The following is a 57,671-nucleotide window of genomic DNA, read 5'->3' as shown; positions in this document are numbered from 1 at the left end:
ACGTGGTCGGCGTGATCGTGCTTTCGTGGCTGGCCTGGCGCCCGGCGCTGCAGGCCCATCGCCAGGCGCCCGGGCTCGGAGGCCTGGTCGCCCGCTGGCTGTCGCTGGGCGAGCCCCCCACCCCGCGCGCCCTGGTGGTGCTGGTGGGGCTCGGCACCCTCGCCCTCTCCACCGGCATCATGCTCTACACCGGCGCCGAGGTGGCCATCGTCAAGGCCCGCCCGCTGTGGCACACCGTTTGGCTGCCGCCGATGTTCGTGGCCACCGGCTTCATCGCCGCCGCGGGCCTGATCCTGGTGCTCAACCGCCTGGCCGGTGAGCGCAGCACAGCGGTCAATCGGCAGATGCTCAAGGTGATGCTGGGGGCTTGCCTGGTCGCCGGGCTGGTCGCCGGCAGCTGGTTGCTCGACGGCATCAACGCCAACGCCGGCTCGGTGGCCGCGGCCCTGGCATCCGTGCGCGACAGCGCCGAGTGGCGAAGCACCGCCCTGTGGGGCGGCCTCACCGGCGTGGTGCTGTTCGGCGCGGTGCTCTACCTGCTGACTGGCCCCGCCTCACGCCGGCCGACGCTTTACGCCTGGGGCTGGGTGCTCGGCCTGGTGGCCCTGCACGTCGGCTGGATGTTCCGCTGGGTAGTGCTGATGGACGTGCAGACCGTGGCCCGCCACAGCGCCGGCTTTCACCACTACGGCATTCCCGCCGGCTCTTCCGGCATCCTCGGCATCGTCGGCACCTTCGGCCTGTGGCTCGCCGCCATCCTGCTGATCGACCTCTTCGTGCCGTGGCGCCAGGCCACCCAGGGCGGCAGTACCGCCGATATCTCCCCCGCCGCACCCGACCACCCTGACGTCGAAGGAGCCCTCCGTCATGGCTAAGTCAACCGACACCTCACGTCGCCGCTTCCTCAAGGGCGCCGTCGCCGCCGGCGGCGCCGCCACCTTCGCCGCCGGCTACTCCGACCCGCTGGTCAAGATGGCCAAGGGCGTCACCGGCAGCGCCGGCGAGCCCCCCGAGCACCGCATCCACGGCAACTCCCTGGCGCCGGAGTACAGCGTCGACCCTGCGGGCGAGCTCACCCTCAACCCTGACCAGCGCGTGGCCTTCACCGTCTGCTACGGCTGCACCACCAAGTGCGGGGTGCGAGTGCGCGTCGACAACGCCACCGACCAGGTGCTGCGCGTGGCCGGCAACCCCTACCACCCGCTCTCCGCCGGCGAGCACCTGCCCATGCGCACCCCGGTGGTCGAGGCGCTGCGCAGCGTCAGCGCCTTCGGTGACCAGGGCCAGCAGAACCGCTCCACCGCCTGCGCCCGGGGCAACGCCATGATGGCGCAAATCGACAGCCCCTTCCGCATCACCCACTGCCTCAAGCGGGTGGGCGAGCGCGGCAGCCGCGAATGGAAGAAGGTGCCCTTCGAGCAGGTCATCGAGGAGATCTGCGAGGGCGGCGACCTGTTCGGCGAGGGCCATGTGGACGGCCTGCGCGCCATCCACGATCTCGATACCCTGATCGACCCGGAGAATCCCGAGTATGGCCCGAAGGCCAACCAGCTGATGGTGATGGAGGCCACCGACTACGGCCGCTCCGCGATCCTCAAGCGCTTCGCCTTCAACGCCTTCGGCACCCGCAACTACGGCCACCACGGCTCCTACTGCGGCCTTGCCTATCGCATGGGCTCGGGTGCGGTGATGAACGACATGCAGAAGTTCGCGCACACCAAGCCGGACATCCAGAACGCCCGCTTCATCCTCTACGTGGGCACCGCCCCCAGCCAGGCCGGCAACCCGTTCAAGCGCCAGGGGCGACTGATCGCCCAGGCACGTGCCGCCGGCACCCTGGAGTACGTGGTGGTCGATCCCGGCCTCAACGCCTCGGCCTCCCACGCCGCCGACCACAACCGCTGGGTGCCGATCCGCCCGGGCAGCGACAGCGCCCTGGCCATGGCCATGATCCAGTGGCTGCTCGACCACGAAGGCTACGCCAGGGACTTCCTGGCACTGCCCGGCCAGCCCGCCGCGGACGCCGCCAATGAAGTGACCCACACCAACGCCACCCACCTGGTGATCGAGTCCGATGACCACCCGCGCCGCGGCCGCTTCCTGCGCGCCAGCGACCTGGGCCTGGCCGAGGCCGACAGCGATGCCGACGTGCCCATGGTGGTGGCCGACGGCGAGCTTACGAAGAGCGTCGACGCGATGGCCGCCGAGCTCTTCGTCGACCGTGATGTCGAGCTCGCCGACAGTTCTACCGTGCGGGTGAAGAGCAGCATGGTGCTGCTGCGCGAGTCTGCGAACGAGTACTCCCTGGCCGAGTATAGCGAGCACTGCGGCATCCCCGAGGCCACCATCGTCGACCTGGCAGAGCGCTTCGCGAGCCATGGCCGTCGCGCAGTGACCAACTCCCACGGCGGCATGATGTCCGGCAACGGCTTCTACGCCGCCTTCGGCATGCAGATGCTCAACGTGCTGGCCGGCAACCACAACCGCAAGGGCGGCAGCGCCCCCGGCGGCGGCCAGTTCAACGGCGTGGGCGAAGGCCCCCGCTACGACCTGGCCAACTTCCCCGGCAAGCGCGGCCCCCAGGGGGTCTTCCTCTCCCGCTCGCGCTTCCCCTACGAGAAGTCCTCCGAGTACCAGCGCAAGGTGGCCGCCGGGGAGGACCCCTACCCCGCCCGTGCGCCCTGGCGCTCGCTGGCACCGCCGACGCTGACCGAGCACCTGCCCTCGGCGCTGGACGGCTACCCCTACCCGATCAAGGCGGTCATCGGCTGCATGGCCAACCCCATCTACGGGCAGGCGGGCCTGGAGGCGCTGATCGCCGACAAGCTCAAGGACCCCGGGCGCCTGGGGCTCTTCGTCGCCGTCGACGGCTTCCTCAACGAGACCAACCGCTACGCCGACTACATCGTGCCGGACTCGGTGATGTACGAGGTGTGGGGCTTCACCGGCGCCTGGAAGGGCAACCTGGGCAGGATGACCACCGCCTGCTGGCCCGTGGTGGAGCCGCGCCAGCAGAAGACCGCGGAAGGCGAGCCGGTCTCCATGGAGAGCTTCTTCATCGCCACCGCCAAGCGCCTCGGGCTGCCGGGTTTCGGCGAGGGCGCGATCCCCGACGCCGACGGCAACCTGCATCCGCTCAACCGTGCCGAGGACTTCTTCCTACGCGCCGCCGCCAACGTGGCCATGCAGGGCGAACCGCTGCCCGACGCCGACGAGAGCGACATCGCCCACGCCGGCCTGGCCCCGCTGCTGCCGAAACTGGAGCGCACCCTCAGGCCCGAGGAGCGTGGTCCGGTGGCCTACCTATACGCCCGCGGCGGGCGCTTCGAGGAGTTCAAGGACCACTTCAAGGGCGAGAACCTCACCAGCGCCTGGAAGCGCACCCTGTGCGTCTACAACGAGCAGGTGGGTACCAGCATCAACACCCAGACCGGCGAGCCCAACCGCGGCGTGCCCCGCCACGGCCTGCCGCCGCTGGCCGACGGCCGCGCCATGCGCGAGGTGTTCACCGAGGAGGAGTGGCCGCTGCTGGCGTTCTCGTTCAAGTCGAACCTGATGAACTCCTACGCCATCGGCCTCGAGCGGCTGCGCATGATCAAGCCCTACAACCCAGTGAGGATGCATCGCCAGGACGCCGAGCGCTTCGGCATCAGTCATGGCGATACCATTCGCATCGAGAGCCCCGGCGGCAGCGTGGTGGCCCTGGCGCTGGTCGGCGAGGGGGTGATGCCGGGAGCGCTGAGCATCGAGCACGGCTACGGCCACCGCGACCTGGGGGCCACCCCCCACGTGATCGAGGGTGAGTCCCAGCCCGACTTCGAGTGGCTGCGCGCCGGCATCAACATCAATGATCTGGGCTTCAAGGACCCGACCCGCCGCGTGGACGGCACCTGGCTCGAGCCCATCAGCGGCGCCGCCGTGCGCCAGGGTCTGCCGATCCGGGTGACCCGGCTCGAAGCCTGACGGGCCGCGCTGCCCGGCCAGCCGAGCGGCTGGTCGCTCGATCGCTAGTCGCTCGAGAGGTAGTGAACGCTGAACAGCGCCTCGTCATCGCACCAGACGGTGCGTGACCGATACCCGGCACGCGCCGCCAGGGCCTGGAACCCCGCCACGCTGTACTTGCAGGAGTTCTCGGTATGCAGCGTCTCGCCCGGCTCGAAGGCAAAGCGCTGCCCATCGAGGGTGATGGCCTGGCGCTGCTCGCTGACCAGGTGCATCTCGATGCGCGCTGCCGGCGCATTGAAGAAGGCAAGGTGCCGGAAGGCACCCACCTCGACCGCGGCCCCCAGCTCGCGGCGCATGCGCGCCAGCAGGTTCAGGTTGAATGCCGCCGTGACGCCCGCGGCATCATTGTAGGCAGCCTCAAGGATACGCCGGTCCTTGATCAGGTCGACACCAATCAGCACCCCGCTGCCCGCCGGCAGCGCCCGGCGCAGGCCGGCGAGGAAGGCCTCAGCCTCGCGCGGCGAGAAGTTGCCGATGCTCGAGCCCGGGAAGAAGGCGACCACCCGACGGCCGGCGACGCCGCTCGGCAGGCGCAGGCGACGCGAGAAGTCGGCCCAGGCGGCATGCACCTCGAGCCAGGGATAGTCCGCCGCCAGGCGGCGGGTGCTCTCGAGCAGGAAGTCCCGCGAGATATCGATGCCCAGGTAACGGCGTGGACGCACCGCCTCGAGCAGCAACCTGACCTTGCGGCTGGCCCCGCTACCCAGTTCGACCAGCAGCGACTCCGGCCCGACGATGGCGGCGATCTCCTCGGCGGCCGAGGCCAGGATGCCTTCCTCGGTGCGGGTCAGGTAATACTCGGGTTGACGGCAGATGGCCTCGAAGAGCCGGGAGCCACGCTCGTCATAGAAGTACTTGGGCGAGAGACGCTTGCGCTCCCGGCTCAACCCGGCGATCACCCCGTCGCCGAAGGAGGGCCCCGCCTCGTCGACATGCTGGTCATGGAAACGCACGGCAGTGGCGGACATCGACGACCCTCGCTGGCAATGACTGACAGGCGCGCCCCCGAACGACGGGATGGCCTCCCGACGCCGGAATGCCTTTAGACTGGACCGGTCACCTCAATCTAGAGCGAGCCTGACCATGCAGCAACCGCAGCAACCGGTGTTACGCGATATCGTGCTGGTCGGCGGCGGCCACAGCCACGTCGGCGTGCTCAAGCGTTTCGCCATGCGGCCCGAGCCCGGGGTACGGCTGACCTTGATCTGCCGGGACTCCCATACCCCCTACTCCGGAATGCTGCCGGGCTACATCGCCGGTCACTACGACTATGACGAGGTGCATATCGATCTGCGCCGCCTGGCGGAATACGCCGGGGCACGCTTCCTGCGCGACGAGGCGATCGGCATCGACCATGAAGGACAGCGCGTCCTCTGCCGCTCGCGCCCCCCGGTCACCTACGACCAGCTGTCGATCAACATCGGCTCGACGCCGCGAGTGGAAACGGTCACAGGGGCCAGGGAGCATGCCGTGCCGGTCAAGCCGATCCATCGCTTCAACGACCGCTGGCAGACGCTGCTCGAGCGCGTCACCCATCACCCCGGGACCACGCGCATCGCCGTGGTCGGTGGAGGTGCCGGCGGCGTCGAGTTGCTGCTGGCCATGCAGCATCGCCTCCGCCGCGAGCTCGCCGACCGGGGCCGTGACCCGGACGAGCTGGCCTTCGCCCTCTTCACCCGTGGCGAGGTCTTCCTGCCGACCCACAATGCCCGTGTCCGGGCAAATTTCCGGGACCACCTTCGGGCTCGTGGCATCGCCGTGCATACCGGCACCGATATCACCGTCGTCGACGCCGGCCGGCTGCAGGACGCGAACGGCAGCTGGCATGAGGCTGACGAGATCGTCTGGGTGACCAACGCCGGCGGCGCCGCCTGGCTGCGCGACACCCGGCTCGAGCTCGATGACGACGGTTTCATCAAGGTCGGCGACACCCTCCAGTCGCTGAGCGATCCGCGGATCTTCGCCGCCGGCGATATCGCCCACCAGGTCAACCACCCCCGCGAGAAGGCCGGCGTCTTCGCCGTCCGCCAGGGTCGCCCGCTGGCCGACAACCTGCGCGCCGCCGTGACCGGCCGCCCCCTGACGTCCTACCGCCCCCAGGCCCGGTGGCTGGCCCTGATCAGCACCGGTGATCGGCACGCCGTGGCCTCGCGTGGCGAGCTGTGCCTGGCCGGCGACTGGGTCTGGCGCTGGAAGGACTGGATCGACCGGCGCTTCATGGCGCGCTTCAATGCCCTGCCCCCCATGGCGGAAGACAACGGCCAGGCTCCCGCGACCAGTCGGGTCGCCCTCGACAAGGAGGAGCATACCCAGGCCATCTCGGCCATCGCCATGCGCTGCGGCGGCTGTGGCGCCAAGGTTGGCGCCACCACCCTGTCCCGCGCCCTGTCGACCCTGCGACCGGTGGAACGGGAGGACGTCCTGGTGGGCCTGCACGCCCCGGACGATGCCGCCGTGGTGCGGGTGCCGCCGGGCAAGGCCATGGTGCATACCGTGGACTTCTTCCGCGCCTTCCTCGACGACCCCTATGTGTTCGGCAAGGTAGCCGCCAATCACGCCCTGGGCGACATCTTCGCCATGGGCGCCGAAGCCCAGACCGCCACGGCCGTGGCCACCGTGCCCCAGGGCCTGGAGGCCAAGGTCGAGGAGACCGTCTTCCAGATGATGACCGGCGCCATCGAGGTGCTCAATGCGGCCGGGTGCGCGCTGGTCGGCGGCCACACCGGGGAGGGCCAGGAGCTGGCCCTGGGGTTCGCCGTCAACGGCCTGATCGACACCGAGGGGGATGGCGCCCTGACCAAGGGCGGCCTGCACCCCGGCCAGGCGCTGATCCTTACCAAGCCCATCGGCACGGGCACCCTGTTCGCCGCCCATGCTCGGCTGGGGGCCAAGGGGCGCTGGATCGATGCCGCGCTCGAGAGCATGAGCCTGTCGAACCGCGAGGCCGCAACCTGCCTGCGAGAGCACGGCGCTTCCGCCTGTACCGACCTCACCGGCTTCGGCCTGCTCGGGCACCTGGTGGAGATGACGCGCCCCTCGAAGGTGGATGCCGAGCTCGACCTGACGGCCCTGCCGCTGCTAGAGGGCGCCGAGGATACCGTCGCCGCTGGCCTGCTGAGCTCGCTGCAACCGGCCAATGTGCGCCTGCGCCGGGCCATTCGCGACCAGGGAGCCTGGGTGGACCACCCCCGCTACCCCCTGCTGTTCGACCCCCAGACCGCCGGCGGCCTGCTGGCCGGCGTGCCGGCAGAACGTGCCGAGGCCTGCCTCGCCGCCCTGCACGCCCAAGGCTACCGCCAAGCCGCGATCATCGGCCGCGTCCGGGAGGTCGGCGAGGCTCTGGAGCCCATCGTGCTGAGGGAGTGACGGCTCAGAGGCCGCAGATGGCGAGCACGCCGGCCAGGGCATCACGCTCGGCCTCGGGGCGGAACAGCAGCGCCCGGGCCGCGACATGGCGGCGCAGCGTCTCGACGAACGACGCCTCCCGCTCGGCGCGCAGCAGGCAGGCACGAAGGGCCTCGGTATCGGTCACGGGAAAGTAACCGGGATAGGCCTCGCCCAGCAGCCCGCGATTGCCGGGAATGTCGGAGGCCACCACCGGCAGGCCGGCCACGCAGGCCTCGCTGACCACGTTGGCGCCCCCTTCCATCCGCGAGCTGATCACCATCAGCCGTGAGCGTGCCATCCAGCGGCGCACCCGCCAGCGGGGCAGATCGCCCAGCCAGCGGAAGCGCGGGTTGCGGGCCATCTCGTCGCGGGCCGCGCGGGCCCAGTCGTCGCTGCAAGCACTGCCGAGCTGCACCACCCGCAGCCGTGACGTCGGCGGCAGGTCGCGCGCCGCCAGGGCCGCGCGCAGCGAGTCCTTCTCCTCGCGCAGGTGGCCGGCGACCAGCACCTCGAAGGCTCGCTCCTTCGGGCCCGGGGCCCGGGGCGGCAACGGCAGCGCCGACTGGTGCACGATTCGCAGGCGTGGATGGAAGCGCGTCGGCAGATCCTCTTCCAGACAGTCGTGCAATCCGACCAGCACATCCGCCGCGTCCAGACTGTCGAGAAACGCCTCGGGATGGCTATGCTGGAAACGGTAGACGTCGGTGCCGGTGAGCACTACGACCACCGGGCAGGCGAAAGCCTCGCGGCAGGCCCGGATGGCAGCATGGCTGCGCCAGGCATGGAGGGCGAACAGCAGGTCCGGCGGCCGGCTGCCGAAGCGCCAGCTGGTCGGGGCTTCCTCCGGCCCCGCCAGGCGCACGCGGCAGCCTAGCTCCCGCAGGCGTCGCGCCCAGCGGGTCGCCGTGGTCCGGTTGCCGGCCCGCGATCCCCGTCCGGCCGGGGTCACCAGCGTCACCTTCAGCACATCCCCACTCCCTTGATGAGGTCGGCATGATCGCCACACCGCCAACGCCACCGCGAGCCGCCGACGAGCTGGCGGCGATGCTCACCGAGTCCCGTGACCGTAGCCTGGCCCTGATGCGAGAGCTTCTCGAGGCCCGCGAGCTGGGGCCCTGCCTGGCCATCGTCAACCCGCCGCTGTGGGAGTTCGGCCACCTGGGCTACTTCCATGACCATTTCGCCCTGCGCGGGCTGTATGGACTGCCCGACTACCGGCTGCCCGGAGCCGAGCGACTCTTCGATTCCAGCAGCATCGCCCACGACGACCGTTGGGCGCTACCCCTGCCCTCCCGCGAGGAGACGCTGGACTACCTGGGCCGGGTCCAGCAGGCCATGCTCGAACGCCTGCCCGATGGCCAGGCCAGTGCCGCCCAGAGCTACGTCTATCAACTCACCACCCTGCACGAGGACATGCACGGCGAGGCCTTCGTTTACACCCGCCAGACCCTGGGCGACCCGCCACCCGCGCTGGGCTCGCCCCTCCCCGGGCAGCCCCCCCTCGACGCCCCGGCCGGGGCGCTGCCCGGCGATGTCGCCGTTCCCGGCGGGCGGCACCTGCTGGGCTCCAACGACACCGTGCCCTTCCGCTTCGACAATGAGAAACCGCCCCTGGAGGTCGAGGTCGCCCCCTTCGCCATCGCACGAGCACCGGTGACCAACGCCGAATTCGCCGCCTTCGTCGACGACGATGGCTATGCCCGCCCCGAGCTGTGGAGCTCGACCGGCTGGGCATGGCGAGAGGCACGCGACCTCCAGGCGCCCCTGTACTGGCGCAAGGCCGTCGGCGGCGGCTGGGAGGAACGACGCTTCGATCGCTGGTACCCCCTCGCCCCCCATCAGCCGGTGGTGCATGTCAGCTTCCACGAGGCCGAGGCCTGGTGTCGCTGGGCCGGACGGCGCCTGCCTAGCGAGGCCGAGTGGGAGGTCGCCGCCAGCCGGGCGCCCAACCCCGACGGGCGATCACTCGCCCCGGGCAAGCGCCGCCACCCCTGGGGCGAGGCGCCACCCGACGGCCGGCTCGCCAACCTGGACGGCTGGCTGCTGGGGCGCCTCGATGTGGCGGCGCTGCCCGAAGGCGACAGCGCCTTCGGCTGCCGCCAGATGCTGGGTAACGTCTGGGAGTGGACGGCCTCGTCCTTCGGCCCCTTCCCGGGCTTCGAACCCGACCTCTACCGCGATTACTCCGCACCCTGGTTCGTCGAGGGGCGCCGGGTGCTGCGCGGCGGGGCCTGGGCCACTCGCTCGCGACTGATCCACAACGGCTATCGCAACTTCTTCACGCCCGACCGACAGGATATCCTCTCCGGCTTTCGCACCTGCGCGCGTTGAGGCCGGCGCGACCGAATCGGAAAGCCCCGGACTTTTGGGTAACATGTCGGTTCGCCCGCCCTTTCCTGAAGGAGAACTCCATGCTCGGACGCCTGACCCTCGCCCTGTCGCTGGCCCTGGCCGCCCCCCTGGCCGGTGCCGCGGAACCCTTCGTGTTCACCGCCATCCCCGACGAGGACGAGACCCGGCTGCAGGAGCGGTTCGAGAAGGTCGCCGACTACCTCGAGGACGAGCTCGACGTCGAGGTGCGCTTCGTGCCGGTGAAGTCCTATGCCGCCGCCGTCAGCGCCTTCCGCAACGACCAGGTGCAGCTGGCCTGGTTCGGCGGCCTCTCCGGCGTCCAGGCCCGCGAGCGCGTGCCGGGCTCCCGGGCCCTGGCCCAGGGCGTCGAGGATGCCCGGTTCCGGACCTACTTCATCGCCCACGAGAGCACGGGCCTGGAGGAAGGCGCCGGGCTGGTCGACGACATGCGCGGCATGACCTTCACCTTCGGCTCCAAGGGTTCCACCTCCGGGCGGCTGATGCCCGAGCACTTCCTGCGCGAGGCCTTCGGCGAGGCCCCGGAGGAGGTCTTCTCCCGGGTCGGGTTCAGCGGCAACCACAGCCGCACCGCCTCGCTGGTGGCCACCGGGGCCTATCAGCTCGGGGCCCTCAACTACACCGTCTGGGAGAACGAGGTCGAGGCCGGCAACATCGATACCGACAGCGTCAGGGTCATCTGGGAGACCCCAGCCTACCCGGACTATCAGTGGAGCATCCGTGGCGACGTCGATGACCGCTTCGGCGAGGGCTTCGCCGATCGCGTCCAGCAGGCGTTGCTCGACATGAACGACCCGGCACTGCTCGAGAGCTTCCCGCGTTCCGGCTTCATCCCCGTGAGCAATGACGACTACGAGGTCATCCGCGAGGTCGGCCGGCAGCTCGACATCCTCGACTGATGAACGCGCTGGCACTCACCAATATCGTCGCCGACTACGGCACGCAGCGGGTCCTCGGCCCGCTGAGCATCACCCTGGCCCCGGGTCAGCGAGTCGCGCTGGTGGGCAAGAGCGGCGCCGGCAAGTCGACGCTGCTCGGCATCATGCATCGGCACTGGCGATGCCAGGGCGTGGCGCTGATGCCGCAGGAGCTGGGCCTGGTGCCTTCGCTGAGTGTCTTCCACAACGTCTTCATGGGCCGGCTCGCCGGACGCCCCGTCTGGTACAACCTGGCGAGCCTGGTGCGTCCCTTCCACCGCGACGTGGCCACGATCCTGCCCCTGCTGGAGCAACTGGGCATCGCCGACAAGTGCTGGACGGCCAGCGGCGAACTCTCCGGCGGCCAGCGCCAGCGAGTCGCGGCGGCCAGGGCGATCCACCAGCAGGGCGAGCTGCTGCTCGCCGACGAGCCGGTCTCGGCGCTCGACGGTCCCTTGTCCGACGCGGTGATGGCGGCGCTGACCGAGGCCTACCCCACCGCTGTGCTGGCCATGCACGACGTGGAGCTGGCGCTGCGCTATACCGACCGCGTGATCGGCATCGCCGATGGCACCATCGCCCTGGACGCCCCCAGCCATACACTCAGTTCCCACGACCTACGGGTCCTGTACTGAGTGGGAAAAGGCACGTCGAAGATGGATTCCTACCGGACAGGAAAGGCGGCCATCTGGCACTCGCCCACCATTCGCACCAGCCTGGCCTTCGTGGTCCTGGCCATCGCCTGTGCCTTCCTGGCCGATTTCCGGATCAGCGCGCACGACCCCTGGGGGGAACTGGGACGCCTCCTGCTGGGGCTGGTCCAGCCAGACTTCACTGCCGTGGACTACCTGGGCGAGGCGATCCTGCGCACCCTGGCCTTCGCCTTCGTCGGGGTCGGCCTGGGGGCCGGGGCCGGCATGCTCCTGGCGCTGGCGTTCCGCTATCGCACGGTGCGCACCCTCTGCGCCTTCGTGCGCGCCATTCATGAGCTGTTCTGGGCGCTGATCTTCCTGCAGTTCTTCGGGCTCCACCCCCTCACCGGCGTCCTGGCCATCGCCCTCCCCTATGCCGGGGTCTTCGCCAAGGTCTATGCCGAGATCCTCGAGGAGGCCGACCCCGAACCCTACCGGGTACTCCCCCACGGCACCGGGGTAGTCTCGGCACTGGCCTACACGCGCATCAGCCAGGCCTGGCCACACCTGGTCAGCTACACCGCCTATCGGCTGGAGTGCGGCCTGCGTTCCAGTGCCGTGCTGGGCTTCGTCGGCATCCCCACCCTCGGCTTCTACCTGGACTCGTCCTTCTCCCAGGGTCAATACGCCACGGTGGGGGCCCTGCTGCTGCTGTTCTATTTGCTGATCGCCACCCTCAAGCTGTGGGTCCGCCCGCGCTTCTTGCCCATCTACCTGCTCGCCGCCCCCTTCCTGCTCGGCAGCGGGCTGCCGATCCGCTGGCAGAACGTGTCACGCTTCTTCACCGAGGACATCGTCCCGGCGCCTCTGCGACGGGGCGAGGGCCTCGATGGCCTGCTGCCGTGGCTGGGCGAGTTGCTCGCCGACCAGGCACTGCCCGGCATCTGGAACACCCTGATCCTGACCCAGGTCGCCCTGGTGGTCACCGGGATCCTGACTCTGGCCCTCTATCCGCTGGCCTCGCGGCACTTCACCCACCGCCTGAGTGGCGCGTTGGGGCACACCCTGCTCGTCATCCTGCGCTCCACCCCGGAATACCTGCTGGCCTTCATCCTGCTCCAGCTGTGGGGGCCCTCGATGCTGCCGGCGGTGGTGGCGCTGGCCATCCATAACGGCGGCATCATCGGCCACCTGATCGGCCGACGCAGCAACGCCATCGCCTTGCGCCCGGATGCCCCCCGCGGCGTCGAGCGCTACGCCTACGAACTCACCCCGCGGCTCTATGGTCCCTTCCTGGCTTTCCTCTTCTATCGCTGGGAAATCATCATGCGCGAGACGGCCATCCTCGGCATCCTCGGCATCGCCACCCTGGGCTTCTACGTGGACAGCGCCATTCAGGAGATCCGTTTCGACCAGGCCCTGATCCTGATCGTCATCACCGCCCTGCTCAACATCGGCGTGGACATCCTCGCCCGCCACCTGCGGGCCCGCCTACGGCTTCGCCATGCCGCCACCAGCGAGCCCTGAAGGCGCCGGGCACCGCCGGGGTCAATCCTCGCGCTGCTCGTATTCCTCGGCGGCCCGTATCGCCTCCGCCTCGGTATCGTGTTCGGAGACGACGATCTCGTTGTCGGGATCGGTCTCGTCGATCACGTGCCAGCCAATCACCGGCAGGTTCATGTTCTCCGCCTCGTGAACGGGCTCGATGCGGGCTTGTTTCGGTCCTGTCTTCGGCATATCGCCTCCTGTGGGCAACGAAGGGTATCCACCAAACCAGCAGCCTGTCGGGCTTAACGCCGATCCACTGTGAATCCCGGTCTTTCGGCGAAGATTATTCGATCCATTTCGTTAAATAGCGCGCTATCCGCCTCAACCGATCGGTCAATTTGACTCGAAATCCGGGATTCTCTTGACGATCGTTCGAACCCCACAGGTTGCTAGCCTCTCGGGCGTAATGCTGATCGGCTGCGAGACTCGCCCTTCGAGCGTCTCGCGCCCGCCGCACCCGAGCGCCCTGACGATTCGCCAAGGACGTCACTTCAGCGAGGCCGTGCGAAGGCCCCCTCGAACAGGAAGGGCTCATCAAAGTGGCGCCGGCCGACGAACACCGTGGCGTGGGTGCCCCACTGGCGCATCGCTCCGGGACTGCGGATCCCCGCGGGCCACAGGATAAAGCGCTCGAGGCGCTCGGTGCCCGCCACGATCCCCTCGGGGCCGAACAGGCTGCGCCGACCGTCGCCGGGCAGCGCCAGGGAGCGACGCCCGTAGCGCGGCGGCTGGCGGGTCAGCCGCAGGGCATAGGTAGCGTCGGCGCCCGCGGCGCCATCGACCGTATCCAGGCCGACCAGGTAGTGGCTGACCGCGGCCAGCTGTACCACCAGCCGCTGCCCCGCGCTCCGCAGCGGTGTATACGCCGGTGTCAGCGGCGCCTCACGCAGGTCGTGGTCCGCCGGCACCGCGACCCGGCGCAGCGGCGATACCGGGAAGAACAGATGGTAGCAGCCACAGGCATGGATGCTGTCATGGATCAGTGGCCGGCCGTCCGCCCCCAGGGTCACCCGCCAGACCACCCCGTCCAGGCGCCCGCCGAGGATGTCGAAGGCCCCCCGCCGGGTACGCGCCGGGAACCACACCGTGTAGACGAGCTGTGGCAGGACCCGTCCGCCGAAGCGGGTATGGGCGAGGCGCACATCGGCCACCGGGTGGTTGGTGTCCACTGCCGGCAGCGGCCCCGACGGGCCCCGCCGCCAGTAGGGGGCACCGAGGCGGTCGTCGTGGCCCCGGGTCTCGATGGCGAACACCGGCGCGTGGTAGGCGGCCAGGCGCAGCAGGGTCTCGTCGTCGAGGTCGACCAGCCCCAGGGGGCTGCGCGGGGCCGTGCGCACCAGCCGGGCGGCGGCCTCGTCGTCCAGGGGGGGGCCCTCGGGCACGGCAGGGGCATAGCGCCGCGCCGCGCCCCGGGTCGGGAAGGGCCCGTCGAAACCGCTCAGGTAGGCGTCCCGCCAGCGTCCATAGCCCAGCGACAATCCCACCCGCGCCAGGGGATAGAGCCCCAGCACCCGCCAGGTGTCCACGTAGTGATCGGGGGCCGCCACGGCCTCGCGCAGCGCCGACCGGGCCGGGCCGTCCTCCGGCCCCAGCAGTTCCGCGGCCAACAGCCGGTCACCGCAGGCATTGGCCGCCACGGCCGGCGCCTTGCCGGCCGTGTGCCGCGCCAGGCGCTCGCGGGCCGGGGCCGGCAGGTTGGCGGCCTCGATCCGCCGCGCCTCGGCATCGCCCTGTCGCATGCGCCCCAGCCAGTCGACATAGCGCGGCGCGTCGGGATGATGACGCAACGCCGGGGCGAAGCTCGCCAGCAGGCGGTCGCTGCGCAGGTACGGGAACCCGGCGACCCGGGCCCTGCCGGCATCGTCGACGCTCGCCTCGGCCACCTCGGCATCGAAGGCAGTGAGCAGAGCCCGGCACCGCTCACGGTCGGGAGATGGCGCCTCCCGCCAGGCCGGGACCCCGGCGCAGCCCGCGAGCAGCAGCAGCGCCAGCAGCGCCGCCCCGGTCACGCGCCCGACGGCACGGGAGCGGTGCATGGTCCTACACCGGCCGGTCGGTCACCGCCCCCGTCGAGGCGGAGCTGACCGTGCGGGCGTACTTGGCCAGCACCCCGCGGGTATAGCGCGGTGCCGGCGGCTGCCAGGCGGCCCGGCGACGCGCGAGCTCGGCATCGTCCAGGGCCACCTCGATGGTGTCCGCTTCGGCGTCGATGGTGATGGTGTCACCGTCCTCGACCAGCGCCAGGGGCCCACCGTCGAAGGCCTCGGGGGTGACATGGCCGACCACGAAGCCATGGCTGCCACCGGAGAAGCGTCCGTCGGTGATCAGCGCCACCTCGCTGCCGAGCCCGCGCCCCATGATCGCCGAGGTCGGGGTGAGCATCTCGCGCATGCCGGGCCCGCCACGCGGCCCCTCGTAGCGAATCACCACCACGTCGCCGGCCACCACGCTGCCGTCGTTGATGCGCGCCTGGGCCTCCTCCTCGGAGCCGAACACCCGGGCCCGCCCGGAGAAGCGGGTGCCCTCCTTGCCGGTGATCTTGGCCACCGCGCCCTCCGGGGCCAGGTTGCCATGCAGGACGCGCAGGTGGCTCTCGGCCTTCAGCGGCGCCTCGAGGGACGCGATGATCGCCTGGTCCTCGGGATAGGGAGCCACGTTAGCCAGGTTCTCCGCCAGGGTGGCGCCGGTCACGGTCAGGCAGTCGCCGTGCAGCAGTCCCGCCTCGAGCAGGGTCTTCATCAGCGGCTGGATGCCGCCGATCTCGACCAGTTCGCTCATCATGTACTGGCCGCTGGGCCGCAGGTCGGCGAGCACCGGCACCCGCCGGCCGATCTCGGTGAAGTCGCCGAGCGCGAGGGGCACGCCCACCGCGTCGGCCATGGCAATCAGATGCAGCACCGCGTTGGTGGAGCCGCCCAGGGCGATGACCACGGTGATGGCGTTCTCGAAGGCCTCGCGGGTCATGATGTCCGAGGGCTTGATGTCGCGCTCGAGCAGCGTCAGCACCGCCTCCCCCGCCGCCCGGCTGTCATCGTGCTTGGCTCGGGACACGGCATTCTGCGCCGAGCTGCCGGGCAGGCTCATGCCCAGGGCCTCGATGGCCGAGGCCATGGTGTTGGCAGTGTACATGCCGCCGCAGGCACCGGGACCGGGGATCGCCGTTTCCTCGATCTGCTTGACCTCGATGAGGTCGAGATCGCCGCGGCTGTGGGCGCCCATGGCCTCGAACACCGAGACGATGTCGGTGTGCCCCTCGCCGGGCAGGATGGTGCCGCCATAGACGAACACGCTGGGCCGGTCGAGCCGCGCCAGGCCGATCAGGCAGCCGGGCATGTTCTTGTCGCAGCCGCCGATGGCCACCAGGCCATCGAAGCCCTCGCAGCCGGCCACCGTCTCGATGGAATCGGCGATCACCTCCCGGGACACCAGCGAGTACTTCATGCCTTCGGTGCCGTTGGCAATGCCGTCGGAGATGGTGATGGTATTGAAGATCACGCCCTTGCCACCGGCCGCATCGGCGCCGGCACTGGCCTGTTCGGCCAGCTCACCGATATGGCTGTTGCAGGGCGTGACCCGGCTCCAGGTGGAGGCGATGCCCACCTGGGGCTTGGCGAAGTCGGCATCGGTGAAGCCCACCGCGCGCAGCATGGCGCGGCTGGCCGACTTGCCGACGCCATCCACCACCGGGGCGGAATGGCGTCGACGCGGATCCTGTGGCGTATCGCTCATGGCGCGGCTTCCTCTGTTCGGTTGGGTAACCTTCAGAGGGTGGCCGTCATCCCCCGGCCTGGCAACCGTCAGGCGGTGTGCGGTGCCCGGGCCGGGCGCCACCAGGCCACCAGCAGACCGACCAGGGTAGAGGCGAGCAGCGCCCCGAGGAAGGGCGGCAGCGTCGGCACCCCGGCCGGGAAGCTCGCCGCCAGCAGCCCCTCGGCGAGGCTGCCGGTGACGACCCAGCCCGGCAGCACGGCCCCGGCGAGGCCCGCCACGCCGCCGGCCAGGGCCGCGGCGGCACTCATCCGCGGCCACAGGCCCAGCAGCACCGGTACCACGATGGCGGCGCACAGCAGGTCGGCGATCAGGAACAGCCGCAGCACCGAGAGCCCCTGCAGGGCGATGACCACCACCGGCACCATCAGCGCCACCGTGACCCAGCGTGCCGCCCGCAGGGACAGGCCCCGCCGCCCGGCGCCGGCCACCGCCAGGGAGGCAATGCCGTTCTGCAGGGTATCCACGCTGGAGGCGACCAGCGTCACCGCCAGCACCAGGGCCGGCAGGGCCAGCCAGTCCGGCGCCCCACTGAGCAGGGCGAAGAAGGGGATCGGCGGCTCGCCCAGGGCCAGGCCGCTCATGGCGGCGAGGATGCCGAGGCCGCCGACCACCGCCACGACCAGCACGGTAACGGCGCCGCCCAGCCAGGCGCCCTGCCCGAGGGCCCGCGCGTCCCGGGCCGCCCATACCCGCTGCCAGTAGCCCTGGTGGAAGAGGTTCGCCGCCGTGACGGCGATCACCAGGGTCAGGGCCACGGAGAGGGCGTCGACGGGAGGGATCGACGGCATCACCGCCTCCGCCGGCAGCGCCGGAAGGCGCATCACGGCCACGCCGCCGACCACGGCCAGCAGCGCCAGCAGCAGCCAGGCCTGCCAGCGGTCGGTGGCGAGGCTCGCCCGCAGGCCCCCCAGCGCCGTGTAGAGCAACGTGGCCAGGGCCACCCCGATCACCACCAGCTCGGGCGGCACCGCGGAGAGCAGCCCGGTGATGGCGCCGATGGCGGTCAGCTCGGCCGCCAGGAAACAGGCCATGTAGAGGATTGATACCAGCGACACCCAGCGCCGCACCCCGGCGCCGAAGCAGGCCTCGGCATACTCGCCGATGCTGCGACCCTCGGGGAGACGCCGACGGATGGCCGGCCCGAACAGGCCCAGCACGAGAAACGGCAGGGCCGAGCCGATGGCATAGCCGGCCAGGGCCACGGGGCCCACGAAGGCGCCGATCTCCGGCGGGGCGAAGAGGATCCAGGCTCCCATGCCGGAGGCCAGGAAGGACAGGCCCAGCGTCGAGGCCGTCTGGGAGTTGCGGGCGGTGACGTAGTCGTCGAGGGGCCCGTCGACACGCCGGGCCCGCAGGCCCAGCACGGTGAAACACAGCAGCGCCGCGCCAAGCACGGCTGACGTCAGGTAAGGCATGTCGCGCTTCCTCCGCCGGCATGAACCGGATCAGGTTCCAGGGTCAGCGCCGAGCGCTCTCTCAGCCCCAGCCGTGGCGGGACTCCCCTGGCGACAGTGAATGAATTGTCCTGGATGCACCTCAAGTGACGGCCGACTCGGCCGATATCGAAGTCACCACATCAGCATGACACAACAGCGTCCGATGTCGAACGCTCACTCTCGCCGGGAAGCCGCCATGCCATTTTCCGAAGCCAAGGAACACGCCCCCGGGCGCCTGCATCATCTGTTCGCCGACCCCTACACTGCCTTCGACAACCTTGTCGCCGAACGCCTGCTCCACCTGCGGGTGGCCCTGCAGGCCCTGCTCGAGGCCCCGATGCGCGAGGGTCGACTGCTGCTGCGGGTCATCCACGGCTGGGAGAACGGTGGCTTCGCCCCCGAGGACCTCCAGCACAGCGACCATCGCCTGGAGGACCTCGCCTCCCTGCACCGCGTGACCGGGCGCTACCACCAGGCCGCCGAAGCCCTGGCCCCGCTGCCCCGGGATGCCGCATCGCTGCTGGCCGAGCCCCTGGCAACGGCCATCGCCACTGCCGAAGCCCGAGGCCAGGAGATCGACCGGACGACCCGAGAGAGCCCGGCCCGCTGGCCGGCCTTCCCCCGAGGACTCAGCCTCTACACCTTCTTCAAGGTCTACCACCGCCTCACCTACGGCGAGGACGATGCCTACCGCTCGATCCGCTGCGAGACCCCCGAGGGCCTCCGCGAGGTCCATGAATTCCATCTGGAGGAAGGCGAGTTTGCCGTGGTGATCCCCACTGACGGCGAGCAGGGCGAGAGCGTGCTGCTGCTGCACGAGAGCCAGCTGGCGCCGGTACAGCAGCTGCTGGAGGAGAGCGGCTTGGCTGGCGAGTGGCCGGAGCTGGCCCGCTAGTCGAACGTGACGACCTGGCGGATGGCCTGGCCGGCGGCCAGCGCCTCGAAGCCGTCGTTGATCTCGTCGAGGGTCAGCACCCGGGAAAGCAGCCGGTCCACGGGCAGCTTGCCCTGCTGGAACAGGCCGACATAGCGGCCCACGTCACGCACCGGCACGCAGCTGCCCACATAGCTGCCACGCAGGGTGCGCTCCTCGGCCACCAGGCTGACCTGCTGGATGGCCACCTTGCGCTCGGGATGGGCGAGCCCGCCGGTCACCGTCAGCCCACCGCGGCGGGTGACCCGGTAGGCGAACTCCAGGGCCTTTTCGGAGCCGGCCATCTCGATGGCGCAGTCCACGCCCCCGCCGGTGGCCTCGCGCACCCGCTCCACGGCATCCGGGGCGGCACTGTTGATGGCCCGGGTCGCGCCCAGCGACTCGGCCAGTGCCAGCTTGTCGTCGTCCAGGTCGAGGGCGACGACCTCGCCGGCCCCGGCCACCAGGGCGCCGAGCACGGCGTTGAGCCCCACTCCGCCCAGCCCCACCACGGCCACCGACTGGCCGGCGCGAATGCCGGCCGAGTTGACGGCGGCTCCCACCCCGGTGAGCACGGCACAGCCGAACAGCGCCGCATGCTCGAAGGGCAGGCGCGGATCGATCCGGACCAGGGAATGGCGCGACACCACGGCATGGTCGGCGAAGGCGGAGACCCCCAGGTGGTGGTTCACGGGGGTGCCGTCGGCACGCTGGAGGCGATGTTCGCCGCTCACCAGGGTCCCCGCATTGTTGGCGGCGTTGCCTGGCTCGCACAGCGCCGGGCGCCCCTCGGCGCAGGGCGGGCAATGGCCGCAGCTGGGCACGAAGACGGCCACCACATGGTCACCCTCGGCCAGGTCGGTCACGCCGCGGCCGACCGCCTTGACCACCCCGGCGGCCTCGTGGCCCAGGGCCATGGGGACCGGACGCGGCCGGTTGCCGTCGATGACCGAGAGGTCCGAGTGGCAGAGCCCCGCCGCCTTGATCTGCACCAGCACCTCATTGTCGCCTGGCGGCGCCAGCTCGAGTTCCTCGATCACCAGGGGCTGACTCTCGGTGTAGGGCCTGTCTCGCCCGATGGCCTGCAGGACGGCGGCGCGGATCTTCATGGGGATGACTCCTTTCTCGAAAATCGGGGAAGCACGAAATAGCAGCTCAGCCCTCGCGGGGTACCCGGCCCATCAGGTAAAACTCCTCGTTGGGTGGGGTGGCGGTGAGCGTCACCAGGCGATTGGAGAGGCCGAAGAAGGCGGCGATGGCACCGATGTCCCAGATGTCGTCGCGAGTGAACCCCGAGGCTTTCAGGCGCGCCTCCCACTCGTCGGTGAGCTCCCCCACCTCCAGGCCGCAGTAGAGGGCGAAGTCCAGCATGGTGCGATGACGCTCGCTGATCGGCGCGGTGCGATGGTTGATGGCCACCTGGTCGGCCAGCAACGGGTCCTTGCTGTAGATGCGCACCAGGGCCCCGTGGGCCACCACGCAGTATAGGCAGCGATTGCGCGCGCTGGTGGCCACCACGATCATTTCCTTCTCGGCCTTGGTGAGGGTGTCGGAGTCACGCTCCATCAGGGCATCGTGGTAGGCGAAGAAGGCCCGGAACTCGTCCGGCCGGTGGGCCAGCATCAGGAAGACATTGGGCACGAAGCCGGCCTTCTCCTGCACCGCCAGGATGGCGTCGCGGATGTCCTCGGGCAGGTCCTCGAGGCGCTCGGGGACGGGAAAGCGGCTGATGGGGGCGGTCATGGCGGCTCCTGGCGTTGTGGTGGTCGCAGACCTCAAAAATAACAGTTAGCGTAAACGTCAACACGTTATCTTAAGTCGAAACGAGGACCTCAGGTGGCGGGCATCGCACTACGCGGGACGAGCCGCCTCGAATAGCGCGGCAGGCATAGGGTGCTCGAGTTCCCAGGTCATCGCGATGGGGCGGTCGCCCTGATAGCTCTTTAGCGATTTGGCCGGCCCCAAGAACAGGAAGGGAGCCGTCTCCCCATCGATGCGCTTGGTCAATCGGGCGAAGAACAGGATGGTATAGCCGCGCTCTTCGAAATGGAGATAGTTTTGACCGGTACCACTGGCCTGAGCAGTGTTCGACTGACTTTCCCAGTGCAGCAGGGTGCGGCTGATGGGATAATCCCGATAGCGCGTGGTCGGGGAAAAGTCCCGCTCGTCCTTCTGGAAAGTGACCAGGTGAATATAGGCACGAATCTGCTTAGCATGGATGACCCCCACGCCAGTGGCCCCAGGCTTCTCCAGGCTGGCGAGGCCGAGCAGCGACTTGATCTCGGCGGTGCCATAGGCCCCATGCAGCAGTAGCTCACAGTCGAAAGGAAGATCATTAAGCCTGTGCTGCGGCACATGCTGCTGTGTGCGCCGCCAAGCGGCGATCTCCGCTGCATCCGCCGCCACACTCGGGTTCGCTCTCCACTTCTGCAGCGACTGCTCGAGGTCGTAAACACCCGCCGCCTCGCCCTTTCGGCCCCAGAGCATATAGTGCAGCGCCGTCTTCTTGGCAACGTCGTAACAGCCCCGCGGCTCGCCCACCTGGCCGTCATCATTACCGAGATCTTCAATGGCCTCGAGGAGGTCCGGGTCGGTACGCAAGGCCATCCGCGTCAATGCCTTGCGCGCCTGAGCGAAATCAGGATCATGGGGGGGGTGATCTACGATCGGCCTTCGCCTTCCATTCCGACCAGCTTCGCGGGGCCAACACCTGCACCGGAGAGAGGCCGGTCTCCTCCAAGAAGCGACCGAAGGTGAGCGGCTTGCCCACCTCCAGAGACCAGGTTCGCAAGGCCTCCGGGATGAAGTGATTCAAATCATTGAGCACCGAGCGAATCTTGCTCAGCACTCTCTGACGCGCTACCCGTTCAAGTTGGATGCTGCAGCCGGGCGGTAGACTCGGGAAGTCGGCCTCCACTTCTCGATCCAGTCGCTGCCGCTGGCCGGAGAGCAGCGCGGTGAACTTGGTATCCACGCGATAGCGCCGATGGGTCTGCCCGACGAAATCCAGTACGGTCAGGCACTCCTTGCCTGGGGCATGTCGAAGCCCTCGTCCCAACTGCTGCAGGAAGACCGTTAGGCTCTCGGTGGGGCGCAGGAACATCACCAGGTTGATATCGGGAACGTCGACGCCTTCACTGAGCACATCGACGGTAAACAGGAACGGAAGCCTGCCATCACGAAACTCTCGCAGGCGTTCGTCACGTAGCTCGGGCGAGGTATCCCCCAGGAGAACGGCAGCTCTATACGCCTCTCCCAACCGATTAAAGCAGTCGGTCATATACTCGGCATGACGTACGCCGGCACAAAACCCCACCGCGCGCACCCCATCCAGATTAGGCTGGTAGCGCTCCAGCGCCTTAAGCACGGTATCAACCCGCTGTCGGGCAAGGAAATCATCGCCGGTCAGCAGGTTTTCCAGTTCCCGCATATCATAGCGACCATTCTGCCAGAGGCGATCATCGCTAAGGTCAATGCTGTCGCTGACACCAAAGTAGTGGAAAGGACACAGCAACTTCTCTTCAAGCGCCTCGGCCAAGCGGATCTCCGCTGCGAAGTCATCGTCGAAATCCGGCAGGATGCTGCTGCCATCCATTCTCTCCGGCGTTGCCGTAAGCCCCAACAATAGATCCGGCTTTAGTGCCTCGAGCAAAGCGCGATAGCTGCTGGCCGCACCATGATGCGCCTCATCGATCACCACATAGTGGAAAAATTCGGCTCCAAGCGATCCCCATGGCCGCTGCCGGTTAAGCGTTTGTACAGAAGCAAACAGATGCCGATGCACGTTGGGCGTATATTCACCGACCCAGAGCTCACCGAAATTCTGATCCCGCAGCACCGCACGAAAGCAGGCTAGGGCCTGCTCAAGTATTTCCTTGCGATGGGCGACAAAAAGCAGTGGTGCTCGCTCCCCCTTTCGCTCACAGTAGCGGCGATAATCGAGCGCCGAGACAACCGTTTTCCCCGTGCCCGTTGCCGCCACCACCAGGTTACGGTAGGAACCGCGCTGACGAGCCGCCTCCAGCGCTTCCAGAATCCGCAGTTGAAAGGGCCGCGGTGAGATATCGGCGAAAAAAGTTCCTCCAGTGTGCTGGCGAGCCTTATAGGCGGCGATGGCCTGACGAAACCGACGGAAGTCATGATGCGTGAAAGGCTCAAACTCCTCGCTTTCCCAATAGGCCGAAAACTCGGCGGCGAAACGGTCTAGGATGTGCGTCATATCCTGCGCGGTGACTTTGACCGTCCACTCCAACCCCTGGGTCATTGCCGAGTGGGACATATTGGCGGACCCGATATAGGCGGTAGAGAAGCCACTATCACGCAGGAAATGGTAGGCCTTGGCATGAAGCCGAGTTCCACCCGTGTCATAAGAGACACGGACAGTAACGTTCGGCTGACCCACCAACCATTCTAGGGCCGTGGGATCACTGGCCCCCATATAGCTGGTGGAGATCAGCCGTACCGGCACCCCCCTCTCTGCCAGACGCTCAAAGGCAGGCATCAGCAACCGGAGTCCGGACCACTTGATAAAGGAAACGAGGATATCGACGTGATCCGCCGTCGCCATCTCTGCCCGGAGCTCGTGCTCAAGGGGAGGATCATGGCCGAGCCCGGTCAACAACGTGCTGGTCGCCAAGGGCGTCACGGGCCGAGGCAGCGTATCGGCGGAAGCGCCCAGCGCAGAGAGCACGGGCTTATCCGTCCTGAGTAGCTGTTTACGTCTGAGGTAGTCGAGGCCATCCGTGGCAGAGAGCAGATCAAGCAGTCGATTCAAGAGGGGTCGACGTCGCTCGGGCTCTAAAATGCGAAGGGCCTGTGTCAGCAGCTGGGCGACAAACTGGCTGTAAACATGGGGAGCCGCTTCATCATCCAGGGCACGAAGTACGGGCTTCACGTCCGGATGCTCTGCCAGCTGCTGCTGGAGTTCCTCATCGATCAGCTTTTCATACAGGCCTTCGGGTAGCCGGTCCATACCCTACTCCGTTCCCTGGAATTCAGCGCGATGCCGGGTGACAACACGACACGACAGAGTTGTTTGACCATCAACATACCAGGGATAGTCGATGGGGGCTGCCCAATAAACCGGGCCCGCCTCACTCTCGAGACGGGGCCGCTTAACATCGCCCGGGCCGGAATTAGTGCAGCGAGACGATGCTGTTGATGCCGCTCAAGACGTTCTCCGACTCGAACCAACGGGCGGTGACGGTCTTGATGGATCCCAACAGCCCCGAGGCCCCTGGCCCACGTCGATGTCGGTCTCGAACTGGCCCGAGTCCTTACCTCAGCCCCACGAGGATTGCCCCACGGGGCCAGCTCGGTCATGATTTTTCCAGGGGCGGCCCGCCCCTTCCCGGCCGGGGAGCCAAGCCCGTTCCTGACGGGCCTTGCGCACTTCCCACAGCCCTGGGGGCGCCAGGATCACGCAGCGGTGCCATCGAGGCCCTCCTCGAGCCCCGCCACACTCCTGCATGCAGGGACTTTCCGTATGCCCGAGCGACCCGGTCTCGAGTTTTCCGCGTGGAACCCCGGCCTGGAGGCGGACCTGCCCCGCCGTTACCAGGCCCTGGAGACCATCCATCACACGGCCAATGTCGACTCCCGCCTTGCCGATATCCCCGAGCTGAGCGCCCTCACCGGTCTCGCGGAAGAGGAACTGGTCGCCTTCAAGGCAGAACGCCTGGTGCTGCACGAGGTGATCGTGCAGGTGACCGCCGACATCGTGGTCCTGGAAGGCGAGGAAGAGGAGCTGCTGGGGCAGCACTTTCGCGACATCGCCCGCAAGCTCCTGTCCGACTATCTGGCTCCCCACCTGCCCAGGCTTCGCCAGGAACATGCCCGGCTGTATGGCGAGATACACGCCCGGGTGGGCGACATCCTCGCCGCGGCCTTCGCTCCCGAACCGGCGGAGATCGAGCCCGAGCCTGGCTCCTGGCTGTCCCGATGGCTGGGCAAGCGCCCTGCCCCGCAACGGCAGCCGGACCACCGCTCCATCGAGGAACGGCACCACGAGGTGATCCGGGGCCTCAGGGAGACGGGGCTGGCCGCCCGTGGCGACCTGGAGCGGGCCATCTACAAGAGCACCTACCGGGTCCTGAACTCGATCGCCAGCCGCCAGGGCCATATCGGCGTGGACCGGGAACTCCTGGCCAGGCTGATCACCCAGCAGGTGTGCAACGACTTCGGCAGCCGCCACCTCGGCGAGCGGATCGCCCCGCATGTTGCGCGCGCCATGGACGTCGAGGGCTACCGCCGGCTCCCCTGTGCCCGAGAGCCGATCCTGATCAGCCTCAAGGGGGCCTCGGCGGCCGGCAAGAGCTCCCTGCGCCCGCTCCTGAAGGACACCCTGCAGGACCTGGGTATCCAGGCCGACCACTACGGCACCGTCTCCCCCGACATCTGGCGCCGCCTGCTGCTCGACTATGACGCCCTGGGCGAGGCCTACAAGTATGCCGGCCGCCTGTCCGGCAAGGAGGTCAAGCTCATCGATGCCAAGCTGGACCGCTACATCCGTGACAAGGCCCAGCGGGACCGCTCCATCCCGAACCTGGTGATCGACCGGTTCCGGTTCGACAGTTTCTCTCAGGAACGGGTACCCCGGCTACTGGATGCCACCTATGCGAAACATGTCGCCACCATGTACTTCTATTTCATCGTCACCCCGCCGGAGGCGACGGTGGAACGGGGCTGGGAGCGCGGCCTGACCCGGGGACGCTTCAAGGCGGTGGAGGACTTCCTGGGGCACTGCGTGGAAGCCTATGACGGCATGCCCAGGCTGCTCTTCAAGTGGCTGGACAGCCGGCACCCCCGGCTCGAGTACTGCTTCCTGGACAACAGCGTTCCCAAGCACACCCCGCCGACGACCATCGCCTACGGCAACCGCGAGGTCCTGCACATCCTGGCGCCCCTGGGCCTGGTCGCCATCGACCGCTACAAGCGGATCAATACCCGGGCGACCTGCCCGGCGGAGGTCTATCCCGGCGATGACAGCCTGGCGATCGGCAGGAACTGTGCCTTCCTCAGGCAGTGCCTCGCCAAGGTGCCGGAGGTCCGCTTCGTCGACGCGGCGACCGGCCAGGTGTACCTGAAAGCCGCTGCGGGCCGCTTCGCGGTCGTCGCCCCCGCCCTTTTGGATACCCAGCGGGCGGCCCCGGAACTCGCTGAGCTGTTCGCCGCTCTCGGGGTGCCCGACCCTCAGCAAAACGGCCCCGCCTCTCTCGAGACGGGGCCGCGGTCATCGCCGGGCTGAGGTCAGTGCAGCGAGATGGTGCTGTTGATGCCGCTGGAGACGTTCTCCGGCTCGAACCAGCGCGCAGTGACGGTCTTGGTCTGGGTCCAGAAGGCGATCGCCTGCTTGCCGTTGGGGCCCAGGTCACCGAGCTTGGAGCCGCGCGACCCGGTGAAGCTGAAGTAGGCCACCGGCACCGGGATCGGCACGTTGATGCCCACCTGGCCGACGTCGATGTCGGACTCGAAGCGCCGCGCCACCCAGCCGGAGTTGGTGAAGATCGAGGTGCCGTTGCCGTTGGGGTTGGCGTTGATGAACTCGATCGCCTCGTCCAGGGTGTCGACACTGACCACGCACAGCACCGGTCCGAAGATCTCCTCGCGGTAGATGGTCATCTCGGGGGTCACATCGCTGAACAGGGTCGGGCCGACGAAGTTGCCGTCCGGGTAGCCCTCCACCTGGCAGCCACGGCCGTCGACCAGCAGCGTCGCGCCTTCCTTCTCGCCGGTGGCAATCAGTCCCTCGACCCGCTCCTTCGCCTGCGGGGAGACCAGCGGACCGAGGTCGGCGTCACGCTGGGTGCCGGGGCCGACGGTCATGTTGCGGGCGCCTTCGGCGATGTCGTCCAGCCACTCGCGGGCCTCGCCGACCAGCACCACCACCGAATTGGCCATGCAGCGCTGGCCGGCAGCGCCGAAGGCGGAGCCGAGCAGGTTGTTGATCGCCTGGCTGCGGTTGGCATCCGGCATCACCACGCAGTGGTTCTTGGCGCCCATCATCGACTGCATGCGCTTGCCGGCCGCCGCGGCGCGGTTGTAGAGCAGCGAGCCGACATGGGTCGAGCCGATAAAGGACAGCGCCTTGATGTCGGCGTGGTCGGCGATCTGGTTGGCCACGTCCGGGCCGCCGTGCACCACATTGAGCACGCCGGCCGGCACGCCGGCCTCGTGGGCCAGCTCGACCAGGCGTATGGTAGCGCTCGGATCCTGCTCGGAGGGCTTGAGCACGAAGGTGTTGCCGGTGGCGATGGCCAGCGGGAACATGAAGCAGGGCAGCATGATCGGGAAGTTGAAGGCGGTGATGCCGGCCCCCACGCCCAGCGGCTGGTTGAGGGTGTAGACGTCCACCTCGCTGGCGGCGTTCTCGGCCAGCTCCCCGAGCTGCAGGGAGGTGATCGAGCAGGCGTGTTCCACCACCTCGAGGCCGCGGCCCACCTCGCCCTCGGCATCGGGCAGGGTCTTGCCATGCTCCTCGGTGATCAGCGCGGCGAGCTCGGCGGTATTGTCGCGGATCAGCGCCTGCAGCTTGAGCATGATGCGCATGCGCTTGGCCAGCGGCACCTTGCGCCAGGTCTTGAAGGCCTCCTTGGCGCTGGCCACGGCCCTCTCGACTTCCTCGGCCGAGCAGAACGGTACCCGGGCGACGACTTCCTGGGTGGCCGGATTGACCACGTCACGCCACTCCTGACTCTGGGAGGGGACCGCCTGGCCATCGATATAGAGGGGAATCTCGCGAACGGACATGGGCATGCTCCTGAAAGGGTTGTGATTGTGAGAGGGCCGTGTTCGACTTTATGTGCATACCGGCACGAAGCCTGATGCTTCCGAGTCTATCCAGTCCTCGCAGGGCGCGACAACGGGCACTGAGGCACATTCCTTGTGCACCAATACACAACCATTGAACAACGGGGGCCCGCGATGCTCGACTGGCAGGATATCCAGATCTTCCTCGAGGTGGCCCGCAGCGAACGCCTGACCGATGCGGCCCGGCGGCTGGGGGTCGACCACTCCACCCTGTCGCGGCGCACCCGGCGCTTCGAACAGGCGCTGAATACCCAGCTCTTCGAGCGCAGCACCCACGGCTACCAGCTCACCGAGGCCGGCCAGCAGCTGCTCGCCCATGCCGAGGAGATGGCCCGCCATGCCTTCGAGGCCGGCGAGAGCCTGGCCGACCAGGATCACCAGATCGGGGGCCAGATCCGCCTGGGAGTCACCGAGGGCTTCGGCACCTGGGTCATCGCCCCGCTGCTCTCCGCCTTCTGTGCCCGCCATCCCGGCGTCACCCTGGACCTGCTGGCCCTGCCCCGGGTGGTCAACCTGAGCCGCCACGAGGCGGACCTGGCCATCACCATCGAGCGCCCGGTCAGCCCGGGGCTGGTGATCTCGCGGCTCTGCGACTACCGGCTGCGCCTCTACGGCAGTCGCGACTACCTGGACCGGCACGGCACCCCGCGCCGGCTCACCGAGCTCGGCCGGCATCGGCTGATCGGCTATGTGGACGACCTGATCTTCAGCCAGCAGCTCAGCTACCTGGACCCGCTGCTGGACCCGGCAGTGGTGGGCCAGCCCGGCCCGCACTTCGCCATGCGCAGCACCAGCGTGACCACCCAGCATGCCGCCGCCCTCGCCGGCGCCGGCCTGGCGGTGCTGCCGTGCTTTATGGCGAGTACCTCGGAGGCCTTGCTCAACGTGCTGGAAGACGAGGTGGAGGTGGCGCGCCAGTTCTGGATCACCGCCCGTCAGGAGCAACGCCGCCTGGCCCGGGTGCGGCTGCTGTGGGACTTCCTGCGCGAGGCCCTGGAAGCCAACCGCGATTTCCTGATGGGCGAGTCCCGGGAGCTAGTGATCCCCGAGGCCGTCCCCCGGGCCTGACCGCCGTGTCGTTGGGCTCCCTGCCCCCTCGCAGGCCCTGCCGGCGCGGGCTGCCGAGTGTATGCGCGATTGATGATAAAGATTGGCTATCGAGTCCTTCGACAAAGAAAAATGGAAGCCGTGAGGCCCGGCACTAAGCTTGGGGTAGAGGGATGGGTGACGCCCCCCACCGCTGACCGCGTGCCTCCGGGCCGGTCGGTCCATTGCCCTGGCAGGAAGCCATTCGCTGTTGCTGGGGGTCCAGCACCATCAATTGTCGCAAAGACTGGAGAGTAGAGATGGGCAACGAACAACACAGCAGCACCGCCGGCAAGTGCCCCGTGATGCACGGCGGCCAGACCGCCAGCGGTCATTCCAACACCGACTGGTGGCCGGAGTCCCTGAACCTGGACATCCTTCATCAGCACGATCGCAAGACCAACCCGATGGGCGAGGACTTCGACTATCGCCAGGAGGTCAGAAAGCTCGACTTCGATGCGCTCAAGAAGGACATGCACGCCCTGATGACCGAGAGCCAGGAGTGGTGGCCGGCCGACTGGAGCCACTACGGCGGCCTGATGATCCGCATGGCCTGGCACGCTGCCGGCACCTATCGCATCGCCGACGGCCGCGGCGGCGGCGGTACCGGCAACCAGCGCTTCGCCCCCATCAACTCCTGGCCGGACAACGGCAACCTCGACAAGGCGCGGCGCCTGCTGTGGCCGATCAAGAAGAAGTACGGCAACAAGCTCAGCTGGGCCGACCTGTTCATCCTCGCCGGCAACGTGGCCTACGAGTCCATGGGCTTCAAGACCTTCGGCTTCTCCTTCGGCCGCGAGGACATCTGGCATCCCGAGAAGGATATCTACTGGGGTGCCGAGAAGGAGTGGCTGGCGCCCTCGGACACTCGCTACGAGAACGTCGACAAGCCCGACACCATGGAAAACCCGCTGGCCGCGGTGCAGATGGGCCTGATCTACGTCAACCCCGAGGGTGTGAACGGCCAGCCCGACCCGCTGAAGAGTGCCGAGCAGGTTCGCGAGACCTTCGCGCGCATGGCCATGAACGACGAGGAAACCGCGGCCCTGACCGCCGGCGGCCATACGGTCGGCAAGACCCACGGCAACGGCGACGCCGAGGCCCTCGGGCCGGAGCCGGAAGGCGCCGACGTCGAAGCGCAGGGCTTCGGCTGGCTCAACCCCAACATGCAGGGCAAGGCCGCCAACGCCGTCACCTCCGGCCTGGAGGGCGCCTGGACCAGGAATCCCACCCAGTTCGACATGGGCTACTTCGACATGCTGTTCGGCCATGAATGGGAGCTCAAGAAGAGCCCCGCCGGCGCCAACCAGTGGGAGCCCGTCGACATCAAGGAGGAGGACAAGCCGGTCGATCCCAGCGACCCGTCCATTCGCCATAATCCGATGATGACCGATGCGGACATGGCGATGAAGATGGACCCGTCGTACCGGGCCTATTGCGAGAAGTTCATGAAGGATCCGGAATACTTCAAGGACTGCTTCGCCCGGGCCTGGTTCAAGCTGACCCACCGCGACATGGGGCCGAAGTCACGCTATATCGGCCCGGAAGTGCCGGGCGAGGACCTGATCTGGCAGGACCCTGTGCCGGCCGGCAACACCCACTACTCGGTCGAGGCGGCCAAGCAGCGCATCGCCGAGAGCGGACTCTCCGTCGCCGAGATGGTCGCCACCGCCTGGGACAGCGCCCGCACCTTCCGCGGCTCCGACATGCGCGGCGGCGCCAACGGCGCGCGCATCCGCCTGGCCCCGCAGAAGGACTGGCCGGGCAACGAGCCCGAGCGCCTCGACCGGGTGCTGAAGGTCTACGAAGGGATCGCCGCCGATACCGGCGCCAGCCTGGCGGACCTCATCGTGCTGGGCGGCAGCGTGGGCATCGAGCAGGCGGCCCGCTCCGCCGGTCACGACGTCCTGGTCCCCTTCGCGCCGGGCCGCGGCGACGCCAGCGACGAGATGACCGACGCCGAATCCTTCGAACCGCTGGAACCGCTGGCCGATGGCTTCCGCAACTGGCTGAAGAAGGATTACGTGGTCAAGCCCGAGGAGATGCTGCTCGACCGCGCCCAGCTGCTGGGCCTCACCGCCCCCGAGATGACCGTGCTGGTCGGCGGCATGCGGGCGCTGGGGACCAACCACGGCGGCACCAAGCACGGCGTGTTCACGAGCCGTGAAGGGCAGTTGACCAACGACTTCTTCGTCAACCTGACCGACATGGCCAACACCTGGAAGCCCACCGGCAACGGCCTCTACGAGATTCGTGACCGCAAGAGCGACCAGGTGAAGTGGACCGCCACCCGCATCGACCTGGTGTTCGGCTCCAACTCCATCCTGCGTTCCTACGCGGAGGTCTACGCCCAGGACGACAACCAGGAGAAGTTCGTCAAGGACTTCGTGGCGGCCTGGACCAAGGTGATGAACGCCGAACGCTTCGACCTGGCCTGAGGCCGACCGACTCCCGGCGCCGTCCGTTTCGGCGATGCCGGGAGTGCCCCTTCCTTCCAGCAAGCACCGCGCGGGTCCGGTCGGGCCCGCGCGGTGCTGTGGTTATGCGGCCCTTTTCCGCTCGAGATGCTCCCGCCAGGCCGCGCCAGCCTCACGGCCACCGCCCCGGTCCTGGCCCTCTTGACCGCCCGAGAAAGGCGGTCTATGCCAGAAAGTGGGTGACAGGCGGCTGTCGCCCCGGTCCACGCACCGGGCAGGCGTCAAGGGGGGGCGGCCACCCGGCCCTCCTCCCTGGATCAGGCAGGTCCTCTCCTGACCCGGGCGTGGCTCGCACATTCACCAGACCCTACCGCCCGCCTGGCGGTGGGAGGCCAACATGAACCTACGCATGACAACCGCATGGACTGCCACGGCGCTCGTCGTCGCGTTGGGCACCCCCATGCTCGCTACCGGGGACTCCACCCAACTGATGAAGACGGAACTCCAGGGTGTCGAGGGCATGGAGGTCAATATCGTCGACTACGATGTAGGGCCCGACTGGGTCACCGACCGCCATATCCACCCGGGCCATGTCTTCGTCTACGTGACGGAGGGCAGTCTCGAGGTCGCGGTGGAGGGGAAGGAGCCTCGGACCATTATGGCGGGGGAAGTCTTCTATGAGAGGCCCGACCAGCCGATGGTCGGGCGCACCGTCAGCGCCGAAGGGGCCAAGTTCACGTTGTTCCAGATTGGCTCCACCGGCGAGCCCCTAACGGTCTCCCAACCCGAGTGACATCCCGTTCGCGTGAGTCGCTCGCGAGGCCCGACGGCCGACCCGGTCGGCCGTCGCTTCGTCCGGGGACGAGTCTCAGGTGCCGCAGAAGGTCCGCAGCACCTTCTCGCCGTCGTGGGGCGGGCGGGTGTAGTCGACCTCGCCGTGCGGTTCCTCGAAGGGCCTGGTGATCACCGCCAGCAGCGCCTCGAAGGGTGCGAAGTCGTCCTCCTCGGCGGCCGCAGCCAGGGCCTGCTCCACCCGGTGATTGCGCGGAATCACCGCGGGGTTGGTGCCACGCAGCCGGCGGGCAATCTCCGACTCGTCGGCGCCCTCCCGGGCGAGGCGCTCCCGCCAGCGCGGCAGCCAGGCCGCCAGCGCCTCGCGGTCGTCGAACAGCGCCGCCAGACGGGCCTCGCCCTCCGGCCCGTCCAGGACATCGGCCAGCCGGCGAAAGGCCAGGGTAAAGTCGGCATGCCCCGCCTGCATGGCGTCCAGCAGACCCTGGGCCAGCGCGCCATCGCCTTCCTCCTGCAGCGCCAGCCCCAGCTTGCCCCCCATCACCGCCTGCCAGCTGGCCTCGTAGCGCTCGGTGAAGCCCTCGATGACCGCCGTCGCCCGGGCGATGGCACGCTCGCTGTCATCGTCGATCAGCGGCAGCAGGGTCTCGGCGAAGCGTGCCAGGTTCCACTGGGCGATGACCGGCTGGTTGAGGTAGGCATAGCGCCCGCGCTCGTCGATGGAGCTGAACACGGTGCGCGGGTCATAGGTGTCCATGAAGGCGCAGGGGCCGTAGTCGATGGTCTCGCCGGAAATCGAGGTGTTGTCGGTGTTCATCACGCCATGGATGAAGCCGGTGCCCATCCAGCGCGCGACCAGATCGGCCTGGCGTCCCACCACGGCCTCGAGCAGCGCCAGGTAGCGCTCCCCCAGCGGCCCCTCGGCCAGCTCTCCAGGCAAGTCTGGATAGTGGCGCGCGATCGCCTCGTCGGCGAGCAGCTGCACGGCCTCGGTGTCACGCCGCGCCGCGAAATACTGGAAGGTGCCCACCCGCAGGTGGCTGGCGGCGACCCGGGTCAGCACTGCCCCGGGCTCGGGGATGCGCCGGAAGACCCGCTCGCCGCTGGTCACCGCGGCCAGCGCCCGGGTGGTGGGAATGCCCAGGGCATGCATGGCCTCGCTGACCAGGTATTCACGCAGCACCGGACCGAGCGGGGCGCGGCCGTCGCCACCCCGGGAAAAGGGAGTGCGCCCCGAGCCCTTGAGCTGGAGGTCGCGCAGGCGTCCACGGCGGTCGACCACCTCGCCCAGCAGCAGCGCCCGGCCATCGCCGAGCTGGGGCACGAAGTTGCCGAACTGGTGGCCGGCGTAGGCCATGGCCAGCGGCTCGGCCCCCTCGGGCACGGCGTTGCCGGCGAACACCTCGGCGGCACGCCCGGCGTCGAAGGCCGCGAGGTCGAAGCCCAGCTCCTCGGCCAGCTCGCGATTGAAGGCCACCAGGCGGGGTTCGGCCACGGGCGTCGGCAGGCAGTCGGCCCGCAGCCGCGCCGGCAGCCGGGCATAGCGAAGGGAAAAGCTCGGGAACATGAGGCCTCCTGGGTTGCGCGCTCGCCTACCCTACAGGGACAGGCGATGACGGCCAACATTCCCGCGGCATCGCCTTGGACCACCACAGCTGGGTCTTCAGCGCCTCCTCGATGCTCCGTTACCCCGGCGCTTGTCGACGCATCAGTCCCGAGCGATACCGCTACCGGCGATAGCCCCGGGCCTCGCCACGGCGAGCCGCGGCTCAAAGCGGCACGAGGTAGAACAGGCAATCGCTGCGGGCAATCTCGACGTTGGTGGTGGCCATGAACAGGCGCATCGGGCTCCGGGGATAGAGCCGCCCCTGGCGCTCGCAGAGCAGCTCAGGGAGACGGTCCCGGCCCTGGGCGTCCCAGGCCCGCAGCCCGGCCAGGCCCCTTTCCCCCAGCCAGCCCAGAAAGGTGTCCGGCAGCGTCAGGCCACGGTTGTGCTCGTCGATGCGAGCCCACAGCGTCACATCCACCCCGGGCTGCGGCTCGCGGGCATAGGCGATGCTCACCCCCGGCTGCAGCTCCACCCGCAGGGGATGCACCAGGATATCGAGGTCGGGGGTCGCCACCAGGTCCGTCAGGTCCGGCCACTCGGCCAGGCGGCGATAGACGCTGCCCGCCACCTCCCGCGCCTCCGGCTGCAGGGCCCCGCCGCACTCCACGGTGAGCATCGGGCAATGGGCGAGCCCCGGCTCGACGAGCGGCAGCTCCATCAGGCTGCCCAGCCGGAAGTCGGTGACGATCAGCCGCTCGCAGAACTGTCCCGCCAGCCGCTCGAGGCGAGGGTCACGCTGCGTGGCGACGGCGAATGAGGGCCCATTGCCCGAGGTGTTGTGCAGGTCGATGACACACTCGGGGTCCCAGACCTGGAGATCCTCGACGACCGCCCGGGCCAGCGCCCCGCTGGCGCCTGCATGGGGGGGCCGGAAGCAGCGGTTGAGGTCGCGCTCGCCGGGCACGCTGCGATGGGTGAAGTGCGGCGGCGTCAGGGCCGCCTCGACATTGGCCACCAGCATCACCAGCCGTGTACGTGGCCGCGGTCGCTCCACCAGCCAGCGGTGCAGCGCCAGGACGCCGGAGGGCTCGTTGCCATGCAGCAGGGTGGTGATCACCCGGCAACGCCGGTCGTCGGCCCCGGACAGCACGATCCAGGTGGCCTCGCCCAGGGCTTCCACCCAGGCCCCCACATCGGCATGGTCGACGGGCGGGTCGCGCAGGACGGGCAGGCATAACGCGGCCATTCACACCTCCCTCGACCAGCTGGCCACCGGCCGGTTGGCCAGCGAGGCCTCGGCATAGCGCGCCAGCATCCGGTGACAGGCATCGAGGCGCTCGAGTCCCTGCCGCTCGAGGCGCTGCATCACCTCGCGCTGCCAGCGAGCCCCGTTGAGGCGCGCGGCCAGGCGATGCTCGATCGTCGACAGGTAGGGCGCGCTGTCGGCCTCCACCACCCCCAGCGCCCGAAGGCCCCGGCTGGCATGGGGCAGCAGGCGCTCGAGCAGGGTCACGATCGCCACCTCCTCGAGCCGGTGATGGCGGCGATGGGGCCACAGCAGCCGCGCCGCCAGGCCGTGCTGGGCGGCCCGATAGAAGTTGTACTCGGCATAGCGGAAGGGCATGGCACTCAGCCAGTCGTCGATATCCTCGCGCAGCCCGGCTACCAGACCCAGCAGCAGGGCGGTGTTGGCCACCATGTCCACGGCGCTGGGACCCGACGGCAGGGCGCGCATCTCCACCCGCAGGTGCCCACCGAAGGCGGGATCGTAGACGGCCCGGTTCCAGGGCCAGACGGTGCCCATGTGCAGGCGCAGCTCCGACAGGGCCGGGGCCTCGGCGCCGGGCTGCCAGCCCTGCAGCGGCCCTGCGCCGTTGACGGGCATGATCGGCTGATGCAGCGCGACCGTCTCGGCGAACAGTTCCCAGGCACTGCGGCGCACCCAGCCCTGGCCGAAGGCCACCCGGGACGGCTGACGCCAGCGCCCGCTGCCGCGCATGCGGCAGTCCACCGCCTGCTTGAACAGGGCGATGCGGGTTTCCTCCCACAGGCAGTGCTGCAGGAACAGCGGCGAGTTGGCGCCCAACGCCAGCACCAGCGGGGTCACCAGCTGGAGAGTGTTGAAGGTATCGGCATAGTCCTCCGGGGCCACGCGCAGATGCAGCTGATAGGAGGTGTTGGCCCCCTCCAGCACCACATGGGAACTGCTGACCCGGACGGTGTCGTCGCCGTGGATCTCGACGCTGAAATCCTCGCCGCGCAGGCGCTTGAGCTCTCGCTCCAGGGCCCGATAGCGCGGCAGGTCGGTCATGGCGTGTTCCCCGAGATCCTCGCCGCGCAGGGTGGGCAGGATGCCGATGGGAATGATGCGTCCCTGGTGGGCCGCGGCGGCCGACTGCAGCCGGGCCAGCACCTGCAGCAGCTGCTGTTCCAGGGCATGCAGGGGCCAGCCCTGGAGCGACAGGGGCGCCAGGTTGTACTCGATATTGAAGCGGTTGAGCTCGAGCTGCAGCTGGGGATCCTGGAGATCGTCCACGAGTGCCTGGTTGATGTTCAGCACCCGACCATCGGCATCGGCGATATAGGTCTCCAGCTCCGCGCCGATCGTCACGGGCCCGACGCCGAATCCCGGCTGGGCCAGCACGTCCCGGAGGATGTCCAGGCTGGCTCTCAGGCGCCTGCCGAACAGCCGGAAATCGGCGGCCGAGAAGGCATCACGCTCGATGATCGACCCCATATTCCGTCCTCCGTACAGCACGGCCGATGACAGTTTCAGTTTAGGCAATGTCCGAAACGTGCCTGCGCTGGTCGACTTATCAGGCCAAGCCTTGGAGACCTCCCGGGTACGCCACCGGGTCAGCCTCGTCGTGCCGCCTCGAGCAGCGGGGCCAACTCGACCACGGCCCGCCGCAGCGCCTCCAGGGCCGGCCGGGCCCGCTCCAGCTCGCCGGCCTTGGCCAATGCCTCGAGGGACTGGGCGGCGTCCCCCGCCGCCTGGCCGCCCACTACCCGGGCCGACCCCTTGAGGGTATGGGCGTGGCGGCGCAGTGCCCTGGCATCGTTGTCGTCGAGCGCCGTCTCCATCGCCTGCAGCAGCTGCGGGCACTCCTCGAGGAAGACGTCGACCATCTCGACCAGCAGCGCCCGGTTGCCGTCGAGATTGTCCAGCGCCGTCTGCCAGTCCAGCCGGAGCGACGCGCCCCGCGGGCTCGGCGCCGCGCTGTCGGCGGGGGCGTCGCCCGGTGGCGCCTCTTCTTCCACGGCCGCATAGAGCTCGGCGGCGCGAAAGGGCTTGGTCACGAAGTCATCCATGCCCGCCGCCAGGCAGCGCTCGCGATCCTCCTTGGTGGCACTCGCCGTCATCGCCACGATCGGCACGTGCCCGCCGCGCTCCCGCTCCAGTTCGCGGATCGCCCGGGCGGCCGCCAGGCCATCCATCACCGGCATGTGGATATCCATCAGCACCACGTCGAAGGCGCGACGCCGCACGGCCTCGAGGGCCTCGCGACCGTTCTCGGCCAGCTCGACCCGGTGGCCATGCTGGTGCAGCAGGTCCGTCGCCACCCGCTGATTGGTGACCCCGTCCTCCACCAGCAGGACGCGCCGTCCCCCTCCCGTCAGACGCATGTCTTTCACGACGCCGGGCCGGCGGCGGACGGCCCCGATCTCCAGCGCCTCGCCGACCGCGTCGAGCAGCGCCGACTGCTTGACCGGCTTGAGCAGCAAGCGGGCGATGCGCAGCTGGCGGCGCTGCACGGCGTCGCCGGTACGTCCCCCGGAGGACAGCATCAGGATCGGCATGCCGGCGTGGGCCGGATGCTCGCGGATGCGCTCGGCCAGCTCCAGCCCGCTCATCCCGGGCATCACCAGGTCGAGCAGCGCCAGCGGGAAGGCCTCGCCGCGGGACTCCAGCCGCTCGAGGGCGGCGAGGGCCGCGGCGCCACTCGCCACCACGGTGGGGCGCATGTGCCAGCTGAGCAGGATCTCCTCGAGGATACGCCGATTGGTGGCATTGTCGTCGACCACCAGTACCTGCCGTCCGTGCAGCGCGGCGGGATGCGAGGGCCTCGCCACATACGGGGCGGGGAGGCCGAGATCGAGGGCGAACATGAAACGACTGCCCTGCCCCTTGGGGCCGCTGTCGACCTCGATCTGCCCGCCCATCATGCCGACCAGCTGGGCGGCAATGGACAGGCCCAGCCCGGTGCCCCCGCTCTGTCGGGTGGTGGAGGTGTCGGCCTGGCTGAAGGCCTCGAAGATCTGGCGGCGCTTGACCTCGGGAATGCCCACCCCGGTGTCGAGGATCTCGAAGGCGAGGCGCAGCCGTGTCTCATCGAGGGATTCGATGCCCAGGTCGACCACGATCTCGCCGGCCTCGGTGAACTTGATGGCATTGCCGACCAGATTGACCACCACCTGGCGCAGGCGCATCGGATCGCCTCGCACCCGGTCGGGCACTTCCGGCGGGATGTGCACCGCCAGCTCCAGGCCCTTCTCGTCGGCCTGCAGGGACAGCGTCTGCAGGGTGTCGCCGAGGGTATCGCGCAGCGCGAAGTCGGTCGCTTCCAGCTCGAGACGGCCCGCCTCGATCTTCGAGAAGTCGAGGATGTTGTTGATCAGCCCCAACAGGGTGTCGGCGGACTTCTGGATGATCGCCACGTACTCGGCCTGCTGCTCGGTAAGCTCGGTGCGCTCCAGCAGCTCGGCGATGCCGATCACGCCGTTCATCGGCGTGCGAATCTCGTGGCTCATGTTGGCCAGGAACTCGCTCTTGGCCAGGCTGGCCTGCTGCGCCTCGTCCCGTGCCCGGCGCAGCTCGCCCTCGGAGGCGCGCAGCTGCTCGGTGGTCGCCTGGAGGGCCGTGGTGCGCTGGGCGACCATCTCCTCCAGCCGCTGGCGGTGGTGCTCCAGCTCGGTGATATCCGAGTAGACCCCGACATGGGCCCCCTCGGCGGTCAGGTGCTCGCTGATCTGTACGCAGACGCCGTCGCTGCGGGTGAACTGGAAGGGCCCGGCAGGATGGCGGTGCCGGGCCAGGCGCTCGCGGATGAAGGCCTCCCCGGAGGAATAGTCCCGCGGGGTGAAGCCGCCGTCGACCACGGCTCGCAGCAGGTCCTCGAAGCGCAGGCCCGGCCGGACCGCATCGCCCAGGGTGACGAAATGCTCCTTGAAGCGGCTATTGAACAGCACCAGTCGGTCCTCGGCATCGAACAGCGCGAAGCCCTCGGCGATCGACTCCAGGGCCTCGGTCAGCTGGGCATGGGCCGCCTCGGCCCGGGCCTGCGCGGCCTCGGTCATCGCCACCTGCTCCTCGAGGCTCTCGCGCTGTTCCTCCAGCTCGGTGATGTCGGTATAGATGGTCGCCATGCCTCCGTCCCGAGTGCGCCGCTCGCTGACTCGCTGACGCAGCCGGTCATGGCGTTTGATGCGGATCGGCGGCCCGGGGTTGCGGTGCAGGGCGAGCCGCCAGGCGACCCACTCCTCGACGTTCTTGTCGCCGGTATCGACGATGCCGTGCTCGGCCGCGGCGCGGATCAGCTCCTCGTAGCGCATGCCCGGCTCGACCATGTCGGGGGAGCCCGAGAAGACATCGCGGAACTTGCGGTTGAAGATCACCAGGCGATCGTCGGCATCGTAGAGGGTGAAGCCGTCGGAGATCGCCTCGAGGGCCTCGCTGAGCTGGTGGTGGGCGGCTTCCGCCCGGGCTCGCTCGGCCTGGGTCGCCGCCACCTGGGCGGACAGCGCCTGGCGGCTCTGGCGCTGGTCGGTGATATCGCTCATGAAGCCTTCCAGTGCCAGGAGCTCGCCGGCAGCATCGAAGACACCGCAGCCCTGCTCCCAGACCCATTTCTCGCTGCCGTCCCGCGTCTGGATACGATACTCGACCTGGAAGGGACGCCGCTCGGCCAGGGCGGCCTGGACCGCCGCCCACAGGCCTTCGCGCTCCTCGGGGTGGATGAGGTCGGAATAGCTCGGCTGGCCATGGATCAGCGCCTCGGGGGCATAGCCGGTCAGCGCGCGGCAGCCCTCGCTGACGAACTCCATGCTCCAGTCGCGATCGTTCAGACCGCGATAGGCCATGCCGGGCAGGTTGGCCATCAGGGTCGCCAGCCGGCGCTCGCTCTCGCGCAGGGCCTGAGCGGCCCGCTCACGCTCGATCACCCGGCCCAGCTGGGTGCCGGTCTGCGCCATCACCTCCATCAGGGCCTCATCCGGCGCCATGATGCGGTCGGCAAAGAATTCCAGCACGGCGACCACCTCGTCGCCCACCAGTACCGGGAAGGCAGCCCCGGCCCGCACCTCGATATCCCGGGCCTGCCGCGCGCGCTGGAACTCGGGATCCTGGGTGACATCGCGGATCCACACCGGCGCAGCACGGCTCTGGACGCGTTCGACCAGCCCCCAGCTGGACCCCCAGCGAGCCGCCTCGGTGACACCCCGGAAGGCCGCGAAGGCCTGATCGTCATCGGGATACCAGAGCCGCGTCGAGACCAGCTCCCCGGTGGCCGGATCGGCCAGCCACCAGGCATGGCCGACCTTCCAGCCAGTGTGCCGGCAGACCTCCCGGAGGGCCTGGCGCAACGCGTCATCGACCTGCATTGCCTCGTTGGCCGCCCGGGTGATGGCCTGGATCAGGCTCAGGAAGGCCGCCGGGTCATTGAGACCATGCCGGTCGCCGTCTCCGGCATTTTCGCTCATCGTGTCCCCACCCGAACGTTCACGGGAAGACGCCGCGCAGCAGCTTGGCCTCGGTGACCCGCGTAATGGCCTCGATCAGGGCCGCCGTGCGCATGTCGAGATGGCTCTCCTCGGCCCGTCTTCGGGTACGCTCGAAGGCGTCCAGCAGGATCGCCTTCTGCCGGCGGTTGATCTCTTCAAGGGGCCACATCAGGTTCTGCAAGCCCTGCACCCACTCGAAGTAGGACACCGTCACCCCGCCGGCATTGCCGAGGATGTCCGGCAGCACGAAGACCTCGTTGTCGGCGAGGATGTCATCGGCCTCGAGGGTGGTGGGCCCGTTGGCACCCTCGGCCAGCAGCCGGCAACCCAGGCGGGCGGCATTCTCGACCGTCACCTGGTTCTGCAGGGCCGCCAGCACCAGCACATCGCAGGGCAGCTCGAGCAGTTCGGCGTTGCTGATCGCTTCCGCATCCGGGAAACCCGCCAGCACCCGGCGCTCGGCCACGTGGGCCAGCAGCGACTCCACCGAGAGGCCATCCGGGGCGTGGAGGCTGGTGCTGGCGTCGCCCACGCCGATGATGCGCACGCCGAGATCGGCGAGGCAGATGGCCGCATGGCTGCCGACGTTGCCGAAGCCCTGCACCACCGCCGTGGCCCCGGCAAGCTCGATGCCCAGGTGCGCCGCCGAGGCCTCGATCAGGTACACCAGGCCGCGACCTGTGGCTTCCTTGCGCCCCAGGGAGCCGCCCAGCACCACCGGCTTGCCGGTGACCACCGCGGGCACCGCGTGGCCGACCTGCTGGCTGTAGGTATCCATCAGCCAGGCCATCACCCGTTCGTCGGTGCCCATGTCCGGGGCCGGGATGTCCTTATCGGGGCCAATGATCTCGATGATCTCGGCGGTATAGCGCCGCGTCAGGCGCTGCAGTTCGCGATCGCTGAGGGTGGTGGGGTCGACCCCCACCCCGCCCTTGGCGCCACCGAAGGGCAGCTTCATCAGCGCGCACTTCCAGGTCATCCACATCGCCAGGGCAGCGACCTCGCCGAGGTCCACGTCCTCGTGATAGCGGATCCCGCCCTTGGTCGGGCCCATGGTCAGCAAGTGCTGCACCCGGTAGCCGAAGACGGTCTCCACCTGGGAGCGATCGTCACGGAAGAAGGGAAAGCTGACCACCTGGGTGCGCTGGGGGAACAGCAGGCGCTGGCGAATGTTGTCGTCCAGGCCCATGTACTGGGCGGCCTTGAGGAACTGCTGCTGGGCCAGCCGGAACATCGGCGAGTCCCACTCACCGCCCCGTCGCCGGGCCCGGGACAGGGTATAGCGAATCGCCCGCCCCAGAGCCACGCCCTTGAGGTGCGTCTTGACCAGGTAGTCATAGGCGCCGGACTCCACCGCCCGGGCGGCCAGCTTGACGTCGTCGAGGCTGGTCAGCACCACCACCGGCACCTGGGGCGCCACCAGACGCACGCGGAACAGCGTCTCCAGCTCCTCGCTGTCGGGCAGCACCAGGTCGAGCAGCACCAGGTCCACGCCACCCTTGACCAGTCGCGTGAGCCCATCGGCCAGGTTGTCCACGGCCTCGACATCGCAGTCGAGCTGGGTATCGGCGGCGAGCAGCCGCTGGATCAGCTTGCTGTGAAGTGGATTGTCCTCGACCAGCAAGAGGTGAAGGGAGGAGTCCTGCATGGCGGTCTGCCCTCGCCGCCGGCGCCGCGGGTGCCCGGGATGGCAACCTCCGGCCGGCCATACTTCTCAGCGTAGGCCAAGCGCCCCGTCCGGGACATAGCGGCCCCTCGCCGCCACAGGCGACTCACGGCGCCAGGGACGCCCCCTGCCGCTCGAGGGCCCTGACGCTGGACACGAAATCGCTGAAGCGCTCGCCCTGGATCAGCACATGCTCCCGCAGGATATCTTCGGCCTGCTCGGCCTCCCCCGCCTCGATGGCGGCAAGAATCCGCCGATGCTCGTCCAGCGAGGTGCCCATGCGGTGGCGCACCTGCAGCTGCATGCGACGATAGGGCTTGAGCCGCTGCTTCAGCTGGCGGGCTTCCTCGGCCAGGAAGCCGTTGTGGCTCGCCGCGTAGATGGCGTGATGAAACCCCTCGTTCTCGTAGTAGTACTCGTCCGGGTCGCCGTCCCGGGCAGCGGCCTCGCAGCGCTCCAGGGCCTCGCGCAACTCGACGAGCTCGCCCGCCGTGATCCGCCGGGCCGCCAGGCGGCCGCACATGCCCTCCAGCTCCGCCATGACCTCGAACATCTCGATCAGCTGGTCGATGCCGATCTTCGCCACGAAGGTGCCCTTCTTGGGCGACACCGTGACCAGGCCGCTGGCCACCAGCTGCTGGATCGCCTCGCGCACCGGGGTGCGCGAGACCTGATAGTCGCGCCCCAGGGCCTCGGGATCGAGCCGCTCGCCGGGCAGGCGCCGCCCGTTGATGATGTCATCCTCCAGCGAGTCCTTGAGTCGCTGGGCGTTCGATCGTTTCGCGCCGTTCACAGGCCACCTCCCTTGCAATGGAACGCCGATTCGCCGCGGTCATTGCCACTATGGTCTAGTCCCGCCGCGTTTGACACTAGTATACGTCAAGCCTATAAGAAGTATACATCAGCTTGGCTGATATATATCACACAACAACAATCGTCCAGGAGACGCCATGAAAACCCCGATCGCATCCGCCGTTGCCACCCTATCGCTGGCCCTCGCCTTCAGCAGTGCCGCCTCGGCGGAAACCGTGCTGCGTGCCTCCCACCAGTTCCCTGGCGGCCAGGGCGACGTGCGTGACGAGATGGTACAGCTGATCGCCGACGAGGTCGCCGCGGCGGACGTCGGCCTGAAGATCCAGGTCCACCCCGGCCAGTCGCTGTTCAAGGCCAAGGAGCAGTGGCCGGCGCTGGTACGCGGCCGCCTCGACATGACCTCACTGCCCCTCGACTACGCCAGCGGCCGTCACCCGGAGTTCTCGGCCACCCTGATGCCCGGCCTGGTGCGCAGCCACGAACGCGCCCAGCGGCTCAACGACTCCGAGTTCATGGACATGATCAAGCAGGTGATCAACGACGCTGGCGCTCGGGTGCTGTCCGACGCCTGGCTGGCGGGGGGCTTCGCCTCGAACATGCGCTGCATCACCGCCCCGGACACCGTCGAGGGACAGACCATGCGCGCCGCCGGTCCGGCCTTTGACGAGATGCTGGCCACCGCTGGCGCGTCGATCGCCTCGATGCCGTCCTCCGAGATCTACACCGCCATGCAGACCGGCGTGCTCGACGGCGCCAATACCTCCTCCGGCTCGTTCGTCTCCTACCGCATCTACGAGCAGGTCGACTGCCTGACCGCCCCGGGCGAGAACGCCCTGTGGTTCATGTACGAGCCGATCCTGATCTCCGAGCAGAGCTGGGACAGGCTCAACGAGCAGCAGCAGCAGGCCCTCACCGAGGCGGGCCAGAAGGCCGAGGAGTACTTCGCCGGCGAGGCCGCGGCCCTCGACCAGAAGCTGGTGGACGTCTACGAGGAGAATGGCGTCGAGGTGGTGACCATGAGCGAGGAGAACTACAACGCCTGGCTGGAGATCGCCAAGCAGAGTTCCTACAAGACCTTCGCCGAGAACGTCCCCAACGGACAGGCCCTGATCGACGCCGCCCTGGCCGTCGAGTAAGCCCGTGCGCCCGTCCCCGGCTGCCTCGCCCGAGGCAGCCCTCCACTCACCGACGCCGGGGTGTTCCATGGATCACAGTTCAAGTCGCGCGGTTGCGCCCAGCCGTGGCGTGATCGGCGCCTATATCCGTGTGCTCGACCGCCTGTCGGTCGCGGTCGCCGTCCTCGCCGGCGCCCTGTTGCTGGCGGGCGTGCTGGCGGTCTGCCACATGATCTTCATGCGCTACGTGCTGGGGGAAAGCACCATCTGGCAGACCGAGTTCGCCGTCTTCTCCGTCACCGGCGCCATGCTGTTCGGTGCCCCCTATGTGCTGATGACCGGCGGCCATGTCGCGGTCACGGTCCTTCCCGATGCCATTGGCGGCTGGCCCCGCAAGGCCATGCAGCTGGTCGCGTCGCTGGTCGGGCTGGGCTTCTGCGCCGCCCTGACCTATGGCGGCTGGCACTACCTCCTCGAGGCCTACCACGGTGGCTGGACCACCGGCACGGTGTGGAACCCCCCGCTGTGGCCGGCCCTGCTGCCCCTGGCCCTCGGCATCACCCTGCTCACGCTGCAGTACCTGGCGGAAATCCTACGCGGAGAGTCCTGATTATGGATCCAGTCACCAGCGGTATCCTGGTCATCCTCGCCCTGTTCGTGTTGATGGCGATCGGCACGCCCATCGCCTTCGCCCTGGGCGGTGTCGCGCTCGGCGCCCTGGTGCTCGACCGCGGCATGAGCGAGTTGACCTACTTCGGCGAGACCTTCTTCAGCAGCATCGCCTCCTTCGGCTTCGTGGCGATCCCGATGTTCATCCTGATGGGCGCCGCCGTGGCCTCCTCGCCCACCGGGCGCGACCTTTATCGCTCCCTCGACCTGTGGCTGGGCAGGATGCCCGGCGGCCTGGCGATCTCCAACATCGGCGCCTGCTCCATCTTCGCCGCCCTGTCAGGCTCCTCGCCGGCCACCAGTGCGGCGATCGGCAAGCTGGGCATTCCCGAGATGCGCAAGCGCGGCTATCCCGACGGCGTCGCCGCCGGCTGCATTGCCGCCGGTGGCACCCTGGGCATCCTGATCCCGCCCTCGGTGACCATGATCGTCTACGGCATCTCCACCGAGACCTCCATCGGCCGTCTGTTCATCGCCGGCGCCCTGCCCGGCCTGATGCTCGCCGGCCTGTTCATGGCCTGGACGCTGCTCGCCTGCAAGCTGGCCGGCGGCTATGGCACCCCGAGTCCGCTGGCGGCTGCGGCCCACCAGGTCAAGCAGAACGTCGAGGGCAACCTCAAGGCGCTGGTGCGGGTGGTGCCCTTCCTGGTGGTGGTCAGCGGGATCCTGTTCGCCCTCTACGGCGGCGTCGCCACCCCCTCGGAGGCGGCCGGGGCCGGCGCCTTCCTGTGCCTGGCGCTGGCGATCCTGGTCTACCGCATGTGGCAGGTGAAACCGCTCACGCTGATCATGCGCGACGCCCTGCGCGAGAGCGTGATGATCATGCTGATCATCGCCGCGGCCGAGATCTTCGCCTTCGCCCTGTCATCGCTGTTCATCACCCAGACGGTGGCCGGGGCAATCGCCGACCTCGAGGTCAACCGCTGGGTGCTGATGGGGATCATCAACCTCTTCCTGCTGGTGGCCGGCTTCTTCCTGCCCCCGGTGGCAGTGATCGTGATGACGGCGCCGATTCTGCTGCCGATCATCCTGGCGGCCAACTTCGACCCCTACTGGTTCGCGGTGGTGCTGACCATCAATCTGGAGATCGGTCTGATCACGCCGCCGGTGGGCCTCAACCTCTTCATCATCAAGGGCATCGCCCCGGACATCGAGCTGCGCGACATCCTGATGGGGAGCCTCCCCTATGCGCTTTGCATGGTGCTGGGCATCGTCCTGCTGTGCTTCTTCCCGGGCATCGCCACCTGGCTGCCCGACCTGATCATGAGCCACTCGTAAGAGGCGATCCGCCATGAACATGAGCTTCCTCCAGGAAATGTTCAGCACCATCACCCAGCGCGATGCCTTGCGTCGGCGGCGTAGCGACGAGCGTCTGCCGGCTACCCATGGTCGTCTGGTCGAGTCCTGCAGGGCACTGCTGGAGAGCGACGGCGAGGCGTCGAGCATCACCCTCGCCGGCCGTTGCTTGGAGCTCTACTCAAGGCTCGACGACCAGGAGAAGCAGCGCTTCTTCGAGCGCCTCACCGAGGACTTCTCCGCGGACCCCGAACACATCGACCAGGCCTATGCCCGCTACCGGGACTCGCGGGACAACCTCGCCCTGCAGGCACTGTTCGATGCCTGCGAGCCGAGTCGCCAGGAAGTGCTGCGTCGGCTCAATCTGACCAGCGGCGGCACCCATGAACTGGTGCGCATGCGCGAGGACCTGCTGCCGCTGCTGCCCGAGCATCCCGAGCTGGGAGCGCTGAACGCCGACTTCGCGCACCTGTTTGCCTCCTGGTTCAACCGCGGCTTCCTGGTGCTCAAGCGCATCGACTGGAACACCCCGGCCGCCATCCTCGAGCGCATCATCCACTACGAGGCGGTCCACGAGATCCAGGACTGGAACGACCTGCGGCGCCGCCTGGACGCCCGCGACCGGCGCTGCTTCGCGTTCTTCCATCCGGCGATCGGCGACGAGCCGCTGATCTTCGTCGAGGTCGCCCTTAACAAGGGCCTGCCCGACCAGATCCAGGCGATCCTTCACGGCCAGGACAACGACGTCGAGGCCTCGGATGCCGCCGATACCGCGGCCTTCTTCGGCATCAGCAACTGCCAGACCGGGCTGCGCGGCATCTCCTTCGGCAACTTCCTGATCAAGCAGGTCGTCCAGGAACTCAAGCAGGAGCTGCCCGGACTGCGCCACTTCGTCACCCTGTCGCCGGTGCCCGGCTTCCGCCAGTGGCTCGAGACCATCTGCCGAGGCGAGGACGCCCCGCTTGTCGGCGACGCCCGCCAGGCCCTCGAGGCGCTGGAGACCGATGACTGGCACCGGGACTCGGCACGGGCCGCCACCCTCGAGGAGGTCGTCAAGCCGCTGGCCGCCCACTACCTGCTGCGCGAGAAGAACCACCGCGGCCTGCCGCTCAACCCGGTGGCACGCTTCCACCTCGGCAACGGCGCGGAGCTGCATCGCATCAACTGGCTGGGCGACGTGTCCGCGAAGGGCCTGCGCCAGGCCGCCGGCCTGATGGTCAACTACCTCTACGTGCTCGACGACATCGAGCGCAATCACGAGCAATACAGCACCGACGGCACCATCGCCCACTCCTCGGGCATCCGCGACCTCGACCGGCGCGCCCGCAAACTGCTCAAGGGAGAGACTGCAAAATGACCCACAACCTCTTCGACACCCTGGCCCACCGCATGCAGGACCGAGGCGATGCCGAGTTCATCATCACCCGCGAGGGGCGCGGCTATACCTATGCCCAGGCCCTCGCGGCGACCACCCGCCTGGCGGGCGCCCTGACCGCGCTGGGCGTGGCCCCCGGCGATCGCGTCGCCGCGCAGGTCGACAAGAGCCCCGAGACCGTGCTGCTGTACCTGGCCTGCCTGCGCATCGGTGGCGTCTACCTGCCGCTCAACACCGGCTATACGGGCGAGGAGATCCGCTACTTCCTGGGCGATGCCGAGCCCGCGCTGTTCGTGTGCCGTCCCCAGGACCTCGACACCGCCCGCCGGATCGCCGCGGAATGCGGCTGCCCGGCGGTCGAGAGCCTCGGCACCGGAGGCGACGGCAGCCTGATGGCGCGGGTCGAGACGGCCACGCCGCGCGACGACATCGTGCCCCGCGGCGAGCGCGACCTGGCGGCGATCCTCTATACCTCGGGCACCACGGGGCGCTCCAAGGGGGCCATGCTGACCCATGACAACCTGCGCTCCAACGCCGAGGCGCTGGTGGAGAGCTGGCACTTCAGCGAAGCCGACCGGCTGATCCATGCCCTGCCGATCTTCCATACCCATGGCCTGTTCGTGGCCTGCAACGTGGTGATGATGGCCGGCGCCAGCATGCTGTTCCTGCCACGCTTCGATGCCGACGTGATCTTCGAGGAGCTGCCGCGTGCCACCGCCATGATGGGGGTGCCGACCTTCTATACGCGCCTGCTGCAGGACGCGCGGCTGACCAGGGAGCTGACCGCCAACATGCGCCTGTTCGTCTCCGGCTCGGCGCCGCTGACCGCCGAGACCCACCAGGCCTTCGAGCAGCGCACCGGCCACGCCATCCTCGAGCGCTACGGCATGACCGAGACCAACATGAACCTCTCCAACCCCTACCACGGACGGCGCATCGCCGGCACCGTGGGCCGCCCGCTGCCCGGCGTCGAGATCCGCATCACCGACCTCGAGACCGGCGAGCCCGTTGCCGACGGCGAGATCGGCATGCTCCAGGTGCGCGGGCCCAATGTCTTCATCGGCTACTGGCGGATGCCCGAGAAGACCCGGGAAGAACTGCTCGAGGACGGCTTCTTCATCACCGGCGACCTGGCCCGGGTGGAGGAGAACGGCTACGTGCAGATCGTCGGCCGCGACAAGGACCTGGTGATCTCCGGCGGCTACAACGTCTACCCCAAGGAGATCGAGCAGGTCATCGACGAGCTCGACGAGGTGGACGAGTCCGCCGTGATCGGCGTGCCGCATCCCGACTTCGGCGAGGGGGTGACCGCCGTGGTGGTGCCGCGCCTCGGCGCCCAGATCGACGAGACCCGGGTCATCGCCTCGCTGGCGGGCCGGCTGGCCAAGTACAAGCAGCCCAAGCGGGTGTTCTTCGTCGACGAACTGCCGCGCAACACCATGGGCAAGGTACAGAAGAACCAGCTGCGACAGCAGTTCCGGGATACCTACGCCGCATCCTGATCACGCCGACCACGAGGAACCGCCATGCCTGCCACGGCCTATCGCATCGGCCAGATCGTGCCGAGCTCCAACACCACCATGGAGACCGAGATTCCGGCGCTGCTGCGCGCCCGGGAAGCGGTGGCGCCGGAGCGCTTCACCTTCCATTCCAGCCGCATGCGCATGAAGCAGGTGACCCGCGAGGAACTCGCGGCCATGGACGATGAGTCCGAGCGCTGCGCCCGAGAGCTCTCCGACGCCGCGGTCGACGTGATGGGCTATGCCTGCCTGGTGGCGATCATGAGCCGTGGCCGGGGTTATCACCGACACTCCCAGCGGCGCCTGCACGAGGTCTCCATCGCCAACGGCCAGCCGACCCCGGTGGTCAGCAGCGCCGGCGCCCTCACCGAGGGCCTGGCGACGCTGGGCGCCCGGCGCGTCGCCATCATCACGCCCTACATGCCGGCGCTGACCCGGATGGTGGTGGACTACATCGAGGCCGAGGGCATCCGGGTGGTCGACAGCATCGCCCTGGCGATCCCCGACAACCTGGAGGTCGGTCGCCGCGACCCCATGGCCCTGGTCGACATCGTGGACCGCCTGGACCTTCGCGAGGCCGACGCCGTGGTGCTGTCGGCCTGCGTGCAGATGCCCTCGCTGGCGGCGATCCAGACGGTGGAGGACAGCCTGGGACTGCCGGTGGTCTCCGCCGCCACCTGTACCGTCTTCCAGATGCTCAGGGCCCTCGACCTGACGTCCCGGGTGCCGGGAGCCGGCCGGCTGCTGAGCGGCGACTACCGCTAGCCGGTCGTCACCTCTTCCTCGACCGTCGCCTCGGCCTCCACGAAGGTGCCATAGTCCTGGCCGACGCAGTCGGCATAGCTCAGCGCCAGGGTCGCCACCATGGCGACGAAGTGATCCTGCCGCCCCTCGATCCGCGCGCAGACGCTGCGCGCGAAGCGCGCCGGGTCGTCCGGGTGCAACGCCCGGGCGCCGCGCAGGTGCTCGCGAGCAAGGATCCGGCCCCACTGCCGGACCAGCTTGCGGTAGGGCTTGGCGCCGTCGAGCTTGTGGGTCGGGAAGTCGTCCTTGAAGGGCGAGCGCTCGCGCACCGAGAACACCGTCTCGCCCAGGTGCAGCCAGCCCAGGTAGAGGTCCGGGTGCTCGGCGATGGCACTGAAGGCCGCGGCGTGGCGCGCGCCCTCGTGGGGGAAGGCGCGGCGCCAGGCGCGCTTCTCGGCGGCGTTCATCAGCCGCCAGCCCTCCGGCGGCGTCTGCTGCTTGACGTCGAGGATGACGTCGTCGTGCTCGTGGTCCCGGCCGCCCTCGATCAGCACATAGAAGCGCTCGAGCCCCAGCGACCCGGTCCCGGCGTCGAGCCGCCGCGCCAGGTCCTTGACCCGGAAGTGGTGCTCCTCGGCCTCGGCGCGTGCGCCGCGCAGGGTCTGGCGATACTCGCCCTCGATGGCCTTGCGCAGCTGGCTGGCCTGGTGGGCCGGCAGCCGGGCCAGCTTGTCCGGGCGGTCCTCGACAGCGAAGCACCTGCCGTCCTCGCCGAGCGTGGTCCACTTGTCGAGCATCTTCGCCCGGCTGCGCTTGGCGGCCACCTTCTCCAGGAAGGGCGCGAGTGGCCCCTTGGCGGTCTCCAGGGTGACGGCCAGGGGCGCCTCGCCGCGGACATGCCCGGCGAGCTCGTCGACATAGGCCTCCACCAGGGCGGCCAGGGCCTTGCGGGTGCCCTTGCCGGAGAGCTCGGCATTCTCCCGAGCATCGAGCACCAGGCTGATGGCCAGGCGCCAGAGGTCGTACTGGTAGTCGCCGATCAGGGCATCGTCGAAGTCGTCCATGCCGTAGCGCACGGCATCGTCGTGGTGGCCGTAGGCGCCAAAGTTGTAGGCGTGGGCGTCGCCCTGCAGCCAGGTCTGGGTCTCCGGCAGCCCCCCGTAGAGGGCGAAGCGCCAGTCGTGCCAGACGTCGGCCCAGTAGAGATGGTTGGTGCCACGAAAGAAGCGGTACGGCGACTCGGCCAGCTTGGCGTACTTGGCAGCGCGATCCTCGGCGGAGAGGCCGGCATTGGCGGCGGTGATGGCGTCGAGGACCTGGCGGGGACGGTTGTGACGGGTGAGCGGTTGCGACATGCCGGGACTCCGTTCGATGGCAGGACGGATTCGTCTGACAGTCAAACAGCCGCCCCCGCCGGAGGCAAGCGGCGAGGCTCGACGCCCCTTCGTCACCTTTCCGGGAACTAGCGGCAGTTCACCCCATAATCGGCACCGATTGGACATTTTCCCATCTTGCCAGCTGGTGTGAGTGCCAGCCGATCCGCTCATGCCTCCCGGTCGGGCCCAAGCTTGTCGAGGATGTCGAAGTGATCGCAGCCCGGCAGGTCGTGCAGCCGGGCCGTGCCGCCGGCGGCCAGAACCGCGGCCTGGAAGTCGCGAGCCTGGCGCCGGAAGGCGGGAGTATCGTGCTCGGCGATCAGCAGCTCCAGGGGCGGCAGGACCTCGAGGTCGTCATACAGCGGGCTGAGCGAACGAGCCCGGACCGGGTCGAGCCCCAGGGGCGCGTTCACGTAGGTGTCGACCAGGGGCGTGAGGTCGTAGACCCCGCTGACCAGCTGCAGCGCGTCGATCGTCAGCCCCGTCGGCAGGGCCGCCTCGGCGGCCGCCACCCGACAGGCCAGCTGGGCGCCGGCGCTGTGGCCACCGAGCACCAGCCTGTCGACGCCCCCCAGCCCCGTCACCCGGGCAGTGACCGCCCGCACCCCCTGGCGGCATTGCGCCGCCATGGTCTCGATCGAGACCCGCGGCGCCAGGCCATAGCCCAGCGAGGCGAAGGCCATGCCCCGGGGCAGATAGCGCGCGGCCAGGAAGTTGGTGGCGGCATGATCCAGCTCCTGCCAGTAACCGCCATGGATGAACACCATCAGCGGCCAGGGCCCCGGCCCGGCCGGCAGGAAGAGGTCGGTGCAGGCCGCGGGATCGTCGACATAGCGCAGTCGCGCCGGCCGATGGGCTTCGACCAGGGCGGCCCCCTCTTCCGCCTGTCGGGCCAGGGTGGCGGCAAAGTCGCGGGCGTAGCGGCTCGGTGAATAGTCACGCTCCAGGGCGTTGCGAGTCATCGTATCGGCTCCCGGGTGTCTCAGGTCACGGCGGCGCGGACGCTGAACCGCGGGTCCCGGTACTCGCCAGCCTCGAGCACCTCGCGGAAATGGCGGGCGGCGTGCCAGACGTCTTCATGGCTCAGGTAGAGCGGCGTGAAGCCGAAGCGCAGCAGGCCCGGCTCGCGGTAGTCGCCGATCACCCCACGGGCGATCAATGCCTGGACGATGGCATAGCCGTGGGCCGCATCGATCAGCGACACCTGGCTGCCGCGTTCCTCCAGCGCCGGGGTGATGTCCTCGATGCCATGAGTCGCCAGCACGTCGGCCAGGCAGTCGCGGAACAGCTCGGTCAGCGCCAGGCTCTTCGCCCTCAGGGTCGGCATGTCGACCTCGGCCCAGAGGTCCAGCGAGGCCTCCAGGGCACTGTAGGCCAGCGCCGAGTGGGTACCGGTGCGAAAGCGGGTGATGTCCGCCGCCGGCGCATAGTCGGCGTCGAAGGCGAAGGGCGCGGCGTGGCCGTGCCAGCCGGAGAGCGGCTGCCACCCCTCCTCCTGGCAGTCGCGGCGGACATACAGGAAGCCCGGCGCCCCCGGGCCGCCGTTGAGGTACTTGTAGGTACAGCCCACCGCGTAGCGCGCCCCGCTATCATTGAGCGCCACCGGCAGGGCCCCGGCCGAATGGGCCAGGTCCCAGATGACTTCGGCGCCATGAGCGTGGACCAGGCGGGTGGTGGCCGCCATGTCGCGGCGACGCCCGGTGCGATAGTTGACCTCGCTGAGCACCACCACGGCCACGCCGTCCAGGTGCGCGGCCAGGTCATCGCCTTCGGGCAGGACACGGTGCGTGTAGCCACCGAAGCGGCAGAAGCCCTGGGCGATATAGCCGTCGGTGGGGAAGTTGCCGCCCTCGCTGAGCACCGCGCGGCGCCCGTCGCTCCGCCGGCCGACGAGGTAGCCGAGCAGCTTGAAGAGGTTGAGGGTAATGTTGTCGGTGACCACCACCTCGCCCTCGCCGGCGCCGAGCAGCGGGGCGAGGCGGTTTCCGAGGCGCTCCGGGGCATCGAACCAGCCCTGGTTCCAGCCCTTGATCAGCTCGTCGCGCCACTGGTCCATGGTCGCCGCCACGGCGTCACGGGCGGCCCGGGGCTGGGCGCCCAGGGAATTGCCGTCGAGGTAGAGCACGCCCTCGGGCAGGGCGAAGTGCTGCTTGAAGTCGGCCAGGGGGTCCTGGCGGTCGAGGTCGCGAGCGTGGTCGAGGGTCACCCTCATGTCGAATCTCCGTGACGTGCCGCTATTCATGAGAAGGAGTACCGGCATTCTAGGCGGAGACGGGTGGGGAAGGGTTGCGTTCTGCACTGCCCTGGCGCAGCGTTATGCAACATCCTTGCAACAGACACTGCCAAAAAGAAAAATGCTTGCACTCGACCGTTTCGACATGAAGATCCTGCATGCCCTGCAGCGGGATGCCCGCCTCACGCTCGGCGCCCTCTCCGAGGCGGTGGCCCTCTCTGCCAGCCAGTGCTCGCGCCGGATCGCGCGGCTCGAGCAGGAGGGGGTGATCGAGGGCTATGCGCTGCGCCTGAACCCGGCGGCCCTTGGGCTGACGGTGACGGCCTTCATCTTCATCTCGGTGGACAAGCAGCGCATGCATGCGCCCCGCGAGGCCGTGGCGGCCCTGCTGGCGCGGGAGGAGGTCATCGAGTGCCATACCGTGACCGGCAGCCACGACTTCCTCCTCAAGGTGATGGTGGAAAGCCTGGGGGCGCTGTCGACCTTCCTCGCCGAGGCCGTGAGCCCGATGGAGGGCCTCCACGACATTGCCTCCCAGGTCGCCATGGAGTCACTCAAGACCAACGGGCCGCTGAAGGTCGAGGCCGGATAGCGCCCACGCCGGTGGGCTGGAGGCGGGCGTGTCCACCCCGCCTCAGATGCCCGGCAGCGGGTCATCCTGGTGGCCGCACAGGGGCAGGTCCGGACGCTGCACCGGTGCCGCCAGCTGACGGCGCAGGTCCTGCAGGGCGGAGCGCAGGCCTTCCTCGAGTACCGGATGGTAGTAGGGCAGCAACAGGGCATCGACGACGTTGACCCGCCGCTGGATCAGCCAGGCCAGCTGATGCGCCAGGTGCTCGGCCCCGGCGACGCACATCTCGCCGCCCAGCAGCTGTCCCTCGCGGTCGGCATAGAGATGCAGCGGACCGCCGTGAACGTCCATGATGATGGCCCGGCCCAGCTTGCCGAAGTCGCTGCTGCCGACCAGGGCATCGGCGGGCAGCTCATCGAAGGCCAGCCCGACCCGGGCGATTTGCGGCTCGGTGAAGACGATGGCCAAGGGAGTGCGTCGCGTCAGGCACTCGGCATCGGGGTTCAGGGCATGATAGGCAGCCAGGCGGCCCTCGTCGGCTGCCTCGTGCATCAGCGGAATCACTCCGTTCACATCACCGGCGAAGTACACCGGCGCCGGGCCGGCGCGCAGACGGCGGGGATCCAGCTCGGGCAGACCATTCCGCCCCAGCGCCAGCCCCAGAGCCTCGAGGTTGAGGGATGCCACGCGGGGCTTGCGCCCCATGGCAGCGAGCACGGCATCCACCTGGATACGCTCCTCGCCGAAGCGCACCAGCACGCCATCGCCGCTCGGCTCGGGCTCGACGGCATGTCCGGTGTGAAGATGCAGGGAGCGCCCCAGCGCCTCCCGGGCGGCCGCATTGACCTGAGGGTCCGCCAGGCCGGCCAGCTGGTCGTCGAGCCCGAACGCGTGCACCTCCACGCCCAGCATCGCCAGCGCCTGGCCGAGTTCCGCGCCGATGGCGCCGAGCCCCACCACGGCGAGTCGCCGCGGCAGCCGCTCGAGGTCGAAGAGGCTGTCGCTGGTCAGCAGGCGGCCCTCGAGCGCCCGCCAGGCGCCGGGCACCACGGGCTCGCTGCCGGTGGCCACGATGATGGCATCGGCACGGAGTCGCTCGCCGTCGAGATCCAGGGTGTCGGGACCGACGAAACGCGCCCGGGCCTGGAGATAGCGCTCGCCGAGCTTCTCCACGGCCGCGGTCGGTCCGGCGGCGAAGCGATCGCGCAGCCGGCGCACCTCGGCCAGGATGGCACCATCGTCGACCTCGCCGAGGGGGCCGGTGACGAAGCCGTCTCGCACCAGGCGACGGCCACTGGCCACGTCCCTGGCCAGCTTCAGCAGGGCCTTGGAAGGCATGCAGCCGACCCGGGCACAGGTGGTCCCCAAAGGACCGGGATCGACCAGCAGGATGTCGTCGGTGACCTCGGACGCCTGCTTGTAGGCACTGAGGCCCGCCGTGCCGGCCCCGAGGACCACGACGCGAACATGGCGTGTCATCCGGTTCTCCTTGACTGTTCAACGGCTTCGCAAGTTGCCGGGCGGTATGAGCCGCCGGCGGCCCCCGACCAGCGTCAGGGCCATCCCCGACCGGCAGCGCAGGACGAGGCACGTCGCCGCCGTCATGCACGGCACAGCGGCCACCTCGTCCACTCGTGCGTCGCAAACCGCGACGGCATCCATGAACAGCGTAGTGCGTTCTAGCGAGTCGCCACCTTGATGGCGGTCAACAGGTAGGCTCCCCAAGGGCGGAGAGAGACCAAGCCGGCCACCGGGCATCGATGGCGAGCCGCCAGGCCGTGACCCATACTCCAGGCAGCCGGAAGACGATAGGCAAGCGAGGAGCAATCCGAGAGGAGAAGACCATGGGTACCTGCGTCACCTGCGGCAACCGCTATGAGGACTCCTTCCAGGTGATCAAGGACGGCACCGAATACACCTTCGACTGCTTCGAATGCGCGATCCACAAGCTGGCGCCCGAATGCGCCGCCTGCGGCACTCGGATCATCGGCCACGGCGTACAGCACGGCCAGGCACTCTACTGCTGCGCCCATTGCGCCAACGGGGCGGGCGCCGGCGGTATCGTGGATCATGATTGATCTCGCCCCCTCAGTCCGTCGACTCGACCAACGAGGAAAGCGCCGATGAGGATCGGTGAATGCTGCAACCGGGACCTGGTCATCGCGGCACCGCATACGGAAATTCTCGATGCGGCGAAGATGATGAGAAGGCATCACGTCGGCGACCTGATCATCGCCGAAATGCACGATGGCTTGCCCCGCCCCCTCGGCATGCTGACCGATCGGGACCTGGTGGTCGAGGTGATGGCCCAGGAGGTGTCACCAAGCGAGATCACCGTGGCGGATGTCATGACCCCGGAGCTCGTTACCGTCCCCGAGGACCTGGATGTCTGGGAAACGGGGGAGCGCATGCGGCACCACGGCGTGCGCCGCATGCCGGTGGTGGACCAGGACGGGGCGCTGGTGGGGCTGATCACCCTGGATGATCTCCTGGTGCTGTTTACCGAGACCCTGGACAACATGACGTGCCTGATCAGGACCGAGATGGACAGCGAGGCGAAGCGTCGCAAAGCCTAGGCGCTCAAGCCTCCTGGTCCAGCCGGCGTATCAGCTTGTCCCGGTACTCGCCGCGCTCCAGCAGCAGGCTCGGCTCATGCCCTCGAGAGCGCAACCGGCTGCGCAACAGGTTGAGCCGGGCACAGGCCCGCTTGCGCTCTTCCCCATGGTCCAGTCGCGCGATCAGGCTTTCCACCTCGCGGATCTCGCGCACCAGCTCCAGTTCCGGCGGCAGGAAGCCGGCATTCTTGAGTAGCCGATAGCCGGCCCGCAGCTCCTCCGGAACCAGGCTGTCGTCATCCAGCTCCAGCGGCCGGCCGCGCCCCGGCAGGCGATCCAGCTCGCCACTGTCGAGCGCCTTGCGGATATGCGCTTCCGCCAGCTGGTCGACCAGAGACATGCCCTTCCCTCCCCTGCCATGGCCTGGAGAAGACGTCTGTATTGAGCATAACAGCTGGCATGGGGGCCGGGGCCGGGGATGCCTGGCGGCAGGCCTCGGCTCAGTGACGGTCAGGCGCGTCGCCGGTGGGCAGGCGTAACAGAAAGGCCTGGAAGTCGTGGTCTTCCCGGAGGCGACGATGCAGCGCACCGAGTGCCGTCACCGCCTCGGCCGAGTGATCGATACGCAGGTCGAGGGGCAGGCCACCGGGGGCGCGCACCTTGAGTGCCGCCGACACGACACCGCGCTGGTCACCGCCGGCTCGCTGACCCGCCCCGAGGGCGGCCAGCAGCGCCTCGGCCAGCGCCTCGCCCGACGCCATCGCCTGTCGGTAGGCCGCGATCATGGCGGGCACCACCTCGCGGCTGCCCAGCATGTTGCCCGCCACCGCCAGGCCGGGCTCGAGATGCAGGTCGCAGACCGGCACGTTGCTCGCCCCGGTCCAGCCCGCCACCTCCCCGCGACCGTTCATCAACGCCAGCTGGCGCCAGGCTTCACCCCGGTCCTCGCGGCGCAACTCGGCCACGGCCGCGGCCACCGGCTCGCCATCGGCAAGTCGCGCCAGGCCACGCTCGGCGGCCATCACATTGGTGCTGTAGCCCTGGGTGACGGCGGCTCCGACACCGGGCTGCAGGTGCGGGACGAAGCCCCCCAGGGCCGGGCCACCCGTGGCACAGGCGACGCCGAGGGTGCGTCGGTCGCGATTCAGGGCGATCAGGCTGAAGGTCATGGGACACTCCTGTGAGAGGGGCCGGCGGCATTGGCGGTCCATGCCACGGGTATTTATCATGATAATTACCACGATCCGCAGGCGGGCGACAAGGCGCCAACCAGCCTCACGCCTGCCGCGCGGCCAGCGGCGAACCCGCCTGGACAGAATGCCGGAGAACCCGGATCATCGGGCGCGGCGGCGTCAACGTCATCCGCCCGCGCCGGTCAGTCCCGAGT

General features: G+C 68.8%; 44 protein-coding genes and 1 riboswitch (1 of these 45 only partly in view). Of the genes, 21 read left to right on the top strand and 23 right to left on the bottom strand.

Features of this window, described 5'->3' with window-relative positions; translation table 11 throughout:
* Positions 1–875 carry the 3' portion of an NrfD/PsrC family molybdoenzyme membrane anchor subunit gene (gene nrfD, locus EKG36_RS00405; protein WP_126479880.1) on the top strand. 307 nt of this gene lie to the left of the window's left edge, so only the last 875 of its 1,182 coding nucleotides appear in the window; its start codon lies beyond the left edge, outside the window; its stop codon occupies positions 873–875.
* Entirely contained in the window at positions 868–3,963 is a 3,096-nt protein-coding gene (locus EKG36_RS00400) for a molybdopterin dinucleotide binding domain-containing protein (protein ID WP_126479878.1), read from the top strand. The genes nrfD and EKG36_RS00400 overlap by 8 nt, the downstream gene beginning before the upstream one ends.
* A gap of 44 nt (positions 3,964–4,007) precedes the next feature.
* Here EKG36_RS00400 and egtD read toward each other — a convergent pair whose 3' ends face one another.
* Positions 4,008–4,973: an L-histidine N(alpha)-methyltransferase gene (gene egtD, locus EKG36_RS00395; protein ID WP_126479876.1), complete on the bottom strand. Its 966-nt coding sequence runs from the start codon at positions 4,971–4,973 to the stop codon at positions 4,008–4,010.
* A 115-nt stretch (positions 4,974–5,088) separates the two neighbouring features.
* Here egtD and selD point away from each other — a divergent pair, with 115 nt between their 5' ends.
* Complete coding sequence (gene selD, locus EKG36_RS00390; RefSeq protein WP_126479874.1) at positions 5,089–7,371, top strand: selenide, water dikinase SelD; 2,283 nt, start codon at positions 5,089–5,091, stop codon at positions 7,369–7,371.
* Between the two features lie 4 nt (positions 7,372–7,375).
* Here the strand turns inward: selD and senB are convergent, their stop codons facing one another.
* Positions 7,376–8,359 carry a selenoneine biosynthesis selenosugar synthase SenB gene (gene senB / locus EKG36_RS00385; RefSeq protein ID WP_221766017.1) on the bottom strand — a complete coding sequence of 328 codons (984 nt, stop codon included), beginning with the start codon at positions 8,357–8,359 and terminating at the stop codon, positions 7,376–7,378.
* A gap of 26 nt (positions 8,360–8,385) precedes the next feature.
* On the opposite strand from senB, the gene senA reads away from it, so the two are divergent.
* The 4 genes from senA (at position 8,386) to EKG36_RS00365 (ending at position 12,838) form a co-directional block, all read left to right on the top strand.
* Positions 8,386–9,723: a selenoneine synthase SenA gene (senA, locus tag EKG36_RS00380; protein WP_126479872.1), complete on the top strand. Its 1,338-nt coding sequence runs from the start codon at positions 8,386–8,388 to the stop codon at positions 9,721–9,723.
* Positions 9,724–9,803: 80 nt separating this feature from the next.
* Entirely contained in the window at positions 9,804–10,661 is an 858-nt protein-coding gene (locus EKG36_RS00375) for a putative selenate ABC transporter substrate-binding protein (RefSeq protein ID WP_126479869.1), read from the top strand.
* Positions 10,661–11,314 (top strand): ATP-binding cassette domain-containing protein, encoded by a 654-nt coding sequence (locus EKG36_RS00370; RefSeq protein ID WP_126479867.1) that lies wholly within the window; start codon positions 10,661–10,663, stop codon positions 11,312–11,314. Before EKG36_RS00375 ends, EKG36_RS00370 begins: the two co-directional genes overlap by 1 nt.
* Before the next feature lie 21 nt (positions 11,315–11,335).
* Complete coding sequence (locus tag EKG36_RS00365) at positions 11,336–12,838, top strand: PhnE/PtxC family ABC transporter permease (RefSeq protein WP_221766016.1); 1,503 nt, start codon at positions 11,336–11,338, stop codon at positions 12,836–12,838.
* 21 nt (positions 12,839–12,859) lie between these two features.
* Here EKG36_RS00365 and EKG36_RS00360 read toward each other — a convergent pair whose 3' ends face one another.
* The 4 genes from EKG36_RS00360 to EKG36_RS00345 form a co-directional block, all read right to left on the bottom strand.
* A complete protein-coding gene (locus EKG36_RS00360; RefSeq protein ID WP_126479865.1) occupies positions 12,860–13,048 on the bottom strand; it encodes a hypothetical protein in 189 nt (62 codons plus the stop codon).
* 302 nt (positions 13,049–13,350) lie between these two features.
* On the bottom strand, positions 13,351–14,895 hold the full coding sequence (locus tag EKG36_RS00355) for a hypothetical protein (RefSeq protein ID WP_126479863.1): 1,545 nt from the start codon (positions 14,893–14,895) through the stop codon (positions 13,351–13,353).
* Positions 14,896–14,899: 4 nt separating this feature from the next.
* The gene (gene ilvD / locus EKG36_RS00350; RefSeq protein WP_126479861.1) at positions 14,900–16,588 is read right to left on the bottom strand and encodes a dihydroxy-acid dehydratase; all 1,689 of its coding nucleotides are present in this window, start codon (positions 16,586–16,588) and stop codon (positions 14,900–14,902) included.
* A gap of 68 nt (positions 16,589–16,656) precedes the next feature.
* Positions 16,657–18,045 (bottom strand): sodium:solute symporter family transporter, encoded by a 1,389-nt coding sequence (locus tag EKG36_RS00345; RefSeq protein WP_126479859.1) that lies wholly within the window; start codon positions 18,043–18,045, stop codon positions 16,657–16,659.
* Positions 18,035–18,144, bottom strand: a riboswitch (TPP riboswitch). It overlaps the preceding gene by 11 nt.
* Positions 18,145–18,262: 118 nt before the next feature.
* On the opposite strand from EKG36_RS00345, the gene EKG36_RS00340 reads away from it, so the two are divergent.
* A complete protein-coding gene (locus EKG36_RS00340) occupies positions 18,263–18,961 on the top strand; it encodes a hypothetical protein (RefSeq protein ID WP_126479857.1) in 699 nt (232 codons plus the stop codon).
* Here EKG36_RS00340 and EKG36_RS00335 read toward each other — a convergent pair.
* From EKG36_RS00335 to EKG36_RS00325, 4 genes are all read right to left on the bottom strand, one after another.
* The gene (locus EKG36_RS00335) at positions 18,958–20,088 is read right to left on the bottom strand and encodes a zinc-dependent alcohol dehydrogenase family protein (RefSeq protein ID WP_126479855.1); all 1,131 of its coding nucleotides are present in this window, start codon (positions 20,086–20,088) and stop codon (positions 18,958–18,960) included. The two genes, EKG36_RS00340 and EKG36_RS00335, sit on opposite strands and share 4 nt — an antisense overlap.
* Positions 20,089–20,134: 46 nt before the next feature.
* Positions 20,135–20,722 (bottom strand): peroxidase-related enzyme, encoded by a 588-nt coding sequence (locus EKG36_RS00330; RefSeq protein WP_126479853.1) that lies wholly within the window; start codon positions 20,720–20,722, stop codon positions 20,135–20,137.
* A gap of 108 nt (positions 20,723–20,830) precedes the next feature.
* On the bottom strand, positions 20,831–21,586 hold the full coding sequence (locus tag EKG36_RS20575; protein WP_221766015.1) for a DUF3427 domain-containing protein: 756 nt from the start codon (positions 21,584–21,586) through the stop codon (positions 20,831–20,833).
* Between the two features lie 37 nt (positions 21,587–21,623).
* Complete coding sequence (locus EKG36_RS00325) at positions 21,624–23,951, bottom strand: DEAD/DEAH box helicase (protein WP_221766014.1); 2,328 nt, start codon at positions 23,949–23,951, stop codon at positions 21,624–21,626.
* Between the two features lie 513 nt (positions 23,952–24,464).
* Between EKG36_RS00325 and EKG36_RS00320 the strand changes: the two genes are divergently transcribed.
* Positions 24,465–26,225 carry a DEAD/DEAH box helicase family protein gene (locus EKG36_RS00320; protein ID WP_126479851.1) on the top strand — a complete coding sequence of 587 codons (1,761 nt, stop codon included), beginning with the start codon at positions 24,465–24,467 and terminating at the stop codon, positions 26,223–26,225.
* Positions 26,226–26,227: 2 nt separating this feature from the next.
* Here the strand turns inward: EKG36_RS00320 and EKG36_RS00315 are convergent, their stop codons facing one another.
* Positions 26,228–27,727, bottom strand: a complete 1,500-nt coding sequence (locus tag EKG36_RS00315; protein WP_126479849.1) for a CoA-acylating methylmalonate-semialdehyde dehydrogenase — start codon at positions 27,725–27,727, stop codon at positions 26,228–26,230.
* Between the two features lie 174 nt (positions 27,728–27,901).
* On the opposite strand from EKG36_RS00315, the gene EKG36_RS00310 reads away from it, so the two are divergent.
* From EKG36_RS00310 to EKG36_RS00300, 3 genes are all read left to right on the top strand, one after another.
* On the top strand, positions 27,902–28,855 hold the full coding sequence (locus EKG36_RS00310) for a LysR family transcriptional regulator (RefSeq protein ID WP_126479847.1): 954 nt from the start codon (positions 27,902–27,904) through the stop codon (positions 28,853–28,855).
* 278 nt (positions 28,856–29,133) lie between these two features.
* Positions 29,134–31,311, top strand: coding sequence for a catalase/peroxidase HPI (gene katG / locus EKG36_RS00305; protein WP_126479844.1), 2,178 nt, complete (start codon positions 29,134–29,136; stop codon positions 31,309–31,311).
* 376 nt (positions 31,312–31,687) lie between these two features.
* Positions 31,688–32,083 carry a cupin domain-containing protein gene (locus tag EKG36_RS00300; RefSeq protein WP_126479842.1) on the top strand — a complete coding sequence of 132 codons (396 nt, stop codon included), beginning with the start codon at positions 31,688–31,690 and terminating at the stop codon, positions 32,081–32,083.
* A gap of 75 nt (positions 32,084–32,158) precedes the next feature.
* Here the strand turns inward: EKG36_RS00300 and EKG36_RS00295 are convergent, their stop codons facing one another.
* The 6 genes from EKG36_RS00295 to EKG36_RS00270 all read right to left on the bottom strand — a co-directional run bounded on the left by EKG36_RS00295 (position 32,159) and on the right by EKG36_RS00270 (position 42,810).
* A complete protein-coding gene (locus EKG36_RS00295; RefSeq protein WP_126479841.1) occupies positions 32,159–33,649 on the bottom strand; it encodes a protein adenylyltransferase SelO in 1,491 nt (496 codons plus the stop codon).
* Between the two features lie 202 nt (positions 33,650–33,851).
* Positions 33,852–34,877, bottom strand: coding sequence for a M14 family metallopeptidase (locus tag EKG36_RS00290; RefSeq protein ID WP_126479839.1), 1,026 nt, complete (start codon positions 34,875–34,877; stop codon positions 33,852–33,854).
* Positions 34,878–36,368 carry a glutamate-cysteine ligase family protein gene (locus EKG36_RS00285; RefSeq protein WP_126479837.1) on the bottom strand — a complete coding sequence of 497 codons (1,491 nt, stop codon included), beginning with the start codon at positions 36,366–36,368 and terminating at the stop codon, positions 34,878–34,880. It abuts the gene before it with no gap.
* A gap of 119 nt (positions 36,369–36,487) precedes the next feature.
* Positions 36,488–40,330: a response regulator gene (locus EKG36_RS00280; RefSeq protein ID WP_126479835.1), complete on the bottom strand. Its 3,843-nt coding sequence runs from the start codon at positions 40,328–40,330 to the stop codon at positions 36,488–36,490.
* Positions 40,331–40,349: 19 nt separating this feature from the next.
* Positions 40,350–41,999, bottom strand: a complete 1,650-nt coding sequence (locus EKG36_RS00275; RefSeq protein ID WP_126479834.1) for a Glu/Leu/Phe/Val dehydrogenase dimerization domain-containing protein — start codon at positions 41,997–41,999, stop codon at positions 40,350–40,352.
* Between the two features lie 124 nt (positions 42,000–42,123).
* Complete coding sequence (locus EKG36_RS00270; RefSeq protein ID WP_126479832.1) at positions 42,124–42,810, bottom strand: GntR family transcriptional regulator; 687 nt, start codon at positions 42,808–42,810, stop codon at positions 42,124–42,126.
* 157 nt (positions 42,811–42,967) lie between these two features.
* On the opposite strand from EKG36_RS00270, the gene EKG36_RS00265 reads away from it, so the two are divergent.
* The 6 genes from EKG36_RS00265 to EKG36_RS00240 all read left to right on the top strand — a co-directional run bounded on the left by EKG36_RS00265 (position 42,968) and on the right by EKG36_RS00240 (position 49,570).
* Entirely contained in the window at positions 42,968–43,966 is a 999-nt protein-coding gene (locus EKG36_RS00265) for a TRAP transporter substrate-binding protein (RefSeq protein WP_126479830.1), read from the top strand.
* A gap of 67 nt (positions 43,967–44,033) precedes the next feature.
* Entirely contained in the window at positions 44,034–44,555 is a 522-nt protein-coding gene (locus EKG36_RS00260; protein ID WP_126479828.1) for a TRAP transporter small permease, read from the top strand.
* A gap of 2 nt (positions 44,556–44,557) precedes the next feature.
* Entirely contained in the window at positions 44,558–45,892 is a 1,335-nt protein-coding gene (locus tag EKG36_RS00255) for a TRAP transporter large permease (RefSeq protein ID WP_126479826.1), read from the top strand.
* 13 nt (positions 45,893–45,905) lie between these two features.
* Positions 45,906–47,267 carry a malonyl-CoA decarboxylase gene (locus EKG36_RS00250; RefSeq protein WP_126479824.1) on the top strand — a complete coding sequence of 454 codons (1,362 nt, stop codon included), beginning with the start codon at positions 45,906–45,908 and terminating at the stop codon, positions 47,265–47,267.
* On the top strand, positions 47,264–48,787 hold the full coding sequence (locus EKG36_RS00245) for a malonate--CoA ligase (protein ID WP_126479822.1): 1,524 nt from the start codon (positions 47,264–47,266) through the stop codon (positions 48,785–48,787). Before EKG36_RS00250 ends, EKG36_RS00245 begins: the two co-directional genes overlap by 4 nt.
* Positions 48,788–48,811: 24 nt before the next feature.
* Complete coding sequence (locus EKG36_RS00240) at positions 48,812–49,570, top strand: maleate cis-trans isomerase family protein (protein ID WP_126479820.1); 759 nt, start codon at positions 48,812–48,814, stop codon at positions 49,568–49,570.
* On the opposite strand, the gene EKG36_RS00235 is transcribed toward EKG36_RS00240, so the two are convergent.
* From EKG36_RS00235 to kynU, 3 genes are all read right to left on the bottom strand, one after another.
* Entirely contained in the window at positions 49,567–50,904 is a 1,338-nt protein-coding gene (locus EKG36_RS00235) for a DUF2252 domain-containing protein (RefSeq protein ID WP_126479818.1), read from the bottom strand. The genes EKG36_RS00240 and EKG36_RS00235 overlap by 4 nt on opposite strands.
* A 188-nt stretch (positions 50,905–51,092) precedes the next feature.
* Positions 51,093–51,887 (bottom strand): alpha/beta hydrolase, encoded by a 795-nt coding sequence (locus EKG36_RS00230; RefSeq protein WP_126479816.1) that lies wholly within the window; start codon positions 51,885–51,887, stop codon positions 51,093–51,095.
* 20 nt (positions 51,888–51,907) lie between these two features.
* Positions 51,908–53,137 (bottom strand): kynureninase, encoded by a 1,230-nt coding sequence (gene kynU / locus EKG36_RS00225; RefSeq protein ID WP_126479813.1) that lies wholly within the window; start codon positions 53,135–53,137, stop codon positions 51,908–51,910.
* A 142-nt stretch (positions 53,138–53,279) separates the two neighbouring features.
* On the opposite strand from kynU, the gene EKG36_RS00220 reads away from it, so the two are divergent.
* The gene (locus EKG36_RS00220) at positions 53,280–53,750 is read left to right on the top strand and encodes an Lrp/AsnC family transcriptional regulator (RefSeq protein ID WP_185827437.1); all 471 of its coding nucleotides are present in this window, start codon (positions 53,280–53,282) and stop codon (positions 53,748–53,750) included.
* 42 nt (positions 53,751–53,792) lie between these two features.
* Here the strand turns inward: EKG36_RS00220 and EKG36_RS00215 are convergent, their stop codons facing one another.
* Positions 53,793–55,208: a dihydrolipoyl dehydrogenase gene (locus EKG36_RS00215; protein WP_126479809.1), complete on the bottom strand. Its 1,416-nt coding sequence runs from the start codon at positions 55,206–55,208 to the stop codon at positions 53,793–53,795.
* A gap of 365 nt (positions 55,209–55,573) precedes the next feature.
* Here EKG36_RS00215 and EKG36_RS00210 point away from each other — a divergent pair, with 365 nt between their 5' ends.
* Together EKG36_RS00210 and EKG36_RS00205 are read left to right on the top strand one after the other, a co-directional pair.
* Entirely contained in the window at positions 55,574–55,807 is a 234-nt protein-coding gene (locus tag EKG36_RS00210) for a hypothetical protein (RefSeq protein ID WP_126479807.1), read from the top strand.
* A gap of 45 nt (positions 55,808–55,852) precedes the next feature.
* Positions 55,853–56,305: a CBS domain-containing protein gene (locus tag EKG36_RS00205; RefSeq protein ID WP_126479805.1), complete on the top strand. Its 453-nt coding sequence runs from the start codon at positions 55,853–55,855 to the stop codon at positions 56,303–56,305.
* A 4-nt stretch (positions 56,306–56,309) separates the two neighbouring features.
* Here EKG36_RS00205 and EKG36_RS00200 read toward each other — a convergent pair whose 3' ends face one another.
* On the bottom strand, positions 56,310–56,684 hold the full coding sequence (locus EKG36_RS00200; RefSeq protein ID WP_126479803.1) for a DnaJ family domain-containing protein: 375 nt from the start codon (positions 56,682–56,684) through the stop codon (positions 56,310–56,312).
* A gap of 100 nt (positions 56,685–56,784) precedes the next feature.
* Positions 56,785–57,453: a DUF1028 domain-containing protein gene (locus EKG36_RS00195; RefSeq protein WP_185827436.1), complete on the bottom strand. Its 669-nt coding sequence runs from the start codon at positions 57,451–57,453 to the stop codon at positions 56,785–56,787.
* Between the last annotated feature and the right edge of the window lie 218 nt (positions 57,454–57,671).

It is taken from the genome of Halomonas nitroreducens, assembly GCF_003966155.1.
GTDB classification, from domain to species: Bacteria; Pseudomonadota; Gammaproteobacteria; order Pseudomonadales; family Halomonadaceae; genus Halomonas; species Halomonas nitroreducens.
This window is presented reverse-complemented; position numbering and strand designations above follow the sequence as displayed.

Excerpts from the sequence above, each read along its gene's own strand:
- EKG36_RS00400 (WP_126479878.1), top strand. The coding sequence starts at position 868 with ATGGCTAAGTCAACCGACACCTCACGTCGCCGCTTCCTCAAGGGCGCC.
- egtD (WP_126479876.1), bottom strand. The coding sequence starts at position 4,973 with ATGTCCGCCACTGCCGTGCGTTTCCATGACCAGCATGTCGACGAGGCG.
- selD (WP_126479874.1), top strand. The coding sequence starts at position 5,089 with ATGCAGCAACCGCAGCAACCGGTGTTACGCGATATCGTGCTGGTCGGC.
- senA (WP_126479872.1), top strand. The coding sequence starts at position 8,386 with ATGATCGCCACACCGCCAACGCCACCGCGAGCCGCCGACGAGCTGGCG.
- EKG36_RS00375 (WP_126479869.1), top strand. The coding sequence starts at position 9,804 with ATGCTCGGACGCCTGACCCTCGCCCTGTCGCTGGCCCTGGCCGCCCCC.
- EKG36_RS00370 (WP_126479867.1), top strand. The coding sequence starts at position 10,661 with ATGAACGCGCTGGCACTCACCAATATCGTCGCCGACTACGGCACGCAG.
- EKG36_RS00365 (WP_221766016.1), top strand. The coding sequence starts at position 11,336 with ATGGATTCCTACCGGACAGGAAAGGCGGCCATCTGGCACTCGCCCACC.
- EKG36_RS00360 (WP_126479865.1), bottom strand. The coding sequence starts at position 13,048 with ATGCCGAAGACAGGACCGAAACAAGCCCGCATCGAGCCCGTTCACGAG.
- EKG36_RS00355 (WP_126479863.1), bottom strand. The coding sequence starts at position 14,895 with ATGCACCGCTCCCGTGCCGTCGGGCGCGTGACCGGGGCGGCGCTGCTG.
- ilvD (WP_126479861.1), bottom strand. The coding sequence starts at position 16,588 with ATGAGCGATACGCCACAGGATCCGCGTCGACGCCATTCCGCCCCGGTG.
- EKG36_RS00345 (WP_126479859.1), bottom strand. The coding sequence starts at position 18,045 with ATGCCTTACCTGACGTCAGCCGTGCTTGGCGCGGCGCTGCTGTGTTTC.
- EKG36_RS00340 (WP_126479857.1), top strand. The coding sequence starts at position 18,263 with ATGCCATTTTCCGAAGCCAAGGAACACGCCCCCGGGCGCCTGCATCAT.
- EKG36_RS00335 (WP_126479855.1), bottom strand. The coding sequence starts at position 20,088 with ATGAAGATCCGCGCCGCCGTCCTGCAGGCCATCGGGCGAGACAGGCCC.
- EKG36_RS00330 (WP_126479853.1), bottom strand. The coding sequence starts at position 20,722 with ATGACCGCCCCCATCAGCCGCTTTCCCGTCCCCGAGCGCCTCGAGGAC.
- EKG36_RS20575 (WP_221766015.1), bottom strand. The coding sequence starts at position 21,586 with ATGGCCTTGCGTACCGACCCGGACCTCCTCGAGGCCATTGAAGATCTC.
- EKG36_RS00325 (WP_221766014.1), bottom strand. The coding sequence starts at position 23,951 with ATGGACCGGCTACCCGAAGGCCTGTATGAAAAGCTGATCGATGAGGAA.
- EKG36_RS00320 (WP_126479851.1), top strand. The coding sequence starts at position 24,465 with ATGCCCGAGCGACCCGGTCTCGAGTTTTCCGCGTGGAACCCCGGCCTG.
- EKG36_RS00315 (WP_126479849.1), bottom strand. The coding sequence starts at position 27,727 with ATGTCCGTTCGCGAGATTCCCCTCTATATCGATGGCCAGGCGGTCCCC.
- EKG36_RS00310 (WP_126479847.1), top strand. The coding sequence starts at position 27,902 with ATGCTCGACTGGCAGGATATCCAGATCTTCCTCGAGGTGGCCCGCAGC.
- katG (WP_126479844.1), top strand. The coding sequence starts at position 29,134 with ATGGGCAACGAACAACACAGCAGCACCGCCGGCAAGTGCCCCGTGATG.
- EKG36_RS00300 (WP_126479842.1), top strand. The coding sequence starts at position 31,688 with ATGAACCTACGCATGACAACCGCATGGACTGCCACGGCGCTCGTCGTC.
- EKG36_RS00295 (WP_126479841.1), bottom strand. The coding sequence starts at position 33,649 with ATGTTCCCGAGCTTTTCCCTTCGCTATGCCCGGCTGCCGGCGCGGCTG.
- EKG36_RS00290 (WP_126479839.1), bottom strand. The coding sequence starts at position 34,877 with ATGGCCGCGTTATGCCTGCCCGTCCTGCGCGACCCGCCCGTCGACCAT.
- EKG36_RS00285 (WP_126479837.1), bottom strand. The coding sequence starts at position 36,368 with ATGGGGTCGATCATCGAGCGTGATGCCTTCTCGGCCGCCGATTTCCGG.
- EKG36_RS00280 (WP_126479835.1), bottom strand. The coding sequence starts at position 40,330 with ATGAGCGAAAATGCCGGAGACGGCGACCGGCATGGTCTCAATGACCCG.
- EKG36_RS00275 (WP_126479834.1), bottom strand. The coding sequence starts at position 41,999 with ATGCAGGACTCCTCCCTTCACCTCTTGCTGGTCGAGGACAATCCACTT.
- EKG36_RS00265 (WP_126479830.1), top strand. The coding sequence starts at position 42,968 with ATGAAAACCCCGATCGCATCCGCCGTTGCCACCCTATCGCTGGCCCTC.
- EKG36_RS00260 (WP_126479828.1), top strand. The coding sequence starts at position 44,034 with ATGGATCACAGTTCAAGTCGCGCGGTTGCGCCCAGCCGTGGCGTGATC.
- EKG36_RS00255 (WP_126479826.1), top strand. The coding sequence starts at position 44,558 with ATGGATCCAGTCACCAGCGGTATCCTGGTCATCCTCGCCCTGTTCGTG.
- EKG36_RS00250 (WP_126479824.1), top strand. The coding sequence starts at position 45,906 with ATGAACATGAGCTTCCTCCAGGAAATGTTCAGCACCATCACCCAGCGC.
- EKG36_RS00245 (WP_126479822.1), top strand. The coding sequence starts at position 47,264 with ATGACCCACAACCTCTTCGACACCCTGGCCCACCGCATGCAGGACCGA.
- EKG36_RS00240 (WP_126479820.1), top strand. The coding sequence starts at position 48,812 with ATGCCTGCCACGGCCTATCGCATCGGCCAGATCGTGCCGAGCTCCAAC.
- EKG36_RS00235 (WP_126479818.1), bottom strand. The coding sequence starts at position 50,904 with ATGTCGCAACCGCTCACCCGTCACAACCGTCCCCGCCAGGTCCTCGAC.
- EKG36_RS00230 (WP_126479816.1), bottom strand. The coding sequence starts at position 51,887 with ATGACTCGCAACGCCCTGGAGCGTGACTATTCACCGAGCCGCTACGCC.
- kynU (WP_126479813.1), bottom strand. The coding sequence starts at position 53,137 with ATGAGGGTGACCCTCGACCACGCTCGCGACCTCGACCGCCAGGACCCC.
- EKG36_RS00220 (WP_185827437.1), top strand. The coding sequence starts at position 53,280 with ATGCTTGCACTCGACCGTTTCGACATGAAGATCCTGCATGCCCTGCAG.
- EKG36_RS00215 (WP_126479809.1), bottom strand. The coding sequence starts at position 55,208 with ATGACACGCCATGTTCGCGTCGTGGTCCTCGGGGCCGGCACGGCGGGC.
- EKG36_RS00210 (WP_126479807.1), top strand. The coding sequence starts at position 55,574 with ATGGGTACCTGCGTCACCTGCGGCAACCGCTATGAGGACTCCTTCCAG.
- EKG36_RS00205 (WP_126479805.1), top strand. The coding sequence starts at position 55,853 with ATGAGGATCGGTGAATGCTGCAACCGGGACCTGGTCATCGCGGCACCG.
- EKG36_RS00200 (WP_126479803.1), bottom strand. The coding sequence starts at position 56,684 with ATGTCTCTGGTCGACCAGCTGGCGGAAGCGCATATCCGCAAGGCGCTC.
- EKG36_RS00195 (WP_185827436.1), bottom strand. The coding sequence starts at position 57,453 with ATGACCTTCAGCCTGATCGCCCTGAATCGCGACCGACGCACCCTCGGC.